This window comes from Ruegeria sp. O11 (assembly GCF_056535285.1).
The window spans coordinates 57672-115342 of the sequence record NZ_JBQERS010000014.1; the positions used below are offsets into that span (position 1 = coordinate 57672).

Annotated in this window: 56 protein-coding genes and 1 riboswitch (2 of these 57 cut by a window edge); of the genes, 42 read left to right on the forward strand and 14 right to left on the reverse strand. The window is 52.8% G+C overall.

Going from position 1 to position 57671, the window contains the following annotated elements:
• The 11 genes from ACRZ91_RS18845 to ACRZ91_RS18895 form a co-directional block, all read left to right on the forward strand.
• On the forward strand, positions 1 to 63 hold the final stretch of the coding sequence (locus ACRZ91_RS18845; RefSeq protein WP_480907760.1) for an N-formylglutamate amidohydrolase. The gene continues 699 nt to the left of window position 1, outside the view; only the last 63 of its 762 coding nucleotides appear in the window; the start codon falls outside the window, past its left edge; it ends in the stop codon at positions 61 to 63.
• Positions 48 to 1409: a glutamine synthetase family protein gene (locus ACRZ91_RS18850; RefSeq protein ID WP_170775547.1), complete on the forward strand. Its 1362-nt coding sequence runs from the start codon at positions 48 to 50 to the stop codon at positions 1407 to 1409. The genes ACRZ91_RS18845 and ACRZ91_RS18850 overlap by 16 nt, the downstream gene beginning before the upstream one ends.
• Positions 1410 to 1498: 89 nt before the next feature.
• Positions 1499 to 2881, forward strand: coding sequence for an aldehyde dehydrogenase family protein (locus ACRZ91_RS18855; RefSeq protein WP_480907762.1), 1383 nt, complete (start codon positions 1499 to 1501; stop codon positions 2879 to 2881).
• A 65-nt stretch (positions 2882 to 2946) separates the two neighbouring features.
• Positions 2947 to 4092, forward strand: a complete 1146-nt coding sequence (locus tag ACRZ91_RS18860; RefSeq protein WP_480907764.1) for an iron-containing alcohol dehydrogenase — start codon at positions 2947 to 2949, stop codon at positions 4090 to 4092.
• 10 nt (positions 4093 to 4102) lie between these two features.
• Positions 4103 to 4942: an EamA family transporter gene (locus ACRZ91_RS18865; RefSeq protein ID WP_170543787.1), complete on the forward strand. Its 840-nt coding sequence runs from the start codon at positions 4103 to 4105 to the stop codon at positions 4940 to 4942.
• A gap of 176 nt (positions 4943 to 5118) precedes the next feature.
• On the forward strand, positions 5119 to 5964 hold the full coding sequence (locus ACRZ91_RS18870) for a DeoR/GlpR family DNA-binding transcription regulator (protein ID WP_480907766.1): 846 nt from the start codon (positions 5119 to 5121) through the stop codon (positions 5962 to 5964).
• Positions 5965 to 5993: 29 nt separating this feature from the next.
• Positions 5994 to 8033, forward strand: coding sequence for an ABC transporter substrate-binding protein (locus tag ACRZ91_RS18875; protein ID WP_480457193.1), 2040 nt, complete (start codon positions 5994 to 5996; stop codon positions 8031 to 8033).
• 72 nt (positions 8034 to 8105) lie between these two features.
• The gene (locus ACRZ91_RS18880) at positions 8106 to 9110 is read left to right on the forward strand and encodes an ABC transporter permease (RefSeq protein WP_010443435.1); all 1005 of its coding nucleotides are present in this window, start codon (positions 8106 to 8108) and stop codon (positions 9108 to 9110) included.
• A gap of 5 nt (positions 9111 to 9115) precedes the next feature.
• Complete coding sequence (locus ACRZ91_RS18885) at positions 9116 to 10258, forward strand: ABC transporter permease (protein ID WP_260027172.1); 1143 nt, start codon at positions 9116 to 9118, stop codon at positions 10256 to 10258.
• Positions 10255 to 11241 (forward strand): ABC transporter ATP-binding protein, encoded by a 987-nt coding sequence (locus ACRZ91_RS18890; RefSeq protein ID WP_010443437.1) that lies wholly within the window; start codon positions 10255 to 10257, stop codon positions 11239 to 11241. The genes ACRZ91_RS18885 and ACRZ91_RS18890 overlap by 4 nt, the downstream gene beginning before the upstream one ends.
• 4 nt (positions 11242 to 11245) lie before the next feature.
• Positions 11246 to 12244, forward strand: coding sequence for an ABC transporter ATP-binding protein (locus ACRZ91_RS18895; protein WP_170781972.1), 999 nt, complete (start codon positions 11246 to 11248; stop codon positions 12242 to 12244).
• Between the two features lie 223 nt (positions 12245 to 12467).
• On the opposite strand, the gene ACRZ91_RS18900 is transcribed toward ACRZ91_RS18895, so the two are convergent.
• The gene (locus tag ACRZ91_RS18900) at positions 12468 to 13397 is read right to left on the reverse strand and encodes a permease (protein ID WP_480655479.1); all 930 of its coding nucleotides are present in this window, start codon (positions 13395 to 13397) and stop codon (positions 12468 to 12470) included.
• Positions 13398 to 13502: 105 nt separating this feature from the next.
• On the opposite strand from ACRZ91_RS18900, the gene ACRZ91_RS18905 reads away from it, so the two are divergent.
• A complete protein-coding gene (locus tag ACRZ91_RS18905; RefSeq protein WP_170543803.1) occupies positions 13503 to 13835 on the forward strand; it encodes a winged helix-turn-helix domain-containing protein in 333 nt (110 codons plus the stop codon).
• 96 nt (positions 13836 to 13931) lie between these two features.
• Here ACRZ91_RS18905 and ggt read toward each other — a convergent pair whose 3' ends face one another.
• The 5 genes from ggt to ACRZ91_RS18930 all read right to left on the reverse strand — a co-directional run bounded on the left by ggt (position 13932) and on the right by ACRZ91_RS18930 (position 21034).
• Positions 13932 to 15749, reverse strand: a complete 1818-nt coding sequence (gene ggt / locus ACRZ91_RS18910) for a gamma-glutamyltransferase (RefSeq protein ID WP_480907769.1) — start codon at positions 15747 to 15749, stop codon at positions 13932 to 13934.
• Positions 15750 to 16033: 284 nt separating this feature from the next.
• Positions 16034 to 17191, reverse strand: a complete 1158-nt coding sequence (locus ACRZ91_RS18915) for an aminotransferase (RefSeq protein ID WP_480907771.1) — start codon at positions 17189 to 17191, stop codon at positions 16034 to 16036.
• Positions 17192 to 17421: 230 nt separating this feature from the next.
• On the reverse strand, positions 17422 to 17760 hold the full coding sequence (locus ACRZ91_RS18920; RefSeq protein ID WP_480907830.1) for an aminotransferase class V-fold PLP-dependent enzyme: 339 nt from the start codon (positions 17758 to 17760) through the stop codon (positions 17422 to 17424).
• Positions 17738 to 20530, reverse strand: coding sequence for a bifunctional aconitate hydratase 2/2-methylisocitrate dehydratase (locus ACRZ91_RS18925; RefSeq protein WP_480907773.1), 2793 nt, complete (start codon positions 20528 to 20530; stop codon positions 17738 to 17740). Before ACRZ91_RS18925 ends, ACRZ91_RS18920 begins: the two co-directional genes overlap by 23 nt.
• Before the next feature lie 267 nt (positions 20531 to 20797).
• Positions 20798 to 21034, reverse strand: coding sequence for a hypothetical protein (locus ACRZ91_RS18930; RefSeq protein WP_480907775.1), 237 nt, complete (start codon positions 21032 to 21034; stop codon positions 20798 to 20800).
• A gap of 36 nt (positions 21035 to 21070) precedes the next feature.
• Between ACRZ91_RS18930 and ACRZ91_RS18935 the strand changes: the two genes are divergently transcribed.
• The gene (locus tag ACRZ91_RS18935; protein WP_170543810.1) at positions 21071 to 21742 is read left to right on the forward strand and encodes a DUF1045 domain-containing protein; all 672 of its coding nucleotides are present in this window, start codon (positions 21071 to 21073) and stop codon (positions 21740 to 21742) included.
• A 49-nt stretch (positions 21743 to 21791) separates the two neighbouring features.
• Here the strand turns inward: ACRZ91_RS18935 and ACRZ91_RS18940 are convergent, their stop codons facing one another.
• The gene (locus ACRZ91_RS18940) at positions 21792 to 22532 is read right to left on the reverse strand and encodes a phosphate/phosphite/phosphonate ABC transporter substrate-binding protein (RefSeq protein ID WP_480907777.1); all 741 of its coding nucleotides are present in this window, start codon (positions 22530 to 22532) and stop codon (positions 21792 to 21794) included.
• A gap of 121 nt (positions 22533 to 22653) precedes the next feature.
• On the opposite strand from ACRZ91_RS18940, the gene ACRZ91_RS18945 reads away from it, so the two are divergent.
• The 19 genes from ACRZ91_RS18945 to ACRZ91_RS19035 all read left to right on the forward strand — a co-directional run bounded on the left by ACRZ91_RS18945 (position 22654) and on the right by ACRZ91_RS19035 (position 39446).
• Complete coding sequence (locus ACRZ91_RS18945; protein WP_480907779.1) at positions 22654 to 23487, forward strand: arsenate reductase/protein-tyrosine-phosphatase family protein; 834 nt, start codon at positions 22654 to 22656, stop codon at positions 23485 to 23487.
• The gene (locus ACRZ91_RS18950; protein WP_480907781.1) at positions 23484 to 24482 is read left to right on the forward strand and encodes an ArsJ-associated glyceraldehyde-3-phosphate dehydrogenase; all 999 of its coding nucleotides are present in this window, start codon (positions 23484 to 23486) and stop codon (positions 24480 to 24482) included. The genes ACRZ91_RS18945 and ACRZ91_RS18950 overlap by 4 nt, the downstream gene beginning before the upstream one ends.
• Positions 24479 to 25744 carry an organoarsenical effux MFS transporter ArsJ gene (gene arsJ / locus ACRZ91_RS18955; protein WP_170471914.1) on the forward strand — a complete coding sequence of 422 codons (1266 nt, stop codon included), beginning with the start codon at positions 24479 to 24481 and terminating at the stop codon, positions 25742 to 25744. The genes ACRZ91_RS18950 and arsJ overlap by 4 nt, the downstream gene beginning before the upstream one ends.
• Complete coding sequence (gene arsB, locus ACRZ91_RS18960) at positions 25741 to 26757, forward strand: ACR3 family arsenite efflux transporter (protein ID WP_170471912.1); 1017 nt, start codon at positions 25741 to 25743, stop codon at positions 26755 to 26757. Before arsJ ends, arsB begins: the two co-directional genes overlap by 4 nt.
• 345 nt (positions 26758 to 27102) lie before the next feature.
• Positions 27103 to 27759 carry a DUF7056 domain-containing protein gene (locus ACRZ91_RS18965; protein WP_480907832.1) on the forward strand — a complete coding sequence of 219 codons (657 nt, stop codon included), beginning with the start codon at positions 27103 to 27105 and terminating at the stop codon, positions 27757 to 27759.
• A gap of 441 nt (positions 27760 to 28200) precedes the next feature.
• On the forward strand, positions 28201 to 29517 hold the full coding sequence (locus tag ACRZ91_RS18970) for a TolC family protein (protein WP_480907784.1): 1317 nt from the start codon (positions 28201 to 28203) through the stop codon (positions 29515 to 29517).
• 8 nt (positions 29518 to 29525) lie between these two features.
• Complete coding sequence (locus tag ACRZ91_RS18975) at positions 29526 to 29795, forward strand: hypothetical protein (protein ID WP_480907786.1); 270 nt, start codon at positions 29526 to 29528, stop codon at positions 29793 to 29795.
• A 188-nt stretch (positions 29796 to 29983) separates the two neighbouring features.
• On the forward strand, positions 29984 to 30160 hold the full coding sequence (locus tag ACRZ91_RS18980; protein WP_480907787.1) for a hypothetical protein: 177 nt from the start codon (positions 29984 to 29986) through the stop codon (positions 30158 to 30160).
• Positions 30161 to 30407: 247 nt separating this feature from the next.
• Complete coding sequence (locus ACRZ91_RS18985; RefSeq protein WP_480907789.1) at positions 30408 to 30632, forward strand: hypothetical protein; 225 nt, start codon at positions 30408 to 30410, stop codon at positions 30630 to 30632.
• Between the two features lie 50 nt (positions 30633 to 30682).
• Positions 30683 to 31015 (forward strand): hypothetical protein, encoded by a 333-nt coding sequence (locus tag ACRZ91_RS18990; protein ID WP_480907792.1) that lies wholly within the window; start codon positions 30683 to 30685, stop codon positions 31013 to 31015.
• A gap of 6 nt (positions 31016 to 31021) precedes the next feature.
• The gene (locus ACRZ91_RS18995) at positions 31022 to 31327 is read left to right on the forward strand and encodes an ATP-binding cassette domain-containing protein (RefSeq protein WP_480907834.1); all 306 of its coding nucleotides are present in this window, start codon (positions 31022 to 31024) and stop codon (positions 31325 to 31327) included.
• A 100-nt stretch (positions 31328 to 31427) separates the two neighbouring features.
• Complete coding sequence (locus ACRZ91_RS19000; protein WP_480907794.1) at positions 31428 to 31820, forward strand: beta-barrel domain-containing protein; 393 nt, start codon at positions 31428 to 31430, stop codon at positions 31818 to 31820.
• A gap of 714 nt (positions 31821 to 32534) precedes the next feature.
• Positions 32535 to 34208, forward strand: coding sequence for an acetolactate synthase large subunit (locus tag ACRZ91_RS19005; RefSeq protein ID WP_480907795.1), 1674 nt, complete (start codon positions 32535 to 32537; stop codon positions 34206 to 34208).
• Positions 34205 to 35590, forward strand: coding sequence for an aldehyde dehydrogenase family protein (locus ACRZ91_RS19010; RefSeq protein WP_480907797.1), 1386 nt, complete (start codon positions 34205 to 34207; stop codon positions 35588 to 35590). Before ACRZ91_RS19005 ends, ACRZ91_RS19010 begins: the two co-directional genes overlap by 4 nt.
• A 112-nt stretch (positions 35591 to 35702) precedes the next feature.
• Positions 35703 to 35905, forward strand: a riboswitch (cobalamin riboswitch).
• A 130-nt stretch (positions 35906 to 36035) separates the two neighbouring features.
• Positions 36036 to 36821 carry a DUF4198 domain-containing protein gene (locus ACRZ91_RS19015; protein WP_480907799.1) on the forward strand — a complete coding sequence of 262 codons (786 nt, stop codon included), beginning with the start codon at positions 36036 to 36038 and terminating at the stop codon, positions 36819 to 36821.
• Between the two features lie 6 nt (positions 36822 to 36827).
• Complete coding sequence (gene cbiM, locus ACRZ91_RS19020) at positions 36828 to 37439, forward strand: cobalt transporter CbiM (RefSeq protein ID WP_480907801.1); 612 nt, start codon at positions 36828 to 36830, stop codon at positions 37437 to 37439.
• Positions 37436 to 38017 carry a cobalt ABC transporter permease gene (locus ACRZ91_RS19025; RefSeq protein ID WP_480717498.1) on the forward strand — a complete coding sequence of 194 codons (582 nt, stop codon included), beginning with the start codon at positions 37436 to 37438 and terminating at the stop codon, positions 38015 to 38017. The genes cbiM and ACRZ91_RS19025 overlap by 4 nt, the downstream gene beginning before the upstream one ends.
• Positions 38017 to 38799 carry a cobalt ECF transporter T component CbiQ gene (gene cbiQ, locus ACRZ91_RS19030; RefSeq protein ID WP_480907803.1) on the forward strand — a complete coding sequence of 261 codons (783 nt, stop codon included), beginning with the start codon at positions 38017 to 38019 and terminating at the stop codon, positions 38797 to 38799. The genes ACRZ91_RS19025 and cbiQ overlap by 1 nt, the downstream gene beginning before the upstream one ends.
• Entirely contained in the window at positions 38796 to 39446 is a 651-nt protein-coding gene (locus tag ACRZ91_RS19035) for an energy-coupling factor ABC transporter ATP-binding protein (RefSeq protein ID WP_480907805.1), read from the forward strand. Before cbiQ ends, ACRZ91_RS19035 begins: the two co-directional genes overlap by 4 nt.
• Positions 39447 to 39523: 77 nt before the next feature.
• On the opposite strand, the gene ACRZ91_RS19040 is transcribed toward ACRZ91_RS19035, so the two are convergent.
• Entirely contained in the window at positions 39524 to 40771 is a 1248-nt protein-coding gene (locus tag ACRZ91_RS19040) for a glycosyltransferase family 2 protein (RefSeq protein ID WP_480907807.1), read from the reverse strand.
• Positions 40772 to 41009: 238 nt separating this feature from the next.
• Here ACRZ91_RS19040 and hpaR point away from each other — a divergent pair, with 238 nt between their 5' ends.
• Positions 41010 to 41450 (forward strand): homoprotocatechuate degradation operon regulator HpaR, encoded by a 441-nt coding sequence (hpaR, locus tag ACRZ91_RS19045; RefSeq protein WP_170543853.1) that lies wholly within the window; start codon positions 41010 to 41012, stop codon positions 41448 to 41450.
• A 35-nt stretch (positions 41451 to 41485) separates the two neighbouring features.
• Here the strand turns inward: hpaR and ACRZ91_RS19050 are convergent, their stop codons facing one another.
• Together ACRZ91_RS19050 and ACRZ91_RS19055 are read right to left on the reverse strand one after the other, a co-directional pair.
• Positions 41486 to 42838 (reverse strand): aminotransferase class III-fold pyridoxal phosphate-dependent enzyme, encoded by a 1353-nt coding sequence (locus ACRZ91_RS19050; protein ID WP_480907809.1) that lies wholly within the window; start codon positions 42836 to 42838, stop codon positions 41486 to 41488.
• Positions 42839 to 42863: 25 nt separating this feature from the next.
• Positions 42864 to 43649 (reverse strand): IclR family transcriptional regulator, encoded by a 786-nt coding sequence (locus ACRZ91_RS19055; RefSeq protein WP_480907811.1) that lies wholly within the window; start codon positions 43647 to 43649, stop codon positions 42864 to 42866.
• Between the two features lie 124 nt (positions 43650 to 43773).
• Here ACRZ91_RS19055 and ACRZ91_RS19060 point away from each other — a divergent pair, with 124 nt between their 5' ends.
• The 7 genes from ACRZ91_RS19060 to ACRZ91_RS19090 all read left to right on the forward strand — a co-directional run bounded on the left by ACRZ91_RS19060 (position 43774) and on the right by ACRZ91_RS19090 (position 51839).
• Positions 43774 to 44706: a tripartite tricarboxylate transporter substrate binding protein gene (locus ACRZ91_RS19060; protein ID WP_010443475.1), complete on the forward strand. Its 933-nt coding sequence runs from the start codon at positions 43774 to 43776 to the stop codon at positions 44704 to 44706.
• 62 nt (positions 44707 to 44768) lie between these two features.
• Positions 44769 to 45305: a tripartite tricarboxylate transporter TctB family protein gene (locus ACRZ91_RS19065; RefSeq protein WP_480717492.1), complete on the forward strand. Its 537-nt coding sequence runs from the start codon at positions 44769 to 44771 to the stop codon at positions 45303 to 45305.
• 8 nt (positions 45306 to 45313) lie between these two features.
• Positions 45314 to 46846, forward strand: coding sequence for a tripartite tricarboxylate transporter permease (locus tag ACRZ91_RS19070; RefSeq protein ID WP_480907814.1), 1533 nt, complete (start codon positions 45314 to 45316; stop codon positions 46844 to 46846).
• A gap of 7 nt (positions 46847 to 46853) precedes the next feature.
• On the forward strand, positions 46854 to 48338 hold the full coding sequence (locus ACRZ91_RS19075; RefSeq protein ID WP_170471872.1) for an aldehyde dehydrogenase: 1485 nt from the start codon (positions 46854 to 46856) through the stop codon (positions 48336 to 48338).
• A 26-nt stretch (positions 48339 to 48364) separates the two neighbouring features.
• Positions 48365 to 49600: a Tm-1-like ATP-binding domain-containing protein gene (locus ACRZ91_RS19080; RefSeq protein ID WP_480907816.1), complete on the forward strand. Its 1236-nt coding sequence runs from the start codon at positions 48365 to 48367 to the stop codon at positions 49598 to 49600.
• Between the two features lie 20 nt (positions 49601 to 49620).
• Positions 49621 to 50910, forward strand: coding sequence for an aspartate aminotransferase family protein (locus tag ACRZ91_RS19085; RefSeq protein ID WP_480907818.1), 1290 nt, complete (start codon positions 49621 to 49623; stop codon positions 50908 to 50910).
• A gap of 35 nt (positions 50911 to 50945) precedes the next feature.
• The gene (locus ACRZ91_RS19090; RefSeq protein WP_480907820.1) at positions 50946 to 51839 is read left to right on the forward strand and encodes a phosphotransferase enzyme family protein; all 894 of its coding nucleotides are present in this window, start codon (positions 50946 to 50948) and stop codon (positions 51837 to 51839) included.
• A 60-nt stretch (positions 51840 to 51899) separates the two neighbouring features.
• Here the strand turns inward: ACRZ91_RS19090 and ACRZ91_RS19095 are convergent, their stop codons facing one another.
• From ACRZ91_RS19095 to ugpB, 4 genes are read right to left on the reverse strand one after another with little or no spacing between them, the layout of a single operon-like run.
• Positions 51900 to 52955 carry a sn-glycerol-3-phosphate import ATP-binding protein UgpC gene (locus ACRZ91_RS19095; RefSeq protein ID WP_170543870.1) on the reverse strand — a complete coding sequence of 352 codons (1056 nt, stop codon included), beginning with the start codon at positions 52953 to 52955 and terminating at the stop codon, positions 51900 to 51902.
• A 3-nt stretch (positions 52956 to 52958) separates the two neighbouring features.
• Complete coding sequence (ugpE, locus tag ACRZ91_RS19100) at positions 52959 to 53795, reverse strand: sn-glycerol-3-phosphate ABC transporter permease UgpE (RefSeq protein ID WP_170543896.1); 837 nt, start codon at positions 53793 to 53795, stop codon at positions 52959 to 52961.
• A 20-nt stretch (positions 53796 to 53815) separates the two neighbouring features.
• Positions 53816 to 54697, reverse strand: coding sequence for a sn-glycerol-3-phosphate ABC transporter permease UgpA (ugpA, locus tag ACRZ91_RS19105; protein WP_010443484.1), 882 nt, complete (start codon positions 54695 to 54697; stop codon positions 53816 to 53818).
• A 57-nt stretch (positions 54698 to 54754) separates the two neighbouring features.
• Complete coding sequence (gene ugpB / locus ACRZ91_RS19110) at positions 54755 to 56065, reverse strand: sn-glycerol-3-phosphate ABC transporter substrate-binding protein UgpB (protein ID WP_010443485.1); 1311 nt, start codon at positions 56063 to 56065, stop codon at positions 54755 to 54757.
• Between the two features lie 181 nt (positions 56066 to 56246).
• Between ugpB and ACRZ91_RS19115 the strand changes: the two genes are divergently transcribed.
• Positions 56247 to 57161, forward strand: coding sequence for a LysR substrate-binding domain-containing protein (locus tag ACRZ91_RS19115; protein ID WP_480907823.1), 915 nt, complete (start codon positions 56247 to 56249; stop codon positions 57159 to 57161).
• Between the two features lie 260 nt (positions 57162 to 57421).
• A protein-coding gene (locus ACRZ91_RS19120) for a bifunctional 2',3'-cyclic-nucleotide 2'-phosphodiesterase/3'-nucleotidase (RefSeq protein ID WP_480907825.1) crosses the window boundary here: on the forward strand, positions 57422 to 57671 show its 5' portion. The gene runs 1727 nt beyond the window's last position; only the first 250 of its 1977 coding nucleotides appear in the window; it begins with the start codon at positions 57422 to 57424; its stop codon lies off the right edge, out of view.

Genomic DNA, 57671 nt, shown 5'->3' on the forward strand with positions numbered 1-57671 from the left:
CTTCTTCAACCTGCCATAAAGGAAATCGCTCATTTGGAGGAGTTGTCATGGGCGGAACGATGACTTTTGAGGACCTTCAAGCGAAGGTCCAAGACGGCGCAATCGATACTGTTTTGGTCTGTTTTGCAGATATGCAGGGACGTTTGATGGGGAAACGTTTTCACGCGGCGCATTTTGTTGCGGGCGCTTATGAGGAAACGCACTGTTGCAATTACCTGCTGGCAACTGATCTGGAGATGGGAACGCCGGATGGCTACGCTTCGACTTCCTGGGAGCGGGGCTATGGCGACTATGTTATGAAACCTGATCTGACCACGCTACGGCCGGTACCGTGGCTGGAAGGTACGGCACTCGTGCTGTGTGACATTCTTGATCACCACACCCATGAGGAGGTCCCTCATTCCCCGCGTGCGATGCTTAAATCACAGGTAAAACGCCTGAATGCGCTTGGATATGATGCGAAGATGGCGACCGAGCTCGAGTTTTTCCTCTTCGAAAAGAACTTTGATGAAATCCGCAAAAGCGGGTTTCGGGATCTGGCGCCGATATCGGGTTACAACGAAGATTATCACATATTCCAAACCACCAAAGAAGAACATGTGATGCGCCCGATCCGCAATCATCTGTGGAATGCTGGGATTCCGGTGGAAAATTCGAAAGGTGAAGCAGAGACTGGTCAGGAAGAGCTGAATATCAAGTATGCCTCAGCATTGGACACGGCGGCTTATCACACAATCGCAAAACACGCCGTCAAAGAAATCGCGTGGCAGCAAGGCCATGCAGCGACATTTCTGCCAAAATGGCACCATGACAAGGTAGGCAGTTCGTCTCACGTTCATCAATCGCTTTGGAAAGAAGGTTCAAATGCATTCTATGATCCAAGCGACAGCTTAGGCATGTCTGAGGTAATGAAGGCCTATACCGCCGGTTTATTGAAGTATGCACCCGATTACACCTACTTCATGGCGCCCTATATCAATAGCTACAAACGGTTCATGAAGGGTACTTTTGCACCGACCCGCATCATTTGGTCGGTGGATAATCGTACTGCCGGATACCGACTTTGTGGCGATGGTACAAAAGCTATTCGTATTGAGTGCCGGATCCCCGGCTCTGATATGAACCCCTATCTTGCCATGGCAGGCATGCTTGCCGCAGGTATTGCAGGTATTGAACAGGGCCTAGAGCTTCAAGCTCCAACCAAAGGTGACGTATATCAGGGAGAATCCGGGATGATTCCGGGTAATCTTCGCGAAGCGCGTGACGCGTTACACGCATCTACGATGCTTCGCGCGGCTTTGGGCGACGAAGCCATCGACCACTATGTGCGCGCTGCTGAGGTGGAGATCGAAGAATTTGAACGTGTTGTGACTGACTACGAGATCGCGCGCGGATTTGAGCGGGCATAGCTCCGTATTGCCCTCGGAACATCGCTCGTTGGGTTTATGGGACTTTCTTTGAATAGACGGGGTGGAATCCCTGTATCTGGAGAACTGGCATGGATCAGGTTTTGAAATGTATCTCACCGATTGACGGGTCGGTATATGCAGAACGTGTGGCTCTGTCACGGGATGAGGCCTTTGCTGCGGCAGAGCGAGCCCGAGGCGCACAGGCAGTTTGGGCTTCGCGCCCGCTACAAGAGCGGATCGATTTGGTTATGGCAGGGGTTGCCGCTGTCGGGGCAATGAATGATGAAATCGTTCCTGAAATCGCAAAAATGATGGGCCGCCCGGTGCGCTATGGTGGCGAGTTTGGTGGCTTCAATGAACGCGCCAGCCACATGGCATCTATTGCCCCGGAAAGCCTTGCTGATATCGAAGTGGGCGAGGATGCGACCTTCAAACGCTATATAAAGCGTGTTCCGCACGGTGTGGTTTTTGTTGTAGCTCCTTGGAATTATCCGTTCATGACCGCGATCAACACGGTGGCTCCGGCACTGATTGCGGGCAATGCGGTTTTGCTGAAACACGCAACTCAGACACTGATTGTCGGGGAACGTATGGCGCAGGCATTTCATTCTGCAGGCGTACCGGACGACGTATTCCAGAATGTTTTCCTGACCCATGATGTGACCAATGATCTGATCGCAGGCAATGCGTTTGATTTTGTAAACTTCACAGGTTCTGTCGGTGGTGGTATCGCCATGGAGAGAGCTGCCGCAGGAACCTTTACTGGGGTCGGGACCGAGCTTGGAGGAAAAGATCCGGGCTATGTGATGGAGGATGCCGATCTGGACGCTGCGGTTGATACCCTGATCGATGGCGCGATGTTCAACTCGGGCCAATGCTGTTGCGGCATCGAACGTATCTATGTGCATGAAAGTCTCTATGATCAATTTGTTGAGAAGGCCGTCGAGATTGTAAAGGGATACAAGCTTGGAAATCCCTTAGATGCTGAGACGACGATCGGGCCAATGGCTAATTTGCGGTTTGCTGCAGAAGTCCGGGCGCAGATATCAGAGGCTCTGGCAGATGGAGCTGTCGCGCATATCGATCTGTTTGCCGAAGATGATGGTGGCGCGTATCTGACGCCGCAGATTTTGACAAACGTCAATCATGATATGCGCGTCATGCGTGACGAGAGTTTTGGCCCAGTTGTTGGCATCATGAAAGTGTCTTCAGACGATGAAGCCGTTGCTTTGATGAATGACAGCGAATTTGGGCTGACAGCAAGTCTTTGGACGCAGGACGTCGACCGGGCTGCCCATATAGGTGATCGGATCGAGACAGGCACGGTATTCTTGAACCGGGCAGATTATCTTGATCCCGGGCTTTGCTGGACGGGTTGTAAAAACACCGGACGTGGCGGCGGATTGTCGGTCATTGGTTATCACAACTTAACCCGACCAAAGAGCTATCACCTGAAAAAGGTGACCAAATAATCTCTGTGGCAACGCAGACATCACATGTTGGGTGCATGCACCCTTTGACTTGAATAGGTGAGAGAATGAGCATCACGGGAAACTGGTCTTACCCGACCGCGATCAAATTTGGCGTTGGGCGCATTTCTGAGTTGGCGGGTGCCTGCAAGGATCTCGGAATAAAACGCCCGTTATTGGTGACGGATAAAGGTCTGGCCAATCTGCCGATCACGGAACGCACGCTCGATATCCTGGAAGCGGAAGGTCTTGGTCGCGGTTTATTTTCTGATGTGGATCCGAACCCATCAGAGTTGAATCTGGCGGCGGGTGTGGACGCCTACAAAGAGGGTGGCCATGATGGGGTCATTGCATTTGGCGGCGGGTCCGGTCTCGATCTCGGTAAGATGGTGGCATTCCACGCCAATCAAACGCGTCCGATCTGGGATTTTGAAGATGTGGGCGATTGGTGGACACGTGCGGATGCCGATGTAATTGCGCCCATCATTGCGGTACCAACCACTGCGGGTACGGGTTCTGAAGTTGGCCGTGCGAGCATCATCACGAATTCACAAACCCACGTCAAAAAAATCATCTTCCACCCGAAAGTCTTGCCCTCGGTTGTGATTTGTGATCCGGAATTGACCGTTGGCATGCCCAAGTTCATTACGGCTGGCACCGGTCTTGACGCCTTTGCTCATTGTGTTGAAGCGTACTCCTCACCACATTACCATCCGATGAGTCAGGGTATTGCACTGGAAGGCATGCGCCTTGTCATCAACAATTTGCCGCGTGCCTATGCAGACGGTACGGACCTTGAGGCACGGGCCCATATGATGAGTGCTGCAGCCATGGGGGCCACGGCCTTTCAGAAGGGACTAGGTGCTATTCACGCCTTGAGTCACCCGATCGGCGCGATCTTTAACACTCACCACGGCACCACAAATGCTGTGTGCATGCCCGAGGTTCTCAAGTTCAATGCGGACGTCATTCGCGATCGCTTTAATCTGGCGGCCGGTTATCTGGGTATTGATGGGGGATTTGAGGGCTTTCAGAGCTTTGTGCAGGACTTCAATGACGGTTTTGATATTCCGCGAAAGTTGTCCGAGATGGGCGTAACTGTAGACAAGATGGATGCGCTTGTGGAAGGGGCGATCTCTGACCCGTCTTGTGGTGGCAATCCAGTGGAACTGACACGCGAAAATTTGCGCCACCTGTTTAATGCGCTGATTTGATACACGTCATTTGAGTACGGGTATCATCATAATTATCCTTGCGGCGGCAGTTTTGCATGCCGCTTGGAATACGATCGTTAAGGCTGCCGGTGACCGAACAGTGACGTTGGGGCTGGTCGCGCTTGGGCATGTTTTCCCGGGCCTGATCTTGGTGACCTATCTGCCTTTTCCAGCCATTGAAAGCTGGCCGTATTTGTTGGGATCAACAGTGATCCACTTCGGGTATTTTTATATGCTCGGTCAGGCATATAAACATGGCGATCTCAGTGTGGTTTACCCGATTGCGCGCGGCATCGTGCCTGCATTGGTTTCGCTTTGGGCAATGATTTTTGTGGGTGAGGTGCTACCCGCACAAGCGTGGTTGGGCATAGCGCTGATCGCGGGGGCTATTCAGCTATCCAGTTGGGCGGCGTTACGACAGGGCGTTGGCCGAGCGGCATTGGGATTCGCCCTGGGAACCGGTGTGTGTATTTCAGCCTATTCGCTTGTCGATGGTGTCGGAGTCCGCCTGTCCGAAAATACGCTTGGGTACTGGGCTTGGCACTCTCTGTTGCATGTTTTCATAGCGGCTTTTGTTGGTATCAGGCGTGGCAGGGCGATGTTGAAGTTACCTGCTAAGACATGGGTTATTGGGCTCACGGGTGGATTCGTTTCGATGACAGCCTACGGTCTTGTCCTCTATGCAAAAAACTTCGCGCCTCTTGGTGCCGTTTCGGCTCTGCGGGAAACATCCGTGATATTTGCGGCTCTGATTGGGTATTTGCTGCTTGGTGAAGGTCACCCGGTCCGTCGAATCATGGCTGCAATCATTATGGCAGTCGGCGTGGCATTGATCGCTTTGGCGTCCTGAGCTGTCAGGAAGTAATACAACAATCATTTTGTGCCGTAATGCCTCGACTGTTGGGCAGTTGATGGCGTGACCGTTTATGTTTGAATTAGATATATATTTTTGTGAAAAACCAAAATTGTCACAAAACTATTACTTTTTTTGTGGATTTATAAATGGAATTATGGCGAAGTTAAAAAATGAACGATGATAGTGGAAACATACCACATCGAGGGCGGGAGCTTCTCGACGTATTGGCACGGTTGGGCGGCTCTGCACGCAACACCCAAATCGCCCAGGTCATGGATGTGTCCGAAGAAACCGTTCGCCGTCTTGTCAAAGCGCTCGCACGCGAAAACATGGTCGAACGTGTTCACGGAGGGACGTATCTGTCGCGAGCGCAGGACACGCCAATGTTCTCTGGGGCGCTCGAACATAATGCGAAAGAGAAGACCCTTATTGCAAATCGGGTCAGCCAGATCATCGAAGACGGAATGGTGATATTCGTTTCGGTAGGCTCGACCATGACGCATGTTGCAGAACAACTTCGCGATCATAAGGACCTTTTGGTAGTGAGCAATTCGCTGTCGGTTATCGCATCTTTGGCAGATCACAACGGTACGCGCGCCATTCTTGCCGGAGGCGAAGTCATCCGCTCAGAACGCGGAAGCTTTGGGCGTGCCGCCGAGCAACTGGCGTGTCAGTATAGCTATGACGCCATTATCTGTGGTGCCGATGCCTTGTCTCTGAAAGGCGGAGTGCTGACCTCGAATCTGCTGGAAGCCGAGCTGACACGCGCGCTTTTGGACAACACCGCCCGTACGATTGTCGCAACGGACAACACAAAATTTGGAGCGCGAGCGGCCAATATCGCTTGTCGGTTTGATCAAGTGACTGATCTGGTCACAGATATTGCCCCACCCGCCAACTTTGGTTCGGCTCTGCATGAGGCTGAGGTCAGGGTCCACGTCGCTTCTGAAAGGGGTGGAACCAGCAATGGCGCAAGTGCAGATGATGCTAATGCCGCCATAGATGAAGAAAACTAAGAAACAGAGCTATCTTTAGGGAGGTTATCATGAAGAAGCTTTTGATGTCCGGAGCAGCATTTGCGACTCTTGGAAGTGCTGCCTGGGCAAATTGTCCGACTGCGACGGTGGCAGATATGCAAGGCCTGACGGATGGGGCATATCCTCAGCAATTTGATCTGTCTGAATTCCAGTCCGCAGGAAATTGTACGCTTGGATTTTCGGAAAACCCATCTATCGCAGATCTTAACGGCATGATCCGAGGCAACGAAGCCCTACCAGCAGTTGCGGATCGTTTGCCAGCTGATCCACTGGTTATCGTACCCTACGACAGCATTGGCCAGTATGGCGGCCAGCTGGACGCGCTGTCCAACGCTACGGAAAGCGGTACATCCGACTTCTTGTCTGTGCGCCACGTCAATCTGTTTCGCTATTCCGACGACTTGCAAACCTTGGTGCCCAATGTTGCGAAGTCCTGGGAATGGAATGACGCATTCACCGAGCTGACGGTTCATCTGCGTTCAGGTCACAAATGGTCGGATGGCGCGCCATTTACATCTGCAGATGTTGTCTTTTGGTATGATAACCTGATGATGGACACCAACGTTATAGCCGAAGCGAAGGACTACGCGCTGGCAGGTGGTGAACCGATGAAGGTTGAGGCGCTGGACGATACTACCGTTCGTTTTACGCTGGCAGCGCCGAAGCCGGGTCTGACCGAGACGTTCTCTTTCACGTATGTTCAGCCCTTCCAGCCAAAGCATTTCTTTGAACAGTTCCATCCGGCTCTGGATGCAAATGCGGACGCCAATGCACAAGCACTTGGATATGAGAACGGTTATGAGCTGATTAAAGCTTATTACGGTAATTCCGACTGGATGGACACGCCATCTCCGATGCTGACTGCGGGAGATAAACTGGCAGGTCTGCCCAAGGATGCGATGCCAACATTGGAAAGCCACATTCTGGTCAAGGAAAGCACAGAGGGGCGCCACTACGTTGCGAACCCATATTTCTTCCAGGTAGATACGGCAGGAAACCAGCTGCCCTATATCTCTGAGATGGATGAGACCTATGTTCCAGATGAAGAGGTACGGAACCTTAAACTGTTGAACGGCGAGGTGGATTACAAGTCGCAGGGGGTAAACCTGACATCTGCTCCGGTTCTGTTGGAAGGTCAGGAAAGCGGGAACTACACTTTAGAAGTGAAACCGGCAATTGGCTACCCGGTGCTAACGTTCAACGTTACTGCTGAGGATGAAGCTAAAAGAGCGATCTTCAATGACATTCGTTTTAGAACAGCGATGTCGGTTGCGATGGATCGCAATCAGCTAAATGAGGTAACCGCATTCGGCCTTGGTGAGCCAACACAGTATATTGGTTTTTCTCCGCGTCCGGATTTCATCGACGAAAAGTGGTCGAACTACGAGATCAACTTTGATCAGGAACGAGCAAATGCTCTTCTGGATGAAGTTGGCCTTGTTGATCAGAACGGAGACGGTTTCCGCGATCTGCCAAACGGTGATCCGTTTGTGCTGGACTGGCAGTTCTCGACGCAATCCGCATCGGCTCAGTTGGTGGAACTGATCGCACAGAACTGGAAAGATGTGGGCGTAAACACGGCAATCAAAGAGGTTACCTCGGATGAATTCCGTGCCGCGCAATCGGCAAACACTCTGGACATGGGCATGTGGCTCAAAAGCCAGCCAGCCGGTTCGGTTCTTGGCGATGGTGAAATCTGGGTGCCGCCGTTTGACGGGTATTTCGACGTGCGTACCGGTATGCTGTGGGCGGAGTACATCAGTTCAAATGGGGAAAATGGTGTGGAACCACCAGCTTGGGTTGCTGATCTGAAAGCGGCATTGGACACCTACCAATCTAGTGCGCCCGGATCAGACGCCTCGGTCGCCGCTGCGCAGAAGATGGTCGAGATCATGACTGGGGAGATGCTGTTCATTGGTACAGTTAATGCTCCGGCCCCGATCTATCATTCGAACAACCTGCAGAACTTCACTGAATTCAAAACGCAGTCCTACGAGTTCTACAGAACCTATCCGTACCGCCCTGCCCAGTGGTGGCTGTCGGAGTGATAGGCGTTTCAATCTAAGACAACGGTTAGGGGCGTCAGCGCCCCTTTCCACATGCTAGCCAGGAACTAAGAAATGCTCCAATTCGCTCGCTTTGCCGCCACGCGCGCAGTGATGGCTGTGGTTACTCTCGTGTTGGTCTCGCTCATCGTTTTTACACTGATGGAGCTTGTGCCGGGTGATTGTGCTGAACGCTATCTCGCCTACAAAAACACGCAGGGCTCGGCCATTACGTTGGCTGATATCGAGGCTGAGAGGGTAAGGCTGGGGCTTGATCGTCCTTTTCTGGTACGTTGGGCTACTTGGTTAAGCGGCGCTTTCCGCGGTGATTTCGGGGATAGCTGCATTTTGCGCGTCAATATCGCGCAACTTCTAGGTGACAAGTTTTGGATCTCTTTGTGGATCTGCTTGGGCTCTTTGACACTGGCATATATGATCGCAATCCCGGTGGGCATTATCTCGGCGGCGTCAAGGAACGCTTTCCTCAACAATTCCCTGCGACTGGTCAGCTATTTGGGTCTGGCAATGCCGAACTTTCTGCTGGCGTTAATGGTGATGTTATTTTCCACCGTGTATTTCGGAGAGACACTGACCGGCCTGTTCAGCCCTGAATATCGTGAAGCGCCATGGTCATGGGCCAAGTTTGTGGATCTTTTGAAGCATGCCTGGCTGCCGATTTTCATTCTGGGATGGTCGGCAACCGCATTTGCTCTGCAAACCGTTCGTGCACTGATGTCGGACGAGATCGGCAAGCTTTACGTGACCGCCGCCGCCGCGCGCGGGATATATGGTCGCCGACTCTTATGGCGCTATCCCGCACGCCATGCGCTGGGGCCGATCGTCAACTCGCTTGGGTTCGACCTGAACCGTATCTTCAATGAACTGCCCATTGTGGCCCTGATCCTGACACTCACCGAAGCTGGATCTCTACTGCTTGAGGCGCTGGCACGGTCGAATGACCAGCAGCTGGCTGGTGCGATCATATTCCTGCTGACGGCTGCCATCGTCACGCTGAACTTCGCGACCGACATCCTGTTGGCTGTAATTGACCCGCGCGTACGCAAGAGCATTCTGAGGTAACGCCCATGTCTGCAAAAACGTCTACGAAAATTGACGATCAGAAGGCAAAAGAAGCTTACTTTACGGCTTCACAGCGCCAACTGATCTGGGCCAGATTCAAAAAACAACGTGCGGCCATGATTGCCGCTACAGTGCTGGTTGTATTGATCCTGTCAGGTCTATTTGCACCTTTCCTGTCACCCTATGATCCGACAGTCGCTGGTCGGGATAAGGATTACTTGAATGGGGCACCTCAGATCCCGAAATTCTGCGACAAGAATGGCTGTTCCATACGTCCGTTCCTGCACACTGTGACACGCGAACGATCATTGGCGACAAATTTTCGATGGGTTGAGAAGGTCAACGAGGATGAACGCCGCTATATGGAGTTCTTCGTAAAGGGCGATAGCTACAAGCTATTCGGATTTATCCCTGGCAACATCCATTTGTTCGGTATGGAGCAAGGATACGTTCACCTATTCGGAACTGATAGTGCGGGCAAAGACATCTTCTCGCGTACGCTTCATGCAGTCTGGACGTCGCTTCAAGTGGGAACTTTGGGAGTTGTGATATCATTCGTTCTTGCGCTGATGATTGGGGGGATTGCTGGCTACTACGGTGGCGCGATTGACAGCGTGATCCAGATGATTACCGACGCGGTCAGGACGGTGCCTTCGATCCCGCTCTTTATGGCTATTGCGGCCTTTATTCCGCCCGAGTGGTCGGCTGAGACCCGATTTTTCGTTATTACCCTGATATTGGGATTGGTCGGGTGGCCGACGCTGGCGCGAAGGGTGCGAACGCATCTGCTGACCGAGCGTAATCAGGAATATGTTTTGGCGGCTCAACTTTGCGGAGCATCTGCAGGGCACGTTATACGGCGACATCTCCTTCCCAGCTTTACCAGCTATATCATCGTCGATCTGGTGATCTCGTTTCCGTATGTTGTCCTGTCCGAGACGGCTCTCAGTTTTATTGGGTTAGGGCTTAAGGATCCGGTCAATTCATTGGGTGTAATGCTCCAGAACGTGACCAAGGCGGACGTTTTATTGAACTATCATTGGTATTTTATTCCGGTCTTTTTCTTCATCGCTCTGGTCATGGCTTTCGTCTTCGTTGGTGATGGATTGCGTGATGCCGCTGATCCATATTCGGAGTCCCGCAAATGAGCCTGATCGACGTCGAAAATCTTACGCTGCAATTTAAGACCGACGAAGGTTTGATCACTGCGGTAGATGATGTGTCTTTCTCACTGGCGCCCGGCGAAGTCATGGGCCTTGTAGGGGAAAGTGGTTCTGGAAAGTCCGTGACTGCGAAATCTCTGATGAAGCTTAATCCGGGAAATGCGGTCTATTCTCCGGAAAGTCGGATTACCTTGCATCTTGATAGCGGCCCAGTGGATGTTATGAGCCTGAAACGGCCCCGCGATATGGAAATTGTACGGGGTGGGTCGATCTCGATGATCTTTCAGGAACCCATGGCCAGTTTTGCGCCGGCGATGACAGTCGGTAGCCAGATGGTTGAGCAGTTGTTGATCCACACTGACTTGTCCAAGAAACAGGCTAAAGAGCTATCAATTGAGATGCTGGACCGGGTCGGTATCTCTGACGCATCCACTCGGTTTGGGCAATATGCGTTTGAGATGTCCGGCGGTATGCGGCAACGGGCGATGATAGCCATGGCCCTATCGACCAAACCCAAGCTGCTGATCGCGGATGAGCCCACGACGGCGTTGGATGTAACCATTCAGGCGCAAGTAATAGACCTGATGAAAGACCTCGTGGCTGAGTTCGGCATGGGGATTATCTTTATCACTCATGATCTTGGCGTCGTTGCACAAACCGCTGACAAAGTGGCGGTGATGTATCTGGGCAAGATGATTGAGCAGGGACCGGTGCGCGAAGTTATTCGGAACCCGTATCACCCCTACACCAAAGGTCTGATCGATGCCCTGCCGCAGTTGGATGACCTGGAGAAACCGCTCATGCCGATTCCAGGAGATATTCCGTCACCTCTGGAACGGCCTGCGGGATGTGTCTTTCACACCCGTTGCGGCAAGGTGATCGGCGACATTTGTCGCACTGTTGTGCCGCAATGGTCTGATACGGGCGAAAATCACCGCACCGCGTGTCACTTGTGCGCTGAAGGATAAGTGAATGAGTTCTGAATACCTAATCCAAACACGCGATCTTTCGGTTGGTTTCCCGGTGGGTGGTCAACTCTTCAATAGGCGGGTCCTGAAGGCGGTTAATCATGTTACTCTCGACATCCCAAAGGGGTCGTTCTTTGGGGTGGTCGGTGAAAGCGGGTCTGGAAAAACGACATTTGGTCGTGCCCTGTTGAACGCGGTACCGATCACAGGCGGTTCAGCGCATTATGATGATGGCGAAGTAAACTATGACCTTGGAGATCTGGCCGGAGCAGATCTTAAAGAATACCGGCGAAGGGCACAGTTGATTTTTCAGGATCCCTACGCAGCGTTGTCGCCACGCATGACGGTGCGCGACATTATCGCTGAACCTCTTGAAGTTATGGGGCTCTGCAAGTCGCGCGATGAGGTGGACGAGCGGGTTCGCGAAGTGGCCGCGATGTGTCGGCTCAATATCGAACACCTGCGCCGTTTCCCACATGCGTTTTCCGGCGGACAGCGTCAGCGTATTTCGATCGCACGTGCCCTAGTTTCCAGACCTCGGTTTGTTATTGCAGATGAAAGTGTTGCGGCTTTGGACGTGTCGATTCAGGCCGATATTTTGAATTTGCTTAAGTCGTTGCAAGATGAAATGGGCCTGACTTACCTGTTTATCAGCCACGACCTGTCCGTGGTCGCACATACCTGCGATCATGTGGCGGTAATGTATCTTGGTCAGATTATGGAAAGTGCCCCGACACGGCAGTTGTTTGAAGCACCTCGGCATCCTTATACGAAGGCGTTGTTTTCGGCGATCCCTTCTCTGGACCCCGATGATAAAGGAAAAGTGCAGCGGTTGGAGGGTGAGATCCCATCGCCGACAAACCGCCCAACAGGATGTCAGTTCCACACACGATGCCCCTTTGCGACAGACCTGTGTAGACAGAAAGAGCCTGAGATGGAGATATGCGAAGCCGGCCATTCCGTTTCCTGTCACCGCTGGCAGGAACTTCAGACCGCAGTCTAAGTTAAGTTGGATTGCGTCCCGTTAAGCTGTTGAAAAAGGATCCTTTTTCAATTGGTTCTGCCTTCGAATTAGGGCTTTGCGCCAAGATATTACGCTCTTGCCGTTAAGCTGAATCCCGTCATTGGGCTGATAGCTCAGAGGGTAAGATCATGCATTAGCGGCTTAATTGGGCCAGTCGGTAGGAGTTGCCTGTACTGCCTCGAATAGTCCACTTTTCGAAAGTCTAGCTGCCCAACGGTGTGAAAGCGTAGAAGAAACCTGCAATCATCGCCATGGACAGAATGACAAATAGAAAAGCCGCGATCATGGGCAGTTTGAAGATAGAACGTAGCAGGATGACTTCGGTTAGGCTTGCCCCAGCGCTACCGATGATCAGCGCCATTACAGCACCCAAAGACATGCCTTTGGCAGCAAGGGCGGCGCTCAGCGGGATGACCGCTTCTGCACGAATGTAAAGCGGGATGCCAATTACGGCGGATATCGGGATTGCTAGCAGATTATCGTTCCCGGCATACTTCGTGATCAGATCGGTGGGCAGGAAACCGTAAATCATGGATCCGATTAATATACCGACTAACAAATAGGGCAGCACGGTTTTAAAATCTTTCCAGGTGCTTTTCCATACCCGCCCCCATTGGCTGTTGGGTTTGATCTCGGCCGATCGGCTTGCCCCACATCCAGCGGATGGGGCTGGGGCCTCATATGCGGCGGGCTCTACAAAGCGTTCAAAGCCAAGTTTTTCGAGTGCGAAACCGGCGAATATCGAAACGCCGAGGGCGATTACAAAATAGACCAGGGTCACTTTGAGGCCGAACGTGACAGCGAACAAACCGATGATGATAGGGTTCAACAAAGGGCTGGAGAATAAAAAGACCATCATCGGCCCAAATCCGGCCCGTGCTCTGAGCAGTCCTTTCAGAAATGGGATGGTGGAGCATGAGCAGAATGGGGTTACTGCACCCAACATAGCTGAAATTACATAGCCACGACCATTGCGTGAACTGAGGATGGCTTGAATGCGCGCGGGCGAGACATAAGCCTGCAGCAGGCCGACGCCATAGCTGATGATCAGAAAAAGCAATGTCAGTTCAACCGCGAGGAAGGTGAACATACTGAGTGTTTCCTGCACAGCAGTCAGGGTTGATTGGGACATGATGTCATACTCTATTATATTACTAGAAATATCGAAATAATAGCAATTCAAACTTGTGTCAAGGTATTACGGGTAATATCGTAATATTGAGATTGTGAGGTGAGAATGCAGATAGATGATGCTGCCAAAGTGCTGAAAGAGCTTGGCCATAGCCACAGAATTAAGATATTCAAAAGGTTGGTGAAATCAGGATACGAAGGTCTACCGGTGGGGGTTCTCAGGGAAGATCTGGACATTCCGCATTCATCCATGACCCATCATATCGCAAGCTTAGTTAGCGCGGGTTTGATAACGCAAGAGCGTGAAGGGCGTATTCTCCGTTGTGTACCGCAATATAATCGCCTGTGGGAAGTGATCGAATTTCTTCAGGACGAATGTTGCGCTGATCAAGGGGGCGACCCAAACCGACCGGTTTTTAAGGCACCTCCTACCGATTGAGTGCCCCCGCAGCGATGTGTTTTTGACAGTCGATAGTCCGATTTAATAAGGCGGCTGTTGATCAGCCGCCTTTCCATCTTTGCATTATCGATGCGATTACTCGCCCAATGCGATGCCTTCGCGACGCGGATCTGCGCCGCCCTCCAATCCTGTCGGGCTAATTTTGATCATATGCAATCCACTGGTCAGTGCGCGGCTGTTGGTTTCAAATCCCATTTCTTCCAGCGCCGGAGCCAGGGCTTCGGCATCCGTCCCTTCTTCGAGATCATATGTGCCAAACCGATTGATCAGATGAGGAGCGGCTGCGGCGCTTTGGACATCCATGTCCCAGTCCAATACGGAAATAATAGCCTGTGCCACATAACCGATGATCCGTGACCCGCCCGGAGATCCAACCGCTAGAACCGGCTCTCCGTCCTGCATTACAATCGTCGGTGCCATCGATGATCTTGGTCGTTTTCCCGGCGCAACTGCATTTGCAATCGGGACACCATCACTATGTGTGGCAAACGAGAAATCGGTCAATTCGTTGTTCATCAGAAAGCCGCCCTTGGTCATCAAATGTGAACCAAAACCTGTTTCGATGGTCGTGGTCATCGACAACACATTTCCATAGCGATCTACGATTGAAATATGAGATGTGGAGGGCATCGACATATCGATATTGTCGGCCCAAAGCAGCGCGTGGTCGAACTCAGGTTGTCCAGGTGAGACGGTATCCAGCGCCGCTGGGCCTTCTAGTAAAGATGCACGGTCTTTCAGGTAGGTTTCGTCCAGCAGGCCACCAACCGGAACTGGAACAAAATCGCTGTCTGCGATATACCGCCCACGATCAGCAAAAGCGAGCCGCGAGGAATCCCCGATCAGACGCCATGCCTCTGGGCTTTCGGGGCCCATTGCGGCAATATCATAAGGTTGCAAATGGCCGAGGATTTGCCCGACACTTAGGCCCCCCGATGATGGCGGTCCCATACCACAGACCTCAAAGCTCCGATATGTCGCGCAGACCGCAGGTCTTTCCACCACACGGTAGTTTGCCATATCCAGCATGCTAAGAACCCCTGGGTTGCGTACGGCTCCACGCACTGTTGCCACAATATCCTCGGCAATTTCACCCGTATAAAATGCATCGGCCCCTTCGACCGCAAAACTACGTAGAGTTTGACCGTAGGCCTGGTTCTGCAGATGATCGCCAACCTGTAGTGCTGCGCCATCGGGCATGAAATATGCGGCTGTTGACGGCACTTGACTGAGTCGCTCAGCATCCCACTCGATCATACCTGCAAGGCGGGGCGTAACTGTGAACCCGTTTTCGGCCAAGTCTATTGCATCCTCAAACAATGAGGGCCAGTTTGCGCTGCCCCAGCGGCGATGTGCGTCTTCCATAAGGGCAGGGGTGCCTGGCACGCCGACCGAGATGCCACCGATGGCCGCGTCATAGAACCCCCGTTTTTCGCCTTCGGCATCCTGAAACAGGCGTGGGTTCACTTCAATTGGAGCGGTTTCGCGGCCATCCAATGTGGTCAGTTCACCAGTTTCGGCATCAAACCAGACAAGAAATGCACCACCTCCCAGCCCCGAAGACTGAGGTTCTACCAATCCAAGTACAGATTGTACGGCGACCATGGCGTCCGCTGCAGTTCCGCCTTCTGACAAAACACGAGCGCCAGCCTCTACAGCCAACGGGTTCGCTGCCGAGACCATCCAGTCTGAAGCGACAACGGGCTGCCCAGTATCGCGCTTAACCAAGGCGGCTTCAGCACGCTCTGACAGTTTATCCAGTGCACCGGCGGTGGCTGCTTCGGGTGCGACCGCATCTGTGGTCTGTTGGGCGAAGGCAGTACTGTTCAACAGCGCACTCAGAACTACAGCAGAGGCTGTTAGACCGCGCTTTTGTTTCGGTTTGGTGTTCATTGTTGGGTTCCTCCAAGAACGCATCAAAGCAAACAGTTGGGCAAAAAGGTGCGAACCAAGTAAGAAATACGATCACCGTAATGATACTGATCCAAAAGACAACGCAACAAATTCAATGCGGCGACTACATACGGGCCCGGGGCAATTCGAAAAACGTACGGGGCTTTGAACGAGGCCTTCTGCACGGTTCTTTAGAGAACCGTCAATTTAACTTAAAAAAAATGCAGACAGAAAACGTGGGTGGATCTGCATTGCATTCCAGAGTTTTTCTTGGATTGGCCATTTCAATTGATGGTTTCTGTGGCGAAGGGAACGCCTCTCTCTTCGAGCCGCTTCAGATAACCGCTGACCTTTTCAAGGCCGGTCTTGAGAATTTCAAGGTTGTTGGCGTAACCGATACGTAACCAACCCTCCATATGCAGAACTGAGCCAGGTGTTAACATCACCCCAGTTTCTTCCAGCAATGAGACACAGAATTCGCGAGACGACATATCGAAATCGTATTTAAGCAACGCGGTGGTGCCCGCCTGTGGCTTGACATAAGAAATCCTGGGTTCATTCGATACCCAATCATCAAGGATTTGTAGGTTTCCGCGGGTAATGCGGTGGCTGCGCTCCAGAATGCGGGATTTGTTTTCCAGCGCGAGGGCGGCGAAATAATCGTCAAGCATTCCAACGCTGATCGTGTTGTAATCGCGATGGATGGAGACCGCCTTCAGCACCTCCGTTGCCGCTGCGATCCAACCCAGTCTCAATCCTGCCAGCGAAAAGGTCTTGGACATACCAGCCACGCTGATACCTCCTTCATAGAGGTCCGCTATCGCGGGGCAGAATCCGTCACCGGTTTGGCTGGTGCCACGATACACCTCGTCACACAGCACATAGGCCTGACTGCGCCGGGCAATCTCAATGAATTGCTCCAGGTAGCCGGCATCCATCAAAGCGCCGGTCGGATTGTTGGGGTTGTTGATTGCGATCAACTTTGTGTCTGGTCGGATTAATGCGGCGAACTCATCGAGATCGGGCAAAAAGCCGTTTTCCGGCCTCAGCTGAAGGATATCAACGGTGGCGCCATAACTCTCGGGGATTGAATAATGCTGCTGATAGGTCGGTCGGACCGAGATCACATGGTCGCCCGGTTCAACCAGCGTTTCATGGACCAGTGCATTGGCCCCAATCGCCCCGTGTGTGACGACAATATTTCGGCGCTCTTGCCGCTCGTAAAGCGTCGCAATCGCATCACGCAATCGGTCAGACCCTTCGATCGCGCCATAGGTCAGCTTCATTGGTCTGAGGTCATCTAGAACGTCGGAGTTCTTGCCAGACAATTCCAAAAGCTGCTCGATTGTCAGAGATGCAACACAGGTTTCGGCCAGATTGAACTCGCAATGGTTTTCGAATTCATTCATCCAGATCTCAACGCCAAAAGGCTTGATTTTCATCTCATCTCTCCCTGTTGCTCAGTCCTTGCGCCTGAGGAAGTTTCCAGATGCCACAAACCATGGCGAAGCCCTCAAGGTCCAAGTCGACTGAACGGAAATATGCTGACCTGGTGTAGTCAGGTAACCGAGCCTTGTCGCAGGGCAGTGAACCCAGATCGCCACTGTTCTGATCCGACGACCAACCATGGTCAACCCCTGCGATCCATATCTCCGCCGCTGCCTCCAGTGGCTCAACCGATTTCCTCAAAATAGCGTACAGTCGCCGACAGGCCCACCAGCATGTCGTATTGAGGGGTGCCCATCGCATATCGGTTCGGGTTTGCATCCGACACGCACCGCCCCTTGTAGGGGAAAAGCGAAGTCAACAACGCCAGACGTCCCCAGACAATACCCAAATGCGGTCTGAAAAACTTGTACGAGGAGAAGGCCAGAAAATCATAGCCCAGTTCTTTAACGTCGACCAAGTGATGCGGCGCAAATTGCACCGCATCTACAAAGACCAACACCCCTGCATCTTCCACCGTCTTCCCGATGTTGATCGCCGATCTAGAAATGTACGGACAGACCAGCCAAGGGCTTCTGGATTGGAGGTGCGAACTTGGTCAGATCGATGCCTTCAACTGCTGTTTTGTATTCATCCAGCGTTGGTGTACGTCCCAGAATTGCCGATAGGACAACAACAGGAGTTGAGCCCAACAAGGATTCACCCTTTTTGGTTTCGGAATCCGCAACTACCCGGCCTTGGAACAGGCGTGTCGATGTGGCTAGAACCGTATCCCCTTTGGCCGCTTTTTCCTGGTTGCCCATGCAAAGGTTGCAGCCCGGACGTTCAAGATAAAGGATGTTTTCGTATTCGGTACGGGCCTGGACCTTAGGTGCAGCATCGTCGAACTCGAATCCGCAATACTTCTGCAGAATTTCCCAGTCGCCCTCTTCCTTCAATTCATCAACAATATTGTAAGTCGGAGCGGCCACGACGAGCGGAGCCTTAAATGTGACATCGCCCTGATCAGCCTCGAGATTGCGCAGCATCTGAGCGACGATCTTGATATCACCCTTGTGCACCATGCATGACCCTACAAACCCAAGGTCCACTTTCTTTTCAGCGCGATAGAATGAAATCGGGCGGATGGTGTCGTGGGTATAACGCTTTGAGACATCCGCATTGTTGACGTCTGGGTCCGCGATCATTGGTTCAACGATTTCATCCAGATCGACAATGACCTCGGCAGCGTATTTGGCATTTTCATCGGGTGTCAACGCGGGTTTCCCACCCGACCTGATCTGCTCGATGCGCTTGTCCGCGATCTCGATCAAGCTGTTGAGCATCCGGGCATCGTTCTCCATGCCCTTTTCGATCATGATCTTGATGCGCGATTTGGCAATCTCCAGTGACTCAATCAGGGTCTCGTCGTTGGATATGCAGATTGAAGCTTTGGCTTTCATTTCCGCAGTCCAGTCGGTGAAGGTAAAGGCCTGGTCCGCCAACAGCGTTCCAATATGCACTTCGATAATCCGACCCTGGAACACATTGTCACCGTGCTGTGCCAGCATCTGCGCCTGTGTTGCATGAACCACGTCGCGAAAGTCCATGTGATCAGCCATCTTGCCCTTAAAGGTCACTTTTACTGATTCAGGGATTGGCATGGTTGCTTCACCTGTCGCCAGAGCTAGTGCCACGGTGCCAGAGTCCGCGCCAAACGCGACACCTTTGGACATCCGGGTATGACTGTCACCACCAATGATGATTGCCCAATCGTCAACAGTAATGTCGTTGAGGACCTTGTGGATGACATCCGTCATCGCATGATAGACGCCCTTCGGATCACGACCGGTAATCAAGCCAAATTTGTGCATGAAGGCCATCAATTTGGGCGTATTGGCCTGCGCTTTGGCATCCCAGACCGATGCAGTGTGGCAGCCCGACTGATAGGCCCCGTCGACCGACGGGGATAGGACCGTGGCGGCCATGGCCTCAAGTTCTTGTGCCGTCATTGGTCCGGTTGTGTCCTGACTGCCAACGATGTTGACGCGCACCCGCACGTCAGAGCCTGCGTGCAGCACCTTGTCGGACGCTACACCCAGTGCGTTTGCGTTAAAGATTTTTTCGACCGCGGTCAGACCTTGATCCTCGACGCTGATTTCCTTCGAAGGCGCAAAGACACGCGGTGCTTCGATCCCCAGAGTTTCAGCGGCGAAAGTCTGCAGTTTTTTGCCGAACACGATGGCATAAGACCCACCAGCCTTCATGAACTCCATCTTTTGCGGTGTGAATGATCCGGCCATATCGACCAGTTCATCGCTGCCATCTTCGCTAAATAGTTTCTTTTGCTTTGTGTTGATTGTCAGAACGGTTCCGGTCGCAACCGAGTATTTCTGTTCCAGCACCGGGTTGCCGTCATTGTTCAGGATCGTCTTGCCGTCTTCGTCCGTCTTTCTGACCCAGTTCTTAAGGTCCACACCGATCCCACCGGTCACGCCTACCGTGGTCAGGAAAATGGGAGAGATGCCATTCGTTCCCGCCACGACGGGTGCGACGTTGACAAACGGAACATACGGGCTTGCCTGCTTGCCGGTCCAAAGGGCGACGTTGTTAACCCCAGACATGCGCGATGATCCGACGCCCATCGTGCCTTTTTCAGCGACTAGCATGACACGTGCATCTGGATGCTTAAGTTTCAGTGCCTCAATTTCTTTTTGAGCGTCTTCCGAAATCAGACATTTGCCGTGCAGCTCGCGATCAGCGCGGGAATGTGCCTGATTGCCTGGGCTTAGAAGGTCGGTTGAGATATCGCCTTCGGCCGCCACATAGGTGACAACTTTGATTTCTTCGTCGACCTCAGGAAGCTTGGTAAAGAACTCTGCCTTGGCGTAGCTGTCCAGAAGGTCTGAAGCTATGGCATTGCCTGCCTCATAGGCCGACTTGATGCGATCTGTATCGGCCTCGTAAAGAAAGACCTGAGTCTTGAGCACCTCAGCCGCATCGCGCGCTGTCGCTTCGTCGGTGCCCAGTGCAAGGTCAAGCAACACTTCGACCGACGGGCCGCCTTTCATGTGGCTCAATAGCTCATAGGCGAAAGCTGCGTTGATTTCTTCAACCTCGACAGTGCCCAGAATGATCTCTTTCAAAAAGCGCGCTTTTTCACCCGCGGCGCTCGTGGTGCCGGGCAGGGTGTTATAGATAAAGTGGTGCAGGCAATCATCGCGGTGCGCACTGCCGGTGTCTCTGATATGGTCGATAACTTCGCGGGTCATTGCACCGTCATCGATGGGCTTGGGGCTGAGACCCTGTTGCTTGCGGTCTTCGATCTCGGTCAAGTAGTCGTTGTAGAGGCTCATGTTATTTTTCCGCATCTCTGGCATGCTATGGGGCGATATTCGCGGCGGCATAATTGTCGCTGGATCAGTATAGTATACTTTCGTATACATTAGATTGACGGAGTTCAAGCGCCGGATTGCCGCATATTACATGAAAATCCTTTAGGCCATCTCGAATCCCGGTGCATTCCCTCTAAGTTTCAAAATTGCAGGGAATGGGAAATGAGAAGGTGGGCGAAATTCTTAAAGCCCTAGAGACAACCCTTTTCTACCTGCGATTAGTCAAAGTTACCTGCCGTTAAACAGCGCTTTTGCGATCGCTCCAGGTGCCGAGCAAAGGGGGGTGAGGGCGCGGTGCACAGACCCAATGTGCAGTGCATAGAATACAGTGTAGAGGTCAGCGCGAAGGTGGTGCTCCCATTCTTGAGTATCTGCAACCACGCCCTGTTCGGTGGTCACAGCCCCGGTTAAAACCTGATCAGGCAAAGCCAATCGCACCTTGGCAAGCCACGGAATGCCTGACACATCGCTATCACAGAGGATGCAGGATAAGAGGAGTTCATGTCGTATACTCGTTTTGCGATCTACTATGTTCCCCCCCACGGCCCGTTGGCCCGTTTCGGGGCATCCTGGCTGGGTTGGGACATTATCAGCGCGTGTGAAGCGCCTTTGTTCGATTTTCCCGGTTTGGATGGAATCACGATGACGCCGCGCAAATACGGCTTTCACGGAACGTTGAAACCGCCATTTCGGTTGGCCGGTGACAGCACAGCCGAGGAATTGCACATGCGCGTGGCTGAGTTGGCGTTGGGACTTGCTCCAGCGATATGCGATGGTTTGGAACTAACCAGACTTGGCCGCTTTTTGGCGCTGATACCACGCAGTGAATCTAAGGCGTTGCAACAGGTCGCTGCGGCCTGCGTCCAAGACTTGGATGAATTCCGAGCGCCTTTGTCTGTGGCAGAACTTGAACGGCGGCGGCGACCGGGGATGAGCGCCCGTCAGAATGCCTTACTGACCAAATGGGGTTACCCGTATGTGATGGACGATTTCCGATTCCACATGACCCTTACCGCACGGTTGCCCAAGCTAGATATTCCGGTCTGGACAGAAACGATATTGAGGTCTCTGCCTGAACTGCCGGTTCCGTTTGTTGTTGATCAGATCGCGTTGTGTGGTGAACGCAAAGATGGGCGGTTTGAGTTGATTCATCGCTACAAGCTCGCGGGTTGAATCAGATTGCCTTCCAATCCTTGATCCGAAGCTTCGATAAACGCTCAAATCAAGGTGGGTTGGGTATCTCGGCGTATTTGTCTTTTGGAATTCGGACGATACCACGCAATCCTAGAAGGCCCCGATCGAGCGGATCAAGGAGTTCGATCGCAGATTTCACTGCACTAAATATGGAGTCTGCGTCATTTCCATTCGCGGTAATAAGCGGCAATCCAGGTGTCGGCGCGGTCCAATCCAGAACCCGCAATTCCTGCGCGAACGCATCATGCTTCTCCATCAGTTTCCAGGACATAGCGTCTAGCGATGCGATGTCCGCACGTCCTGAGGCGACCGCTTGAGCTGATTTCACATGCTGTTCCGTATGTAGACGATTTTGAAACCAAAAACCGTGCTTGCGTAGATGCCAGTACGGAGCAGCGTAACCTGACTGCGAGAATGTCTGATTAAACGCAAAGATTGACTCGCTGAATTCTACGATGTCCTGTCGGGCATCATCGGAACGCACGACAAGTGCACTACGATAATATCCTGGGGGGCAGCCATCAAGCCCGTAGTCCGGTGTGCCGACCAACTCGACCAAGTCATGCAGCCAGATGCGATACGGCATGCCGCAAGTCTGGCTTAATACCAAATTCGGGTTTTTCCAGACAAAAAACTCTTCTGCGTTCTGAGAGAGATGTTCGGGGCCATCTATACCTAATTCATTTAGGTTCCGAAGTATCAGCTGCCAATAACGATCATGGGCCGCTGCCAGCTGCGGGCGCTGATACATCATTAGATTTGCAATCATTCTGTTCAGAGCCTTGGTTGGTGCACACTGTTCCTTTGGTTAGCATGTCTGTCTTGCATTGGAAGTCCTGACTCATAGAAAGTATTTGCACTCTAGATATAATTTCATTATTTCCCGAAATATGGAATCAATCATCTCAAACCAACTTAACACATTAGGCCATCCACATCGGCTAGCGGTGTTTCGGATGCTTATGCGGCGATATCCTGATCGGGTACCGGCTGGAGAGCTGGGTTCGGCGCTCGATATCAAGCCCAGCACCATGTCGAGCTATCTTAGTGCACTGCAGAACGCTCAGATCATAAATCAGCAGAGGGTTGGAACCTCTTTGCTTTATTCAATTGATATGCATTCTGTGCGGGAAATGCTCGACTACTTGTTCTTGGATTGCTGCCTCGGACGACCTGATTTGTGCATGCCCTTCGATTTGGGAAAATACGTCGAGGATGATCGGAAATTCAACGTACTGTTCCTCTGCGTAGGAAATTCAGCCCGCTCTATCTTTGCGGAATCTCTGCTTCGTGAAATTGCAGGGGATCGGTTCAATGTATTCTCGGCAGGGATCAAGCCTTCCTCTGAATTGAACCCGTTTGCCATTCAGGTGCTGAAAGACAAAGGCCACGATATCTCGGCTTTGCGTTCAAAGAACATAGCTGAATTCTCGGGGTCGAATGCACCAGACCTCGATTTCGTTTTTACGGTTTGCAATCAGGCGGCAAACGAGGAATGCCCTGCTTGGGATGGCCAACCGATTAGCGGTCATTGGGGCATGGTGGATCCGGTCAAGGCCGAGGGTACCCATGCAGAGAAGAGCCTCGCGTTTCAAAACACCTATGGTGCACTTAAACGTCGGATTGAGGCCTTTTCTGCGTTGCCGGTCGAAAGCCTTGATCGCCTCGCTTTGCAATCCGCCATCGATGAAATCGGCAAATCTGCCGCTGAGAGTACAACATGACAATTTATGCAGTGAATGGTCTGGGCCGGATGGGAAAGCTTGCCCTGAAGCCGCTTTTGGAACGAGGGGCACGTGTCGCATGGATCAACGACGCGGTAGGTAACGCCGCAATGCACGCGCACTTGTTAGAGTTTGATTCTGTGCACGGCCGTTGGGCTGGGTCTTTCGATCATGATGACGAAAGCATTACCATCAATGGAACGCACATACCGTTCGTCGGAACAAACGACCTGACAAAACTCCCACTGGATGGCATCGACGTGGTGATCGATTGCACGGGTGCCTTCAAGACCGAGGTCAAGTTGGCCCCGTATTTTAAAGCCGGTGTTAAGAAGGTGGTTGTCTCTGCACCGGTCAAGGACGGTCCGACCTCTAACATTGTATATGGTGTCAACGAAGATACATATGACCCCAAAATGCATCACATTGTGACTGCAGCATCCTGCACGACCAATTGTCTCGCTCCGGTCGTAAAAGTCATTCATGAAAACCTTGGAATCCGGCACGGGTCGATGACCACGATTCATGACGTGACCAACACGCAGACAATGGTAGATCGTCCAGCCAAGGACCTGCGTCGTGCCCGCTCGGCATTGAATTCGTTGATCCCAACCACAACTGGATCAGCAACGGCCATTACGCTGATCTATCCGGAACTAAAGGGTCGATTGAATGGCCATGCCGTGCGTGTTCCATTGCTGAATGCGTCGCTGACAGATTGTGTTTTCGAAGTTGAACGAGAAACAACCATTGAGGAGGTCAATGGCTTGTTCAAGGCTGCCGCTGAAGGGCAACTCAGCGGTATTCTAGGTTATGAAACGCGACCCTTGGTGTCGGCAGATTATACAAACGACCAACGCTCTTCGATCGTTGATGCGCCTTCAACCATGGTGGTGAATGGCACTCAGGTGAAAATCTATGCGTGGTATGACAATGAATTCGGATATGCGCACCGCCTGGTCGATGTTGCCTTGATGGTCGGGGCATCATTGTGACGCAAAGACCCGATGGGCTGCCGGCCTACATCGCCGTAACGGCCGCCTATTGGGCGTTTATGCTGACCGATGGCGCGCTCAGGATGCTGGTGTTGTTGCACTTTCATACTCTGGGCTTCTCACCGGTGCAGTTGGCTTACCTGTTTGTTTTGTACGAGATCGCTGGAATGGTGACCAACCTCGCTGCGGGTTGGATTGCAGCCCGGTTTGGGCTCGCGGCAACTCTCTATGCAGGTCTGGCGCTGCAGATCGTGGCATTGCTTGCGCTGACGCAGCTTGACCCGCAATGGGCCATGAGTGTCTCGGTGGCATTTGTGATGATTGTTCAGGGGGCAAGTGGGATCGCCAAGGACTTGGCAAAGATGTCGTCAAAATCGGCAGTCAAACTGCTTGCCCCAACCGAAGGTGGCGGTCTATTCCGATGGGTTGCTATCCTGACAGGATCAAAGAATGCCGTGAAAGGTATTGGATTCTTGTTTGGGGCGGCGCTGTTGGCGACTTTGGGTTTCAATTGGGCCGTTTTACTTATGGCGATCATACTGGCTGTGGTTTTGGGTGCTATTCTTGCCTTCATGCCAGTCGGTCTTCCCAATGGGCGAAAGGGCGCCAAGTTCTCTGAGGTCTTTTCGAATTCGGCCAATGTAAACTGGCTTTCGGCGGCACGGGTCTTTTTGTTCGGCGCGCGGGACGTTTGGTTTGTCGTCGGCATTCCAATCTATTTTTATGCCGTGCTTTCCGATGGCACTGAGGAAGCGAACCGCGCGGCGTTCTTTATGATCGGCACGTTTATGGCCATCTGGGTGATATTATACGGTGCGGTTCAGGCCAGTGCGCCAAAAATCCTGCGCGCGTCCGAGCGCTCTGAACGAGATTTGATACGCGCCGCACGTGACTGGGCTGCTGCTTTATTCTGCATCCCAGCAATTCTGACTGTCGCAGCCCTGCTGTCTACAGGGGCGCCGGTATGGCTGACTGTCACTTTGGTAATTGGCTTGCTGTTCTTCGGGGCGATATTCGCGATCAACTCTTCGCTTCATTCCTATCTGATCCTGGCATTCACCAAATCTGAAAGGGTCACGATGGATATAGGCTTTTACTATATGGCCAATGCCGCGGGCCGATTGATCGGTACCGTTCTGTCGGGCGTCACCTATCAATTGGGCGGGCTTCCATTTGTGCTGGGCACCGCAGCAATCATGATCGGCCTTTCTGCACTCATATCCTGTAAACTTACAGCACCGACCAATGAGGCAATCTTATGAGTATCTTTGAACGCTACCTGAGCGTCTGGATCGCGCTTGCCATGATCGGGGGTGTATTAATTGGCCAGACAGTGCCCGGGCTGGTCGAGGTTATCGCATCGGCAGAGGTGGCGAGCGTTAATCTGGTTGTGGCGTTGTTGATCTGGGCAATGGTCTATCCAATGATGGTTGGCGTTGACTTTAGTGCTGTCGCGGGCGTTGCGCGTCAGCCTCAGGGCCTGATCATCACCCTTGTCGTGAATTGGCTGGTAAAGCCTTTCACCATGGCGATCCTCGCTGTTTTGTTCTTTGAGTTCGTCTTCGCCCCATGGATACAACCTGAAGACGCGGCTCAATACACTGCGGGCCTGATCCTGCTTGGGGCTGCTCCGTGCACTGCAATGGTTTTCGTCTGGTCGCAACTTACAAAAGGGGACGCAACGTACACTTTGGTGCAGGTCTCGGTGAATGATCTGATCATGGTTGTCGCGTTCGCGCCAATAGTAGCATTTTTATTGGGCGTCACAGAGATTTCGGTTCCGTGGCAAACACTTGTGCTGGCAACGGTACTCTATGTAGTTCTGCCCTTGATAGCCGGGTTGATCACGCGCAGGTGGCTTGGGTCGCAAGATGCAATCGATACATTTTCGGCAGGTATAAAGCCCTGGTCGGTTGTGGGTTTGATCACCACTGTCGTCATTTTGTTTGGCCTGCAGGGGCAAACGATTTTGGCCCGGCCATTTGTAATTGTGCTGATCGCAGTGCCCATATTGGTACAGAGTTACGGCATATTTTTCTTGGCTTATGGTACGGCCTATGCGTTGAAAGTTCCGCATCGAATTGCTGCTCCTTGCGCCATGATCGGAACTTCGAATTTCTTTGAACTTGCGGTTGCGGTTGCCATCAGCTTGTTTGGATTGAATTCGGGTGCGGCGCTGGCAACCGTCGTTGGGGTGCTTGTCGAGGTCCCGGTGATGTTGTCATTGGTGGCATTCGCAAATCGCACTCGTAGTCGGTTTGCAGTGCCGGAATAATCGCCAAAAACTTCTTACGAACTGTCATGCGCTGATTGAATTTTGTTTCCAATCAGGGGTTCAGCGGAGCATTCCAAATCGCGCGTGTGGGGCTTTTATGCAACGTGCGTGTATTATCGCTTTCGGTCGTTTTGCGCGGTGAAGCGTGGGGTAATGCTATTACTGGGGCGGGCAGCCGCAATAGCAGTTTACGGAGTCCTGTTAGGGGGCGCCGCGATGCCACAGGTTCTTGCCGTGCTTTTCTTTGGGCCAGCGGAACTCGCGTTCAACGGGGGCAGTTATTACGAAGGACTTGATGCGTTCGTCTGGCAAACGCTATAGCGAAATTCTCTGCAATATGGTTTGGTGATATTTGGGCTCTTTGTTGCGGCCTCTCGATTTGCCAAATGCGATAGTGCTGCACGGGTATATTATACCTTTACGTTAGTGCTTTCTGCATTGGTCTTTTTTCATAATCAAACATGGCCGTACGTTTTCGTCATGGTGCTGCCGTTTCTGGCTTTCTATTGTGCCGACGCTGTCGCCCGTTTGATGCGGCGGTCAGAAACGTGGTATTCGCGTGTCATTGGTATTCTGGTAATTGTTGCTGTGCTGAGCACACTGCGAAATGTTCAATATTTGGCCCACGATAACCGTGACCAACTTGCGCTGGTTCAGCAAGCAGAAGAACTACTTGAGCAAGAGGACACCTATTTTGACGGCATTGGCATGATTCCCAGTCGTCGCATGGAGCCGCGCCTCTGGCTTGATGCACAAGCTGTCAACAACACGAAATCTGCAGGCGAAGAATCTGCCCTGTATCAGGCGTTGTTCCGCGCCGAGCCAAAACTTGTGATATTATCTTATCGTACAAACAATCTGGGATCGGAATTTGGCGCCGTGCTTGAGGCGAATTATGAGTTGCGAGCTCCGAACATTATGATGCCCCGTGCAACAAACAATTCAGTTTTGACCGATCCAGGCGATCGTATTTTGCTTTTTGAAGGCGTCTACAGTTACTAAGGTTAGCCTGCGATTTTTTGGGATCAGTATCGACTTAGAAAAGAGCCAAAGGTTCATACTGGGCTCGAGCACCGATTTTCTGGATGCGGGTGGCGGTTTCGACAGGTCGATTGTGGCGCAGGTAGATGACGTCAACCGTGATTTGAAGCTTGAATTGATGATATCTGGCTGGACATTGCGATCACGGATGAGGAACTGGTCGATGCAGTCGACAATGCACTGCAGGTCGAAGGAAGCGGTCTTTGGCTGCGTGCAGATGGTACATTAGGGGCGGCACGTGCGCAGTTGTTGTCACGCTTTAATCTAAATATGCGTGCAAAGCATAAGATTGTTTCTCCGTCTAAGTACCCTTTTAACGAGAACTTTGAATAGCACTTTGTTAAGGATATTGACCGATGATTTGTTGTCTGGCGCAGAATTAATACCAGGAGCATTGGCACCATGAAGGCTTGGTTGTCGGTTTTGATAACCACGATAGTTTTGGCAGGTTGCACTGAAGATATTCAGGGGAATCAGTCCTTTGATCCGACTGCAAAACCGGTGGAAGCACCCGCATCAGGTAGGAACAATCTGAAGGGAAGCGTTGCACGTACTGATTTTGCCGAGCTGGTACGAACTTCGGTCGCGACCTCACCCACGACAGCCGCAGGCACCGCGAACCTTCTGGCATCGAAGTCTCGAATCGACGCAGAGCAGGGGGCATTTCTGCCGCAGATAGAAGCCGAGACGTCTTTGACGTCTGGCGGTGATCCGGTTCCAATCCTGCGGTTGAGCCAGATCATTTATGATGGGGGCAAAGTCAACAGTCGCGTAGGATTGCGCCAGATCGAAGCCCGGCAGACATGGTTAAGTGAGTTGTCAGAGCTGAACGCATTAAGTTTCGAGGCCATCGAAACCATAGTCAATCTGGACCGCAATCGTCGCCTCGAACAGCAGGCTCGGCAGAATCTGGACCGCACGGATGTATTGGTTGACGACCTCCAGTCACGCTTTGATGCGGGGGCTGGATCTGTTGCAGATCTGCTGGCCGGGCAAGGGCGCAGGTCAAATGCCGAGACAGAACTGGCACAAGCGCAGACAGAAGTGGAACTGGCAACCGCAAACTGGGTAGAAGTTTTTAGGACCCGTCCCGGTGTTATTCCGACGATCCCACCGGCCCCGGCTTTGGCTGGGTCTTCGGCGGAGGAGATGGTTGAGCGCAGCCCACGTTTACGGACTCAGGTTGCCGTTAGCCAGGTGCGCCAGCAAGAAGTTATCGTCGCGGAACGGGCGACTCGGCCGACCCTGTCCGCGATCCTTGAGACAGATTTCGATCAGGGGTTCATTGACGATGGGGCGCAGGCTCGATTGGGCGTGACAGTTCCGATTTACCAAGGTGGTTCCGCACGGGCCAACGTGAAAACGGCGCGCGCGAATCTTCAACAAAGCCAAGCCGATGAAGAGGAGTTGCGCCGCGAGTTGCAGCGTAATCTGTCTCGGGCGCTGGAAGAGACCAATTCAATCCAACGGCGGCTAGCGACAGCCCGACGCGCGGTCGAGATCAATGAGCAGGCGCTGGATGCTGCACGGGATCAGTTTAATATTGGGCGCAGCACATTGGTTCAGATATTGGATGCATTGCGCGAACTGAACCTTGCACAGGTGCGGGTAATTCAACTTGAAGCTCAGGCGCGTCGCGCCGAATATGCTGTGCTGGCGGTCACCGGTGACATCTTGGACGCTTTGGGTGTCGCTCAGCCTACCGATCCGACCTTGTGACAGTCCCGATGAATTCTGCCACATCCGACCCGCTGATCAATCATCTCCGGCTATTAACGGAACATCTAGGCCATGGTCTGCCCGAGGCAGATCTATTTCGGGTTTTTAAGGGCAAGCCTGATGCTTATACCGTCGAAGACGCTGTAAGTGCGTTGGAGGTGGCGGGTTACAGGGCGGATTTCGGCAAGGCGCGGTTGTTGAAGCTTGATCCGATCCTCTTTCCGGTTCTGGGCCTTTGCCGAGGGCTCCCCTTTTGTAGTGCTGAATCGAAAGGATAGGGATCGATTTCCAGTGATTGATGTCTGTACTGGATCATCCGAGCTGCAGATTTTGCGGCGACAGGATCCACGCCCGAGGAAAGCGCGCGGGGTTCTGCGCGCCACGCGATCGCGCCGCTCGGAGGAGGACCGTTCAGCGCCACAGGGGCATTGGTTCTGGGCTGCGTTCAGCGATCTGAGTGGGGTTTATGGCCGCCGTGGTAACCAGCGTACTTGGACTGGCGACCTCTCCGTTCACGATGGTTTTCTATGATCGCATCCTGCCGAATGAAGCGGTCGACAGTCTAATGGCCTTGGTTGCTGGTGTGGGCTTTGTGTTGCTGTTTTGGCTTTCTTATCCAAAATCTACAGTCGCGTTTCATTGACACAGCAGGGAAACGGGCGGATAGGAAGATCGCAGAACGGCTGTTCAATCAGTTGATGGCGCTCAAGATTAAGTCACGTGGGGGTCAGAATGGGCGAATGGCCTCTATCCTGCGGGACTTTAAGGTGGTACGTAACTTTTCCACCTCAGCCTCTCTGGTTGCTTTGGTCGATTTGCCCTTCCTATTTGTATTTATCGGTGTGATCTGAGCCATCGGCAGTCCTCTCGCGCTGGTTCCGGCAATTGCTGTGCAGATTACGTTGCTTTCGGGGCATTTGGCGCAGCCATTCCTCAGCCAATATGCGCGTGAATCTAGTGTTGATGGTCAGATCAAACAATCAGTTCTGATGGAAACTCAGACGGGGCTGGAAACGCTCAAGACGACCGGTGCCGAACCGGTCATGCGCGCCCGCTGGGAGGAGACGGTAGGCGCGCAGGCAGATAGTTCCGGCAGGACGCGTTTGCTGTCATAGGGAACGGTGAACTTACCTTTCTGGTTCAACAGATCACGCAGGTCGCGATTGTGTTTTTCGTTGTGTTCCTGATCCGGGACGCGGTGATCTCCATGGGAGCACTGATCGCTTGCGTGATCTTGACGGGCAAAACCCTGTTGCCTCTGTCCCAGTTGGCGCAGGTACTGACACGTCCGAGCAAAGCGCGCGTGGCTTATCACCAGATCGATGCGATGATGGTGCAAGAGGTCGAGCGTCAGCCTGGTCGGCGCTATTTGTCTCGGCGCAGGATCGAAGGTCAGATTGACTTCAAAGGTGTCAGTTTTGCTTACGATGGCGCGTTGGGTTCGATTCTTAAGGATATCGATTTAGCGATCAAACCGGGCGGAAAAGTAGCGATATAGGGCCCGATTGGGTCTGGGAAAAGCAATCTGGCGCGCTTGATCTTGGGTTTGTATGAACCTGATACCGGGGCGGTGATGCAGGATGGTCTGGATGCGCGTGCCGTGGATCCGGCGGATAAGACCCGCAATATTGGCGCTGTGTTGCAGGATTACTGGCTGTTCTTAGTGATTCTGAAGGAGAACATCATTTCTGGCCGGTTTAGACAATCTCTTCTGGCTTCGGTCGCTTGTTTGCTATTCTTGGTACTCCGTTTCTTAAACATAGCGGTGGACCATTTCAGATGGAGAGGCTTACAAACTGGCTCCGCTTGAAACCCGTATTCCAGCTTTTCAGACCCGCCTCGCACGTGCCGAAATTCGCGCACCGACACGCGGCATTGTCAATCAGGTTTTGATTTCGACTTTGGGCGGAGTGGACCAGCAGGGTCAGACCGTAGTTGAAATCGTATCGATTGGTGAAACCGTCACAGTCGAGGCCTTTGTCGCGCCGGATGACATTGCCTTTATTCGACCTGATCTGGAGATAAAGGTACGTATTACGGCATATGACGCTTCACGCTATGGTGCACTGGACGGGCGGGTAACGCGCATCGGTGCGGGTACGGTACTTGCCCCGGATGAAGAAACGTCGGTCTATGTCGTGGAGATATGGCTGGTTGGAGCGTTGACGGATGCGGATGGGCAGAACCTGGGCGTGATACCGGGTATGGTTGCTCAAGTTGATATGCTGTCCGAACCAAAAACAATGCTGGAGTATCTGACGAAGCCAGTCATACGCGTAAAGGACAGGGTGTTTCGAGAGTGACGGATTACGCTGTTCTGTCTCCGCGCTCATTTTGTTACCGCGTAGATATCACTTCACCAATACGTGATGAGCTCTGTGCTGGATTATGGACGTTCCAGTTCCAATCTAGTTTGAATATTCAGCCATCGACTTGATTGCAGCGCACCTAGGCTGGGCCTAAGTCGAACCAAGAACGAGCCAAAGAACATGTTGCAGCTATCCAGTTCTCTCGTTGGCCTTGCAGTTCTTTGGCTCATTGTAATTCACGTCTGGGTAATCACCCAATTCGACAGGGCCATGTGGCGTAATTTTCCCGTGGTCGCCCGGTGTTGTCTCGTTTTTGAGCGTTTGTGCGGGTTATTTTGGCAATATATCTTTGTTCAGGATCGTGCGGAAACGCCCCTCAATCAGTCAGAGCATTCAGGGATTGGGTGCGCCGACAAAAATGTTTCTTCAACTGTTCCGCTCGGGTCGACGCGTGATCTGCACTCCATTGGAGTGGTTCATTTTGCGTATTGCCAATTGCAGACAGTGGAGCAGGGAGCGAAGGACCACTCAGTTGTGATTGTTAGTCGATAAGCGCGGAACCCAATTCTGAGGATAAGCTGTTTCCCAAGCGATAGCGATTGCAAGCCGGTGGTTAATCGATGGACCTTAACCTCATTCAAAATGGTGGTACATTTAGTTTTGTGGCCACCCCAAGCTCACCGATCTGTCGTGAAATCAGGAGATTACATGTCTACCAATGACCAAATCGTATCGCCAATTAACAAAGCTTCTGATCTGCTGGTCGCAGCGCTTGAGGCGGAGGGTGTTGAGTACATCTTTGCTGTTCCGGGAGAAGAGAACCTGGATGTTCTGGAATCTCTGAGAACCTCAAAAATAGAGTTGGTTCTCACGCGTCACGAACAAGGAGCGGCTTTCATGGCTGCGACCTATGGACGTCTGACGGGTAAGGCTGGAGTCTGCATGGCGACGCTGGGGCCGGGGGCTACGAACTTTGCTACGCCAGCGGCCTATGCTCATCTGGGTGGTATGCCACTGATCATGATCACGGGGCAGAAACCCATCAAGAAGTCGAAACAGGGCCAGTTTCAGATTGTCGATATTGTTGGGCTGTTCGATCCGATCTGTAAAATGTCCAAACAGATTGTACACGGCAACACTATCCCCTCATTGATCCGTGAAGCCTTTCGTGTCGCGCAAGAGGAACGCCCCGGCGCGGTTTTGTTGGAACTTCCGGAAGACATTGCAGCCGAAGAGACTTCTGAGCATGTTCTTGAACCGCATCGGCGTCACTATGCCGTGGCCGGTGATGCAGTTCTGACCGAAGCGGCTGAGATGATCCGCGCTGCCAGGATGCCGCTTTTGCTTTTGGGGGCCGGGGCTAACCGAAAACACGCCCGCAGCGCACTGAGCAAGTTCGTGAACGATACTCAGATTCCATTTTTCAATACTCAGATGGGTAAGGGTGTCGTGGATGAGCGGTCCGAACTGTTTTTGGGCACAGCCGCTCTGTCGGATGGTGATTATCTGCACTGCGCCATCGAACGCGCTGATCTGATCATCAATGTGGGCCACGATGTTGTGGAAAAACCGCCGTTCTTCATGGAAGAGGGCGGCACCAAAGTGATCCATGTTAACTACAAGGCCGCGCAGGTCGATCAGGTTTATTTCCCTCAAGTCGAAGTGGTTGGTGATCTGGCGCAATCCATCTCCAAATTGGGTGAGTTCCTGCAAGGACCTTTGGAATTTGACCGCAGTTACTTCCAGCGGGTCAAAAACGAGACCGATCTACACACATCAGAAGGCGCTGCTGATCCGCGCTTTCCGGTCATCCCCCAGCGGTTTGTAGCTGACACACGCAAAGTCATGGGGGATTGCGATATCATCGCTTTGGACAACGGTATCTACAAAATTTGGTACGCCAGAAATTATCAGGCCTATCAGCCCAATACGGTTTTGTTGGACAACGCGCTTGCCACCATGGGGGCAGGTTTACCTTCGGCCATGATGGCAGCAAAGCTATATCCCGAACGCAGGGTCATGGCCATTTGCGGTGACGGAGGGTTCATGATGAACAGCCAGGAGATTGAAACCGCCGTTCGTCTTGGCCTCAATCTGGTTGTTACTGTTCTGAATGACAGCTCGTACGGAATGATCCGTTGGAAGCAGTCGCATGCGGGGTTTGATGATTGGGGATTGGAATTCAAGAATCCTGATTTTGTGCAATACGCCAACAGCTATGGTGCTGCGGGTCATCGGGTTGAAAGGACAGAAGATCTGGTGCCTACATTTGAAAAAGCGTTTGAAGCAGGTGGTGTGCATCTGATCGACTTGCCGGTCGATTACAGTGAAAACCAACGTGTCCTCATTGATGAGCTTGCGGCGAAGGTCTGTCTGATATGAGTAATGTTGTTGAAGTTCTGAACCCGTTTGATCTTGACAAAATCGGTAGTGTCGAGGTTAAAAGCTGGAACGATATCAATGTGATGCTGAACGTGGCACACGGTCTGCACCGTGATCGGGGCACTTGGTTGCCTGCTTACAGGCGGATTGAGGTTCTGAAGAATGCAGCCCGGATCATGTCCGGCCGCGCGGAAGACCTTGCGATGCTGATCGCCAGCGAAGGTGGCAAACCCTTGATTGACGCGCGCATCGAAGTGGCACGTGCTATTGATGGTGTCGAACTGTGTATCCATGAAATCGGGCAGATGGCGGGCCGGGAAATACCGATGGATCTGACAGCAGCAGGATCGGGTCGGATTGCCTTTACACAGCGTGAACCCATCGGCGTTGTGGTTGCCGCAAGCGCGTTTAACCATCCGTTGAACTTGATCGTACATCAGGTGGCCCCGGCTGTGGCCACTGGATGCCCGGTCCTCGTCAAACCGGCGCTTGATACACCACTGTCATGCGAAGCATTTGTCGACATCCTGTATGAGGCTGGCCTGCCAAAGGAGTGGTGCCATCTGGCGATTTGCCAAAATGATGTAGCTGAACGGATGATCACGGACGCGCGCGTCGGAATCTTTTCTTTCATCGGATCGGCACGTGTCGGGTGGATGCTGCGCTCGAAGCTGGCGCCGGGGACGCGATGCGCGTTGGAGCACGGCGGAGCGGCGCCAGTTATCATCGATGAGACAGCCGACATTGATGCCATGATCCCCTTGTTGACCAAGGGTGGATTTTATCATTCCGGTCAAGTTTGTGTCTCGGTTCAGCGTGTTTTTGCTCCATCAGGGATGGCGGAAACGGTCGCTCGAAAGTTGGCAGAAGCCGCCTCAGCGTTGAAGGTGGGTGATGCCCGTGACGCCAGAGTGGAATGTGGGCCACTGATCCGTCCGGGTGAAGTTGATCGAGTAGAACAATGGGTAGACGAAGCGGTTGCGGGAGGTGCCCGCGTAATGACAGGGGGTAAACGGCTGGGCCGAACGACCTATGCACCGACTGTCCTTCTAAACCCACCCGCTGATGCGAGCGTGTCCATCTCCGAAATCTTCGGGCCGGTTGTCTGTGTTTATGAATATGATGATCTTAGTGCTGCATACGACGCTGCAAACGGCCTTCCTTTTGCATTTCAGGCGTCGGTCTTTACCAAATCCCTGGATACAGCAATGCAAGCTGTGCGGTATTTGGACGCCACGGCCGTAATGGTGAACGATCATACTGCTTTTCGGGTCGACTGGATGCCATTCGCGGGTCGCCGTCAATCAGGGTACAACACCGGCGGTATCGGCTACACCATGCATGACATGACGCAAGATAAGATGGCTGTAATACGGCTGTGATGAAGCTGTCAGGATCAATCCGATACTGATCGAGCGCATGTGTGTACTCAAATTTCGCAAATGGCCCGCTTAGTGACGGAAACGATTGTTGACCGCGCTTTGCATGTTCTGGCATGAACACGCCATGTTCGGTTCCGGGGGATTCCTCTGGGAGCAATAGGGAATGTAGTGCGGCGCTCTTCGCGCCAAATCTGCAACTGCCCCCGCAACTGTAAGCGGCGAGCGCGGCTGACAATGCCACTGGGATATCCCGGGAAGGCCAGCATAGCGCCCTGACCCGCAAGTCAGGAGACCTGCCGAACACGCGCCCTCGGAAAGGGTGCTCATTGTCGGCGACGGGGTGTGCGCTGTATCCGTTTGTCTCGGTCGACGAACGGACGCGGGCCCTCCCCAAGTCAAAACCAAATATGTGCCGGGGAAGGCGCGACCTGAGAAGGACTGAGTTTTGAAGAAGTTGTTTTTGGCAGCCGCAGCTGCTGCAGTGATGCCTACGTTTGCGAGCGCTCATTTCCTACTGGAATACACAGAAAACACGATTATCGAGCGACCCGGTGCTGTGCCGGTAAAGCTGATATTCTGGCACCCGTTTGAAGCCGGTCATGTGATGACGCTTGAAAAACCGGAAGAATTCTATGTGATCCACAACGGCAGTAAAACCGATCTGCTGGACACATTGGAAGAAACCACATTTGACGGCCCAGACAACAGCGCCAAGGCGTTCAAAGGCTCGGTCCCGGTGAAGCGTTCGGGCGACTATGTGGTGGTGACCGTTCCTGCGCCTTACTACGAAGAATCTGAGGACATTTATATCCAGCAGATCACCAAGGCCTATCTGAACCGAAATGAACTGCCCACCGACTGGGATCAGCCGCAAGGTCTGGCAACAGAAATCCTGCCGCTGAACAAGCCCTACAACATCATTGCGGGCTCTACTTTCACGGGTCGCGTGCTGAGCGAGGGCAAACCAGTTGCACGGGTCGAGATTGAGATCGAATACATCGCCGCCGCCCCTGACCTGAAAGGCACGGGCGCCGCTGCACCGACAGTGTCACCGCTGCCAGGTGGTGCGCTGGTAGCGATTTCGGACGAGAATGGCTATTTCAGTTTTGGTGTACCCAAGGCCGGTTACTGGGGTTTCGCTGCTCTGGGCTCTGGTCCGAAAACCGAGCATGAAGGTAAAGAGCTGAGCCAGGATGCCGTAATCTGGATCCGCGCCTGGGATCTGGAGTAAGCCCTTATGCACATTGTAGATGGTGCTCTTTCGAACCCTGTCGTAGTCGGCGGTGCGATCGCTGCTGCAGGCGGGATTGCAATGGGGCTGAAGTCGCTGGATCTGGATCGCATTCCCACAGCGGGTGTTCTGTCAGCCAGTTTCTTCGTTGCTTCGCTGATTCATGTGCCGATTGGCCCATCTTCTGTGCATCTGATCCTGAACGGCCTGGCCGGGCTTTTGCTCGGTTGGGCCGCCTTTCCAGCTTTGTTCGTAGGGCTGCTGTTACAGGCTGTATTCTTTGGATTTGGCGGATTGACTGTGCTTGGGATCAATACGCTGAATATTGCCCTTCCGGCGGTACTGACCTGGATGATCTTTGGCCGCCTCACCGCCCGAGGCTCACCCTTTCAGGGGGCGATTTGGGGCGGTATCGGGGGGGCGTTCTCAGTCGCAGCCACAACCGCGTTTGTTGCCGTTTCACTGGCGATGTCCGGTGAGGCGTTCCTGCCTGCGGCCAAGCTGGTGTTTTTCGCCCATATACCGGTTATGGGCATTGAAGCCATGCTTACGGGGTTTGCCGTGATGTTGGCGCGCAAGGTGAAACCGGAACTGTTCAAAAAGGCGGTTTTAACATGAAACAACTGGTTGTTATTGCCACGCTGATGCTCACACCGATTTCGGCCCTCGCACACAAGGTCATCGCGGGGGTTTTCCCCGCTGGCGAAGCGATCGAGGGTGAGCTGGGGTTTTCCAATGGCGATATGGCAAGCGACCAGGAAGTTTTCGTCTACGGCCCCGATGGTGCTGAACTAGGTCACACCGTTACCGATGGAGACGGGTTCTTTTTGTATATCCCCACAAAACCTGTTGCGCATACCTTCAAGGCCGATCTCGGCGCGGGCCATGTGGCTGAAGTGACCATGTCCGCAAACGAGGTGGCCGAAATCATGGGAGTTGCCGTTGAGGTTGCCGAGATCGGTGCTCAGCCGACGACTGTTGCAAGCGTTGGAACCGTGATGGTTGCGTCTCTGTCCGATCAAGAACGCGCCGCGATTGCTAAAGTGGTGCGCGACGAAACCCGCCCCTTGCGCCGAGAAATTGCCGCCTATCGCGAACATAACGATATGCAAAGTATTTTGGGGGGCATCGGGTATATCGTTGGTCTCTTTGGTGTCGGGTTCTATTTCGCCGCACGTCGCAAGTTGGCCGCCTGATGGCACATGCGCTGGAACCCCAGGCCAAAACTCTGGCCGAGGCAGGTGGGATTGAGCCCTACGGGGTGATCGCGGATTTGGATCCGCGGATGCGCATCGCGATAACATGTCTCTTTGCCGCCGTCACCGTTGCACTAAGTTCAATCCCCTCATTGTTGATCGCGCTTTCAGTTTCGATCGGGCTGTTGCTGATGTCACGGTTGCCCATTCGCCGAACTCTTAAACGTATGGCGATGATGGACAGCTTTATCATCTTCATGTTGGTGCTTTTGCCATTCTCCATGCCCGGAGACACCATGTTCACCCTCTTTGGATTTGCGGCAAGCTGGCAGGGGTTCTGGAAAGCCATTGAGATCGCGCTGACGGCAAACGCCGTGATATTGGCGCTGATGGTCCTGGTAGGGTCCATGGAGCCTGTCACATTAGGTCATGCATTGCACAAACTTCGCTGCCCGGAGGTGCTTGTGCATCTGTTAATGTTCACGATCCGCTATATCGAAGTGCTGCGCGAAGAGTACCTGCGTCTGCGCGGCGCGATGAAAGTCAGAGGTTTCCGACCGGGCACCAACTGGCACACCTATCGCAGCTTTGGTTATCTGGTTGGTATGATGCTGATCCGCGCCATTGAACGTTCCGAGCGCATTCTGGACGCGATGAAGTGCCGAGGGTTTTCGGGCCGGCTTCTGTTGTTGCAGGAATTTAACCTGACCCGACGGGATTATCGGTTTGCGACGATGATGAGTGCGATTTGTGTCAGCCTTCTTATTCTGGATTTTCAATGACGATCCTTAATCTCGAAGACATTTGCTTTTCTTACCCGGGTCAGGCCCCGGTTCTGGACGGGGTTGCGCTGCGGCTTGAGCCCGGTCAACGGTTGTCGATTGCAGGTCCAAATGGATCAGGAAAATCCACACTTTTTCGCATTGTCCTTGGCCTTCAAGCGCCCTCTTCTGGGCGCATGAACATCTTTGGTAAGGATAGGTGTGTCGAGGCTGACTTTCACGAGGTTCGCCGCCGTATTGGACTGGTGTTCCAGGACCCTGACGACCAGTTGTTTTGCCCGACCGTGGCGGAAGATATCGCTTTTGGCCCGCTCAATCTTGGGCGCAGCACGACCGAAGCGCTTGACATCGTTGACAAAGTGCTGAGCGATCTGGATCTGATGCATCTGCGTGACCGTATCACGCATAAATTATCAGGTGGTGAAAAACGGTTGGTGACGCTTGCCACCGTGCTCGCGATGGAGCCTGAAGCGTTACTATTGGACGAGCCGACCAACGCGCTTGATGCCAAGAATGAAGCACGGCTTCTGGAAATTTTGCAGGGATTACCTCAGGCGATTCTGTTGGTCAGTCATGCCCCTGCGTTCCGCCGCTCGTTGGCGCCCGAGACCCTCGAGCTCCGACGTGGGAAGCTTGTAACGGTGTAAGGCTGATACGCTGCGATCGGATGCCGCGCGTTGGCGGTAACCATCAGATCCAATGGAATAGGCAGATCAGCCGAAGATCATGTTGGTTGGTTCAACGCCATTAGATCGGGATTGGCAGAGACATTCCCTCGTTCGGGTAGAACCGCTGAATGACGCGAGCGATTGCCCGCAATCATAGACAGCAAGAACCCGGAAAAAAACGTTTGCACCCCAATAACAATCATCGTGAACGCAGCGATCAACGTGCGCATCTCGTTCAATGCCGCAAAGTCCGAGGCAATCCAGCTAGAGGTGATAGTGGCCGCCCATACCAAGCCGCCAAATGTCAGGACAAGCCCGGCCAGAATCCAATATTGCAAGCGCGAATATCCCAACAATACCCGAGCGCGTTCTGTTGGCAGTCGAAGCCCATCCCGATAGCTGCACATCAGTGCCGCCAGCCACAGCACCACCGTCTGAAAGGCCAGGACCATGGCTGCACTCGCTGCAACCGCCCAGTGATCGCCGATCCTGAAGCCACCGATCAGCGCCATTTCCTGATCTCCGCTAAGTTGCAGTAGAACGGTGATTGCAAATCCTGCGAGGAACAGGACCAGTGCAGGCACCAGAAACAGCCAGGTTGGGCTGAGCAAGAACATGTATATCAGGTGCCGAAGCCCATCTCTCCACGGATTTAAATGTGGTGCCCTGCCGCGTCCGTCAGGGGACAAGGTTACAGGAACCTCGGCTATATTCAGCTTCCGCAGCACAGATTTCAGCAGCATCTCGGAAGCAAACTCCATCCCGGTTGAAGATAGGTTGAGCCGCTCCAATGCCTCTCGCCGGATGGCGCGGATGCCACAATGGGCGTCACCGATACCAGTGCGAAACAAAATTCTAAGAATGCCCGACAAGGCCGGGTTGCCGATATAACGGTTCTTCCAGGGCATTGCGCCTGGCTTGATTTCGCCACGAAACCGGTTGCCCATGCATAATTCGGCACCATTCATCAACTTTTCGATCATCGGAACCGCTTCGACGAAATCATAGGAACAATCGCTGTCGCCCATCACCAGATAAGTGGCGTCGCTTGCGGCAAAACCACCAATAAGGGCAGCGCCATAACCGCGTTCTTGAATGTTTACGACCCGGGCACCGGCCTTTTCAGCTAGGGCTTGACTGCCGTCCGTGCTGCCATTGTCTGCAACGATTACTTCGCCTGATATCTGGTATCGCTCAGCGAGTATCTGCAAGGCTTTTTGCGCTCTGATTACACAGGAAGAAATCGTTGCCGCCTCGTTCAGGCAAGGCATAACGATAGCGACCGAGTTTTCGGCTGGCACCATGGTTCAGATAGCTCCCAATAGCGGATCGTAACATCAACAATAAAAGATAATAGCCATAATAGTGTCCAAATCGTGGCCTTAACTGGCCGCAGTTGGAACATTTCGCTTGAAAGGGCTTGCTGGAAATTCTCCGAAGCGGCGGGCGCTAGTTACAGATAAATCTACAATAACAGGCACGGTCGCAGGAACTTGCCTTGTTAAACTTTGCAAACCAAGAATTGGCGATTAAGAAGGTCATATGAATACTCAGTCTCATACCAAAAGTACCGCCCGATCTCTTCCAATTGCGCTTTTGCGCGCGCGTGAAACTGTTATGGCACCCATCCGGGATATGCTGCAGGGTATTCGCCTGACTGAACAGAAATGGCGAATTCTGCGCGTACTGGATGAGTTGGGAGAGGTGGAGCAAAGCACTATTGCACATGAGGCTTGCCTGCTTTTACCCAGTGTGACCCGAATTCTACGGACGATGGAGACAGACGGGCAGATTACGCGCCGTCAAGACAACGAGGACAAGCGCCGGACTATGGTGCAGATCACCGACGCGGGTCGAATGATATTAGAGAACAATCTCGCCACATCGCTTGCAATATCGAACAATATCGAAGCGCAACTGGGGCGTGAAAAGCTAGATCAACTTCTGGATCTTCTCGAGGAGCTGCAAGAGGTTAAAGTCTGACCCCGTCCTGGGAAAAAACGAGGTCAGTAGACAAGTCAGAGACTGGCCAGTCCGGTATCAAGCGCCGAGAGGATTTTGGCTACATCTTCCGAAGTGATCACCAGAGGTGGTGACAGGATGATGTTGTTGCCGGACACACGAACCATTACACCGTCTTCATAGGCTGTTTTTTGTACTTGTAGAGGCAAGTGTTTCGCGATTGGTGCTTTTGTTTTGCGATCTGAGACCAATTCTAGCGCACACATGAGGCCCTCACCCCCACGCACGTCACCGATGACGTCATATTTTTCGGTCAGCTTTTGCAATCCGGAAAAGAGTTCGTCTCCGCGTGCGGCGGCGTTTTCCCAGACCCGAAGGCGGTTAATTTCGGACAGTGCGGCAAGTGCTGCCGCCGCGCCGACTGGATGGCCCGAATATGTATACCCTTGATCAACCGACGCCAGACCAGTTGTATCGGTTTCAAACACCTCAGCCACTGCGCCAGAAATCAACGTTGCACCGAATGGAAAATAGCCATTTGTAATCGCCTTGGCCGTGGTCATTATGTCTGGTTTCACGCCCCAATGCCGCGCGCCGCTTTCGCTGCCTGTTCGGCCAAAGGCGGTGATGATTTCGTCCGAAATCAACAAAATACCGTGTTTTGAGCAAACCTCGCGCACCATGGGCATGAAGCTGTGATGTGGTGGGATCACTCCCCCTGCGCCGAGAACGGGTTCCATAATGAACGCCGCAACGGTGTTTGCACCCTGAAATGCGATTTCGGCTTCTAACGCTTTTACGCAAAGCTGCGCTAGCCGTTCTGGATCGGTCTCATCAAACGGGTTGCGATAGGTCCAAGGCGCGGGGACGTGAAAACATCCCGGCAACATGGGCTCGTAGGCTGCGCGAAATTTTTGATTTCCATTGACCGACGCAGCTGCAAAGTGGGTGCCGTGATAACCCTGCTTCAGACTGATGAACTTGGTGCGGCCGGCCTCACTGCGAATTTTGTGGTATTGGCGGGCCATTTTCAGGGCGATCTCTACCGAGTCCGAACCGCCCGACGTGAAAAACGCGCGTGTCAGGCCATCAGATTCAAAGAACTGCGCAAGCTCATAGGATAGTTCGATTGCCTTGTCGTTGCTGGTCCCACGAAACGTGGAATAGTAGGGTAGGGCGTTCAGCTGGTCCGCAATGGCCTGCTTTACTGGTTCGCAGGAATAGCCCAGATTCACGTTCCACAGACCACCGACTGCATCCAGTGCCCGGTGGCCATCAACATCCACGATGCTGACCCCTTCACCGCCACTTAGAATCGTGGGAGGGTTTTTTTGACTGTCCGCCGGATGGGCCATCGGATGCCAGAAATATCGCGCGTTGTTTTCTTTCAGGAAGTTTGAGTCTTTCATGGCTCTCTCTGTCGTCGTGTCGGTATCAACTGGTCTGCAACTGATTCAGGCGGTAGGTGGCAGGAAACTGTCCGCCATAGACTGATGTGATCTCCTTTGAGGCAATGCTCAGTGCGTCGAGCACGGCACTCCGCAAGTCCGATGTGACCCGAGGCTGCGGAATGACGCAGGCGATGGCTCCAATCGCGGTTTGTTCCTCGCCGAAGATTGGTGCGGCGAACCCGTGTACGCCTGTTTCATAGCCGCTCACACTTTCGCACCACCCTTTGTGCCGTGTTTCATCGACCAGATCCATCAGGCGATCGGGGTTTGTCAGGGTGTGTTCGGAATAGATTGGTAGCGACCCATCCAGTACGTGTTGCAATATATTTCTGGGGCCAAACGCCAGTGAAACGATGCCCGAGGCGGTCGCATGCAAAGGCAAAATTTCAGAGGCGCCGATACTTATGCGAACGGAATGAGCCTGTGTTTCTTCAACCAAAGTGGTTTGCAGTAGATCGGATTTCAAAAGTGACATGTGCATCGTTTCATGCACTTTAAGCACCTGCGCCTTCATAATTTTTCGGGCCGCTGTCAGCCGTGGTTTGGCGGCCTCTCGTAGATTGGCCAAACGAAGGGGGGCGGTACCGATCGAATACAGTTTGGATTGTGGGTCCTGTTCGACCATGCCGTAATCCGCCAGATTCGTCAGATACCGTAGTGCAGTCGCCTTGTTGATCTGATTCATCCGAGCAATCTGCGACAACCCAAGCTCAGGTTGTTGCAGAGAAAAGCTATCCAAAAGTTTCAGTACTTTCAGTGCAGTCCCCATGATCCAGTCCTTTGTTTCACAATTATCTTGACAGAAAGAGCTTAACACAGCAACAATAAAGCTTAACACAGCAATAAAAAAATTGATACTGTGTTTCAATATATGAACCGCTTGGGAGGACGTAATGAAAAAATTCATGGCTACTGCCGCAGCAATGGCCCTAAGTGCCAGCGCTGTTTTGGCTGAATATCCTGAAAAACCCGTTTCTTTTGTTGTGCCATGGCCACCGGGTGACCTTGAGGATGTGCTTACCCGCCTCATCGCCGACGAATTTCAGGCGATGTACGGTGTTCCCGCAGCAGTGGTTAACAAGCCCGGCGGTGGCGGAGGCCCGTTCCCCGGCGCGGTTGAAGTGGCTACAGCTCCGGCGGATGGATATACGGTGGGCTCTTTCGTCATAGGTGTACCGGTGATCGGCCCTGACATTGGTATTCCCGAGCTGAACCCCAATCCCTTTGACCCGATTGGCATTTTCCTGACCTACCCATTTGTGATCGCATCCAGCAAGGATGCGCCCTTTTCGACTTGGGCGGAATTGGTAGAGCACGGTAAGGAAAACGACGTTGCCTTGGGGCATTTCGGCTCTGTGCTGCCACCCACACAGGTAACATTTGCAGCTGCTGTCAGCAGCGGGTTTGATTTCGCGAGCGAAGCCGCTTTCGACGCACTGGACTGCAACACATTGGCTTCGGGCGATGTGGATGTGATCAACACCACGCTTCAACTCATACTTCCCTGCTTGGATCAGGTGAACGTCCTGGCCAGCATCGGAGGAGAGCGGATATCGCTGGTTCCTGACACGCCAACCATTGTTGAACTTAACCCTGATCTGCCTTTGGCACTTTGGAACGGTCTGTTCGTGCACAAAGACACTCCAGCCGATGCACGTGAAAAGATCACCGCAGCCGCGCAAAAGGCCCTGAGTTCCGATAAGGCCAAGCAGCTTGCCGAGGAAACGGGTGCGCTGATCTACTGGCAGGATCCAGATGCCTCCAACGCACAGATCGAACAAGACAAAGCCTCGTTCGCCAAAATCGAAGAGATTCTGGGCGAATAACATGAAACTGGCCCGGCAGCATCAAATCTGCCGGGCCTTTTTCAATCAGGGGAGAGGTTTAAATGATCGCGAAGACCTTACAGGACATGTTCAAACGGTATCGCCGACCTGGTGATGTTGTATTCGCAGTGCTCTTCCTTGGTTTTTCGGTTTTTCTTCTGACGCAATTGGGCGAGCAGACCAAAGCCGTAAAGCGGACCAAATGGTTTGCCCAACCCAACCTCTGGCCAATGATCTCGCTCTGGGCGATGGTCATCTTTGGGTTCCTTCACTGGCTGAGCTCAGCCATGTCCCCCCGTCTTCTTGGTCGCTGGACAGAAGTCGGGTTCTGGCTGCGATCGTTTGAATATGTCGCATATTTTTTGGTTTACGTGATGCTGGTTCCCATTTTGGGATACCTGCCGTCGACCGTTTTGTTTGCTGTTTTTCTGGCGTTACGAACTGGGTTTCGGGACGCGAGAACAATCTGCATCGCGGCTTTGTTCGGCGTTTTTGTCACTGTCGTTTTCCGAGCCTTCCTGCAGGTCAAAATCCCTGCTGGTGCTGTTTATGAATATCTGCCCGACAGCGTTCGCGCCTTTGCGCTGACATATCTCTGAGGTTCGAAATGGAAACTCTATTTTCTGGTCTTTCGATCCTGGCGCAATGGCAGGTAATTATTGCGCTGCTGATCGGGTCAATCGGCGGGGTCATAATAGGTGCTCTTCCCGGAGTTGGTGCGCCCGTTGCCATCGCAATTCTATTGCCAGCAACATTTGCTTTTGAGCCGATTGTCGGTCTGACATTGCTGCTCGGAATATACGGGTCGTCCATGTATGGCGGCGCAATCCCGGCGATTTTGATCAACACGCCAGGCACGGCCGTGAACGCGCTGACAACGTACGACGGTTACCCCATGACTAGACGCGGGCAGGGGCACCGGGCGCTCTCACTGGCATACTCGGCCTCGTTCTTTGGTGGGGTCTTCTCGATCATCTGTCTGATGATCCTGTCGCCGGTGCTGGCGTTGATCGCGCCGCATTTCGGTAGTCGCGAAATTTTTCTAGCCGCTTTGCTGGGTATTATATTGGTGGTGCTTGCTCACCGCGGACAGATATTTGCAGCGGGAATGCTGGCCGCCTTTGGTATTTTTCTGAACACTGTGGGTTTGGAACCGGTCAAGTACACGCGTCGGTTCACATTTGACCAAAGTTGGCTTGCTTCAGGTATCGACTTGATCGTTGTGGTTTTAGGCCTGTTTGCGATCAGTCAGGCGTTGCTGTTGCTTCTGGAAAAGAACCATGCACCCGGTAAAGCGCATGTCAGCGGCAGCATTTTTGCGGGCCTGAAAGAGCTTTTGGGCGTCAAGCGCGTCGCGACGGTGTCTTCAAGCATTGGTGTTCTCATGGGTATGGTGCCAGGCACTGGCGAATTCACCTCGCAGTTTTTGTCATACACCTATGCTCAGAAATCCTCGAAGGATCCCGATAAGTTTGGCGATGGATCACCCGAGGGACTGGTGGCATCCGAGGCGGCCAATAACGCAGTGCCGGGTGCTGCGATGATCCCGCTGCTTGCGTTGGGCATTCCGGGTGAAGCGCTGACGGCGATGATGCTGTCGGTGTTTTATGTCCACAACGTCATTCCTGGCCCTCAGCTGTTTGAATCTCAGATGGACTTTGTGATGGCCCTGTATATGGCGCTGATCTTGTTGAATGTTATCGTTCTGGTGTTCCTGCTGTTTTCGACAAACCTGCTTCTCAAGATTATCCAGATACCAACTCGCTTTCTGGGGATCATGATATTGGTGTTGTCTTTTGTTGGTGTTTATTCGCTGAGGAACTCGATAACAGATTGTGCGCTTGCGGCGGGTTTTGGTGTCTTTGGCCTTATTCTGAAACGGTTGGATTTGCCGATTGTGCCAATCATTCTTGGAATGGTTCTTGGTGGTATCATGGAGGTGAAACTTCGTAGCGCCATGGCGCGGGTGAAAACCCCACTCGACTTTGTCGACCGGCCAATCGCAGCGATCTTGTTTGGCCTGATACTGCTGATCCTGATCCTTCATTTCCGCACTCTGTATTTCGAGTTCAGAAACAAGTTGCGGCCCGAGCCTACGGCTGAGCCTGTTGATGCCGACCACCCAAACCAACAAGGGTAATCCTTTAATGATCCAGTCAGAAATCGACGCTCTTCGCGGCAAGGTGTTGACGCCCCGAAACCATTTTATCAATGGGAGTTCTGTCCCTTCGAATGAAGGCAGAACACGCGATGTTCTGTCGCCGATTGATGGTCAAGTTCTGACGCAGATTGCCGAGGGTACACCTTTTGATATGGATGCGGCCATCGCTTCCGCGCGGGCGGCTTTTGAAGATGGTCGTTGGGCACGGCGCGCACCATCTGAGCGTAAGAAAATCCTTCTGAAGCTTGCCGATCTGATCGAGAAACATGCGCTGGAGCTTGCGGTTCTGGGAGTGCGTGACAATGGCACCGAAATAACGATGGCCATGAAGGCCGAACCCATGTCTGCGGCTGGAACATTCCGCTACTACGCCGAGGCAATAGACAAGGTCTATGGCCAGATCGCGCCCACTGCCGAAAATGTCCTTGGGCTGATCCACCATGCGCCGGTCGGCGTCGTCGGGGCGATTGTGCCTTGGAATATGCCGATGATGATCGGAGCGTGGAAGCTGGCCCCGGCCCTGGCGGCGGGGAATTCGGTAGTTCTGAAGCCTGCGGAAAGCGCATCTTTGACGCTGTTGAAACTGGCTGAACTGGCGGTCGAGGCGGGTATTCCAGAGGGCGTATTAAATGTCGTCACAGGCTCGGGTCGGGTCGTGGGCGAGACCCTGGCGCTGTCGATGGATGTGGACATTCTTGTTTTTACGGGTTCGGGCGCAACGGGGCGTAAGCTGCTTGAGTATTCGGCGCGTTCAAACCTCAAACGTTGCTATCTTGAACTTGGTGGAAAATCCCCGAACATAGTATTCAATGATGCAACTGATCTTGCGCAGGCGGCGAAAGTGTCAGCCGCGGGGATATTCCGGAACTCAGGTCAGATTTGCGTTGCGGCGTCACGTTTGCTTGTTCAGGCAGATATTCATGACGATTTTGTCGCAGAGTTAGTCGAGAACGCCGAAGCGATGCAGGTCGGGGACCCTCTAGACCTGAACAACCACATTGGAGCGGTGCACTCCCTGTCCGAATTGGATGCGAACCTGGAATTTGTCAAAAAGGCGCAGGTGGAAGGTGCTGAACTACAACTTGGTGGTGACCAAATTCTAAAGGACACTGGTGGTTACTATATGGCCCCGACCGTTATGACGGGAGTCCGCTCGACTGACACTCTGTTTCGAAACGAGGTGTTCGGCCCAGTTCTGGCCGTGACCCCGTTTGAAACAGAGGAAGAGGCGATTCAACTGGCCAACAGTACAGAATATGGACTGTCCGCTGGTGTCTGGACATCTAACCTCAGCCGTGCGCACCGGATGGTGGCAGGCATCCGCTCGGGTGTGGTGCATGTCAACACATATGGCGGTTCGGATCTCACTGTTCCCTTGGGTGGGGTGAAGCAATCCGGCAATGGCCACGACAAATCCCTTCATGCGCTGGAGAAATACAGCGATTTGAAAACAGCGTGGATTCAACTCTGATCCCGGAACTTCAAAGGAGAGCCCCCATGGGTGACAAAACCATTTTGTTGATCGGGACCTACGACACCAAAGACCCAGAGATGCGGTATCTAGAGGAATGCATCGTAGCGCAGGGGGGAAATGTTCTGACGATGGACGTTTCCGTATTGGGCGACCCGTCCCAACCCACGGACATTTCCAAACATGATGTTGCTGCAGCATGCGATTTGACCATCGAAGACGTGATCGCGTTGGGCGATGAAAACAAGGCTTTTCGCGTTATGTCAGAAGGGGCCGCCAAAGTCGTTCGCGACGCCCTGTCCAAAGGGCGCTTTGATGCCATGTTGGCAACCGGTGGCACAATGGGAACCGATTTGGCGCTCGATTGTGCGCAAGCGATCCCCATGGGAGTGCCTAAATACATTGTGTCGACCGTCAGCTTTTCCCCATTGATCCCACCACATCGCTTAGCACCAGACATCCAGATGATCTTGTGGGCCGGAGGCCTGTACGGGATGAACGCGATCTGTCGTTCCTCTCTTTCGCAGGCTGCGGGGGCTGTACTTGGTGCGGCGCGTGCTGTTGAGCCACCAAAGGCCGAACGCCCGGTGGTGGGTATGACGTCACTGGGTTCAAGCTGTTTGCGCTACATGAAGATCCTGAAACCGGAGCTGGAAGCCCGCGGTTTTGATGTGGCCGTTTTCCATTCGACTGGGATGGGGGGTATGGCGTTCGAAAAGCTCGCGGGCGAAGGCGCCTTTGCGTGCGTGATGGATTTCTGCATGCAGGAATTTGCCAATATGTTGGCAGGCTCGCTGGTCTCATCTGGCGAAGATCGCCTGACCAATGCGGGCCGGGCCGGAATTCCGCAAATGGTTGCTCCGGGCGCGCTGGACTTGCTGGATTTTGCGGGTTGGCAAGACATCCCCCCGCAGTTTTCCGACCGCCCGTTCCACGAGCATAACCGCCTGATAAAGAGTGCCGTGTTCAACGCCGATGAGCGTCGCAACGGTATCCGGGAGATGGCAAAACGTCTAGAACAAGCCACTGGTCCGACCCATTTCTTCATACCGGTTGGTGGAGTTGAGGAATGGGATCGTGAGGGTCAGGAGGCGTACGATCCCGAGGGTCTTGCCGCCCTGATTGACGAGGCACGTAATGTGATGCCTGCGGTCGTAAATACAACCGAGATTGACGCGCACATCAATGATCAGGCCTTTGCGGATGCCGTTCTCGCTCAGTTTGACGAATGGGTCGCTGAGGGCGTTGTGCGCAAAGTGTAACCTCATCTGGAGGGTAAAAATTGACCAGATCGAACGCTGAGTTGATCGCAGATCGCGCCCGACTGCTGGGTCCGAATGTCTCCACATTTTATGACAACCCAGTTCACATCGTGAAGGGCGAGGGTGTTTGGCTGTGGGACGCCGACGGGCGCAAGTATCTGGATTGCTACAACAATGTGCCACATGTTGGGCATTGCAACCCGCGCGTGGTCGATGCGATTTGTCGTCAGGCCAGTACACTGAACACTCATACGCGTTATCTTCATGACGGCATTCTCGACTATGTCGAAAAGCTGACCAGCACCGTGGATGACCATCTGGATACCGCCATTCTGACCTGCACTGGTTCCGAGGCCAACGATATTGCCTTGCGAATGGCCGAAAGTATGACCGGCAAGCGTGGAATCATCGCAACAGATGCGACTTATCATGGCAATACCTCACTCGTCAGCCAGCTTAGCAAATCAAATGTTCCGACGGTTGGGTTTGGCCTTGGTCAATTTTTTCGTTTTGTCGGTGCGCCAGACAGCTATCGCAACCCTGATCCCGAGGGGATGAGATTTGCAGAATCTGTAGCTGAACAGATTGCCGAGCATGAAAAATCAGGTATCGGGTTTGCCGCATTGGTTGTCTGCCCGTATTTTCTGAACGAAGGTTTCCCGGATAATCCGGACGGTTGGCTGAAGCCTACTGCCGAGGTTGTGCGTAAGGCAGGTGGCCTGCTGATTTGCGACGAAGTTCAATCCGGGTTTGGTCGTACAGGCACGCATATGTGGGCGCATCAGAAGATGGGCGTGGTACCGGATGTCATGACATTGGGTAAACCGATGGGGAATGGCCATCCGATCGGAGGGGTTGTCACCAACTCGGAAATCCTGGGAACATTCAGAAAAGGTTATCGCTATTTCAATACGTTCGGGGGCAACCCGGTCTCTTGCGCTGCAGCCATGGCCGTATTGGAGGAAATCGAGGACAAGCACCTGCTTGAAAACGCCAGAAAAGTCGGCGCGCACGCTCGTATGAGGATGACTCGATTAGCGAAAAAGCATGAGTTCATTGGTGACGTACGCGGTTCAGGTCTGATTTTCGGCGCCGAGATGGTACTGGATCGGGAAACGAAGCAACCCGCCAGTGCATTCACAGATCGAGTAATCAATGGCATGCGGGAACGGGGCGTCATTCACTCAAAGCTGGGGCGGCATAAGAACACGCTGAAGATACGTCCACCGATGCCGTTCTCGATCGAGAGCGCAGATCTTTTGTTTGATACGCTGGACGAAGTTCTGGCCAAAACTCCGCTAGACGCATGAATTTGGCGGTTAATCGGGCGTTGGAGCTATGGGGGATGCAGGGTGCATCTTACCATTTGATCGCGGCCCGTGAAAATCAGGTTTTCCGCGTCGATATCAATGGTTCCTCTTATGCGCTGCGATTGCATCGAGCGGGGTATCGTACCAATGAGGAATTGCGATCGGAACTACAGTGGATGGATGCGGTTTCGCGCGGCGGATTACATGTGCCAGCACCGATTGCCTCGGCGTCAGGAGATTTTCTGCATATCGTTGATGGGGTCCAAATTGACGTTTTGTCCTGGCTGAACGGTGCGCCAATGGGCGCAACGGGTCAGCCGCTGGGGACGAAAGACCGAACCTCACTATTCCTAGGCATCGGGCGTGAAATGGCGCGGTTGCATGACGTTTCGGACAGGTGGGCGTTACCTGACGATTTTGACAGATGTTCCTGGGATCGGAATGGACTGCTGGGGGATAACCCGTTGTGGGGCAGATTCTGGGAAAACCCGACTTTGTCTGCCGAGGACCGCGAATTGTTTGAGGCTTTGCGCGGAAAGATGGCGACCGAATTGACCCAACTGGAAGATACGTTGGACTACGGTCTGATCCATGCGGATTTGGTGCGCGAAAACATTCTGGTTGATGGAGATCGTCTTCAACTCATTGATTTTGACGACAGTGGCTTTGGGTTTCGCCTGTTTGATCTGGCTACGACATTACTCAAGAATTTGCAGGAGCCAGACTATCCTGAATTAAAAGAGGCTTTGCTTGCGGGTTACCGGTCTGAACGACCCCTGGATGACAGCGCGCTTGATCTCTTTTTATTGCTGCGTGCGGCGACCTACATGGGTTGGGTAATCGACAAACTGTCGGAAGAAGGCTCTGAACTCCGAAATCAGAGATTCATTGATACAACACGCAAGCTTGCGCTTCGGTATCTGGGTTAGGGGTGCTTTGTGCACCGACATATTGAGTGACCAACGACCATAAAACCGCCCAGAGGGCCATCAAACCTCAAGTCGCTTACCGGTATCCGGATCAAACAGGTGCATCTGCTCGGGGGCGACCGAGAACCTTACCGCAGGATGCCGCCCTTCGATTGGGTGTACGCCGGGGAGGCTGGCCGTGATCACATCTTGGCTGCCTGTCAGGCGACCGTGTAGCAGCGTATTTGCGCCCAAAGGTTCAGCCATCTGAATTGCGGCTTCCAGCGGGCCATTTTCATCCATTGACAGGTGTTCTGGCCGGATTCCCAGTTTTACAGAGGTATCTGGGCCTTGAGATGGACCAATTTCCACGCCTTCAATTTTGATCACTCCACCTACACGCTGCGCGTCAAAGATATTCATCGCGGGACTGCCGATGAATTGAGCCGCAAACAGGGTTTTTGGGGATTCATAGACGTCCAGAGGTGTACCAATTTGCTCGGCGATCCCGCCGTTCATTACGATCATTCTGTCTGCCATCGTCATGGCTTCGACCTGATCATGTGTGACATACAGGGACGTAATCCCCAGCTTTTCCTGAAGCTCGCGGATCTCCAGGCGCATTTGAACGCGTAGTTTCGCATCAAGGTTTGAAAGCGGTTCATCAAAAAGGAACACGGCTGGTTCACGAACGATGGCGCGTCCCATTGCAACCCGCTGCCGCTGCCCGCCCGACAACTGTCTGGGCTTTCGGTCTAGCAAAGGTTCTAATTGCAACAGCTTTGCTGCTTCGGTCACCTTTTGATCGATCTCCGCCTTAGGTAACCCGGCAATTTTTAGTCCATATCCCATGTTCTGGCGTACAGACATATGCGGGTATAGCGCATAGTTTTGGAATACCATCGCGATATCCCGATCCATCGGTTCTTTGTCATTTGCCCGCTCGTCTCCGATGCGGATTTCACCCGAAGTCACGGTTTCAAGACCTGCCACCATGCGCAAAAGCGTGGATTTGCCACATCCTGAAGGCCCGACGATAACGATGAATTCGCCGTCTGCGATATCAATGTCGATACCATGAATGACGTCTGTGGTGCCAAAGCTCTTTTTGACGTTTTCTAGGGTTACAGTTGCCATTTCTTACTTCTCGCTATCGACAAGGCCGCGAACAAACAGTTTTTGCATCGACACCACCACAATGACCGGTGGGATCATGGCCAATATCGAGGTTGCCATGATGACGGGCCATTCGGCCACATCATCGCCGGATGGGAACATCTGTTTGATGCCCATCACAATGGTATTCATCTCGGGATCCGTGGTGATGAGCAACGGCCATAAGTATTGGTTCCAGCCATAAATGAAGAGAATGACGAACAAGGCCGCGATGTTGGTTCTGCTCATCGGCACTACAATGTCGACGAAAAACCGCATCGGCCGCGCACCGTCTACCCGCGCCGCTTCAGCAAGTTCATCCGGGATTGTCAGAAAGAATTGCCGGAACAGGAAAGTGGCAGTGGCTGAGGCGATCAATGGGAAAATCAGCCCGGAATAGCTGTTTAGCATGCCAAAACCCGCCACAACTTCGAATGTTGGAACAATCCGTACTTCGACAGGTAACATCAGTGTCAGAAAGATCAGCCAGAAGAAGGTCGTTCGCCCCGGGAAGCGGAAGTAGACGATTGCAAAGGCCGACAGAAGTGAGATCACAATCTTGCCAACGGCAATACCGATAGCCATCACCAGACTGTTGAACAGCATGGTAGCGACGGGCACGTTTACGCCGGCAAAAAGGGCTGCTCGGTAGTTCTCCCAAAATTGATCACCCGGCCAGATCGGCATAGGGGGCGAGACGATTTCAGGCTGGGATACTGTTGAGGCAACAAAAGCCAGCCAGATCGGAAAGAATATGATCAGGACGCCCAGGACCATAAAGGCGTGGGTTAGCCAGATACCCGCGCCTCGTTTCTCGACCATTCCGTGTTGCTGGGCCGCCATCAGTAATGCACCCTTTTTTCGACGTATTTGAACTGGATCACCGTTAGCAAACCAACCACGATCAACAGGATGACGGATTGAGCCGACGAAGACCCGAGATCTTGCCCGACGAACCCATCGGAAAACACCTTGTAGACCAGGATCGTTGTTGCTTGTTGCGGACCACCTCCGGTGATTGTGTGGATAACACCGAATGTCTCAAAAAACGCATAGACGACGTTGACCACCAGCAAAAAGAAGGCCGTTGGCGACAGCAGTGGCAAAACAATTGTGAAGAACCGGCGCCAGAAATGCGCCCCATCGATTGCGGCTGCCTCGATGACTGACTTTGGCACGGATTGCAGCGCCGCAAAGAAAAACAAAAAGTTATAACTGATACGCCCCCACGCGGATGCGACAACGACCAGCCCCATTGCTTCGGCGTCATTCAGAACGTGGTTCCAATCATAGCCGAGTTGGCCAAGATACCAGGAAACAACTCCGACGCGTGTGTTGAACATGAAAAGCCAAAGCACACCAGCAACAGCTGGTGCGACTGCGTAGGGCCAGATTAACAAGGTACGGTAAACACCTGAGCCTTTGATCAACCTGTCGGCAATGACTGCAAGAAAAAGTGCCGGAATCATCGAGCACAAGGTGACAAGCGTCGAAAAGATCGCGGTTGTTAAGAAGGATGCACGATAGAATTTGTCGCTGAGAAGGAATTCAAAGTTGCCGAGCCCGACGAATTGAGATGACAGCCCGAACGGGTCAGGAATAAACAGCGACTGCCAGATTGCCTGCGCCGCTGGATAGAAGAAAAATATGGCAGAGACGATCACCTGAGGTGCGATCAGAAGCAGGGGCAGCAACCAACCCCGAAAGGTGACGCGTTTTTCCAATTTAGTGTCCCACCAAAAAAGAAATGCGGGCCGTTAAAGGCCCGCATGATATCATTTTTATTGATTGGCTGATTCAAACCGGCGCAACAACGCGTCGCCACGTTCCTTAGCGCTGTCCATAGCTTCCTGAGCCGTCTTGTCACCAGACCAGATGGCCTCGAGCTCTTCGTCAATGATTCCGCGAATCTGGTCGAATGACCCCAAACGCAGACCTTTTGAGTTTGCGGTTGGTTCTTTCGCAGTCATCTGAATTACCGCGATATCTGTGCCGGGATTGTCTTCATAGAATCCTGCCGCGCGGGTTGCATCTCCCGCTTCTGCAGTAATCGGAAGATAGCCGGTATTCTGGTGCCAATTGGCCTGTACATCTGACGATGACAGGAAGCTCAGGAACTCTCCAACTCCTTTGTAGGCTTCGGGGTCGTGCCCTTCCATCACCCACAGGGAGGCACCACCGATAATGGTGTTCTGAGGTTCGGCTGTAACACCTTCCCAATAGGGCAGGGGCCGCACGTCAAAATCGAACTCAGCTTCCGAGCTGATGCCCGCGTAGCCCGCCGAGCTTTCTGTGAACAAGGCGCATTCTCCGGCGCGGAAGTTGGCTCCACCTTCGTTTCTGCGACCGGTGTAGATGAATTTACCGTCCTTGGCCCAATCACCCATTGCGCTTAGGTGGGCCACTTGCACCGGACCATTCAGCATCAATTCGGTGTCCAGACCGGCAAAACCATTATCTTTCGATGCAAATGGTACATCGTGATAGGCTGACATGTTTTCCAAGTGAACCCAGCTTTGCCAAGCAGTGACAAGCGGACATTCTTCACCTCCTGCCTTTAATTGATCAAGAACCTCGCCAACTTTTTCCCAAGTGGAAAGATCGGTATCAGGATCGACTCCTGCTGCCTCCATCGCATCGCGATTGACCCAAAGAACGGGTGTGGAAGAGTTGAAGGGCAATGACAACATGTCGCCATCGGTAGTGGTATAATACCCTTTTACAGCGCCGATATACGCGTCGGGATCAAATGACGCGCCACTTTCGGCCATCACTTCATAGACTGGTTTGATGGCGCCTTCAGCCGACATCATTGTTGCGGTGCCAACTTCGAATACCATCAGAATGTGGGGCTGTTCGCCAGCGCGGAACGCGGCGATACCTGCATTCAGCGTTTCCGAGTAATTACCTTTGTGGCTTTCAACCACGACAAACTCGTCCTGGCTGGCGTTGAATTCTTCAACCTGGGCTTTCACCAGATCACCAAGTCGGCCGGTAAAGGCGTGCCAGAACTGGACTTCGGTTTGAGCCATTGCCGCTACAGGGGACAAGGCAGTTGCTACGGCGAGAGCGCCGAAAAATCTCTTTTTCATGATTCCTCCCATGCATCAGGTTCGATGCTTCGTTGAATACCGACCGCTACGGGTAAACGGCACACATGACGATTTCACGACGTTAGCGTTACAGAAATATAATTCAAGACCTTAGTATTGATAAAAAAAATAACACGGCATTATATTCGTGAGCGAAAAACTGGGAAATACTGGTTCAAACATGCGACAAACCCTGAGAATCAGACAGCTTGAAGCCCTTATGGCAGTGACGACCAATGGATCGATCACTTCTGCAGCCACTGATCTTGGGGTCAGTCAGCCAGCTGTGAGCCGATTAATATCTGATCTGGAGAAGTCACTTGGGTTTCAGCTTTTTGATCGCCGCGAGGGGCGGTTAGTGCCGACGCAGGAAGTTCGGTATTTGCAGCCCAGCGTAGAGCGTGTTCTGGAACTGATGAAGCAGATCACCGACGTCAGTCAGGACATCACGCAACGAAAGGCGGGACATATTCGCGTCGCTTGCCTGCCCGGATTTGCAACCAGCCACCTGCCGCAAGTTGTCGCCGAATTTCTGAAAGACCGCCCCGGCGTCACCATGACAATCGAGCCGGATCGGCCCGAGCGCATTCTTGAATGGATGATCGGTGAGCAATATGATTTTGGGATCACCGACAGTTTTATCAGCCACCCTGCCGTGCAAAATACAGATGTGCAGTTACGCACGGTTTGTGTATTTCCGAGCGGTCACGAGCTGGAAAGCGTTTCGGAAGTTACACCCAAAGAGCTTGAGAACGAGAAAGTCATTCACACCCGCCGTGATAGCGACTTTTTTGCGCGCCTATCGAAAGCGTTCCAAAGCGCAAATATCTCATTGAACTCTCACGTCGAGGTCAGGCAATTTACAGCAGCTTGTGAACTCGCCTTAAGAGGCGTGGGAGTCTCAGTAGTGAGCGAACTGGATGCGGTTCAATATGCCCATCTTGGACTGTGCTACAGGCCATTCGTACCGGTGTTACCTCATACACTTTCCTTAGTGCGCCCTATATTGAAACAACCATCTTTGGTAACTTTGGAATTTATCGAACAGTTCAGCGAAAGCTTGAACCCGTTTCGCGTCAAATCGATTATGCGCTGATCGCTAAGGACTTGTAATTCGGGGGTGTTTGTCGATTTGCCATGTAACTGCCTGCGCTTCATCAGTTTTGGTCTGGCTAATGCCACAAAATAAATTCCAAATTGAGACCTTGATGAGCTTTACGCTCTTAGGGTTTGTCGGCACAGTATCGTCAATCTTAACCATAGTTCGATGCTTGATCGGCTTAGGTGATCTTTATTCATCTTTGTTACAATCGCCATCTACAAAGCGTTTCGAACATATTTCCAGAAAGGTGTGATATGCCCTTTTCCAGCAGTAAGCTCTCTCGCCGTAAGTTTCTTGCCACAACGACAGCCAGTGCAGCTGCGATTACTCTGCATCCGTTCTCTGCGTCTGCTGCCAACAATCAGGCTCATCTGAGGATCATGGAAACAACAGACATCCATGTGCATGTTTTCCCTTATGATTACTATGCAGATAAACCACGGGACACTGTGGGCCTGTCACGCACGGCATCTATTATCAACGACATCCGATCAGAGGCGACTA

Bases quoted from the DNA above. Each gene is read 5' to 3' on its own strand.
- ACRZ91_RS18880 (WP_010443435.1), top strand. From the start codon at position 8,106: ATGCTCCAATTCGCTCGCTTTGCCGCCACGCGCGCAGTGATGGCTGTG.
- ACRZ91_RS19035 (WP_480907805.1), top strand. From the start codon at position 38,796: ATGACGATCCTTAATCTCGAAGACATTTGCTTTTCTTACCCGGGTCAG.
- ACRZ91_RS18975 (WP_480907786.1), top strand. From the start codon at position 29,526: ATGAATTCTGCCACATCCGACCCGCTGATCAATCATCTCCGGCTATTA.
- ACRZ91_RS19115 (WP_480907823.1), top strand. From the start codon at position 56,247: ATGCGACAAACCCTGAGAATCAGACAGCTTGAAGCCCTTATGGCAGTG.
- ACRZ91_RS19070 (WP_480907814.1), top strand. From the start codon at position 45,314: ATGGAAACTCTATTTTCTGGTCTTTCGATCCTGGCGCAATGGCAGGTA.
- ACRZ91_RS19055 (WP_480907811.1), bottom strand. From the start codon at position 43,649: ATGGGGACTGCACTGAAAGTACTGAAACTTTTGGATAGCTTTTCTCTG.
- ACRZ91_RS18935 (WP_170543810.1), top strand. From the start codon at position 21,071: ATGTCGTATACTCGTTTTGCGATCTACTATGTTCCCCCCCACGGCCCG.
- ACRZ91_RS19010 (WP_480907797.1), top strand. From the start codon at position 34,205: ATGAGTAATGTTGTTGAAGTTCTGAACCCGTTTGATCTTGACAAAATC.
- ACRZ91_RS19065 (WP_480717492.1), top strand. From the start codon at position 44,769: ATGATCGCGAAGACCTTACAGGACATGTTCAAACGGTATCGCCGACCT.
- ACRZ91_RS18940 (WP_480907777.1), bottom strand. From the start codon at position 22,532: ATGATTGCAAATCTAATGATGTATCAGCGCCCGCAGCTGGCAGCGGCC.
- ACRZ91_RS18945 (WP_480907779.1), top strand. From the start codon at position 22,654: ATGGAATCAATCATCTCAAACCAACTTAACACATTAGGCCATCCACAT.
- ugpE (WP_170543896.1), bottom strand. From the start codon at position 53,795: ATGGTCGAGAAACGAGGCGCGGGTATCTGGCTAACCCACGCCTTTATG.
- ACRZ91_RS18870 (WP_480907766.1), top strand. From the start codon at position 5,119: ATGAACGATGATAGTGGAAACATACCACATCGAGGGCGGGAGCTTCTC.
- ACRZ91_RS19050 (WP_480907809.1), bottom strand. From the start codon at position 42,838: ATGAAAGACTCAAACTTCCTGAAAGAAAACAACGCGCGATATTTCTGG.
- ACRZ91_RS18915 (WP_480907771.1), bottom strand. From the start codon at position 17,191: ATGAAAATCAAGCCTTTTGGCGTTGAGATCTGGATGAATGAATTCGAA.
- ACRZ91_RS18925 (WP_480907773.1), bottom strand. From the start codon at position 20,530: ATGAGCCTCTACAACGACTACTTGACCGAGATCGAAGACCGCAAGCAA.
- ACRZ91_RS18885 (WP_260027172.1), top strand. From the start codon at position 9,116: ATGTCTGCAAAAACGTCTACGAAAATTGACGATCAGAAGGCAAAAGAA.
- ACRZ91_RS18980 (WP_480907787.1), top strand. From the start codon at position 29,984: ATGGCCGCCGTGGTAACCAGCGTACTTGGACTGGCGACCTCTCCGTTC.
- ugpB (WP_010443485.1), bottom strand. From the start codon at position 56,065: ATGAAAAAGAGATTTTTCGGCGCTCTCGCCGTAGCAACTGCCTTGTCC.
- cbiM (WP_480907801.1), top strand. From the start codon at position 36,828: ATGCACATTGTAGATGGTGCTCTTTCGAACCCTGTCGTAGTCGGCGGT.
- ACRZ91_RS19040 (WP_480907807.1), bottom strand. From the start codon at position 40,771: ATGGTGCCAGCCGAAAACTCGGTCGCTATCGTTATGCCTTGCCTGAAC.
- cbiQ (WP_480907803.1), top strand. From the start codon at position 38,017: ATGGCACATGCGCTGGAACCCCAGGCCAAAACTCTGGCCGAGGCAGGT.
- ACRZ91_RS19005 (WP_480907795.1), top strand. From the start codon at position 32,535: ATGTCTACCAATGACCAAATCGTATCGCCAATTAACAAAGCTTCTGAT.
- ACRZ91_RS19080 (WP_480907816.1), top strand. From the start codon at position 48,365: ATGGGTGACAAAACCATTTTGTTGATCGGGACCTACGACACCAAAGAC.
- ACRZ91_RS18905 (WP_170543803.1), top strand. From the start codon at position 13,503: ATGCAGATAGATGATGCTGCCAAAGTGCTGAAAGAGCTTGGCCATAGC.
- ACRZ91_RS18900 (WP_480655479.1), bottom strand. From the start codon at position 13,397: ATGTCCCAATCAACCCTGACTGCTGTGCAGGAAACACTCAGTATGTTC.
- ggt (WP_480907769.1), bottom strand. From the start codon at position 15,749: ATGAACACCAAACCGAAACAAAAGCGCGGTCTAACAGCCTCTGCTGTA.
- arsB (WP_170471912.1), top strand. From the start codon at position 25,741: ATGAGTATCTTTGAACGCTACCTGAGCGTCTGGATCGCGCTTGCCATG.
- ACRZ91_RS19075 (WP_170471872.1), top strand. From the start codon at position 46,854: ATGATCCAGTCAGAAATCGACGCTCTTCGCGGCAAGGTGTTGACGCCC.
- ACRZ91_RS18875 (WP_480457193.1), top strand. From the start codon at position 5,994: ATGAAGAAGCTTTTGATGTCCGGAGCAGCATTTGCGACTCTTGGAAGT.
- ACRZ91_RS19090 (WP_480907820.1), top strand. From the start codon at position 50,946: ATGCAGGGTGCATCTTACCATTTGATCGCGGCCCGTGAAAATCAGGTT.
- ACRZ91_RS18895 (WP_170781972.1), top strand. From the start codon at position 11,246: ATGAGTTCTGAATACCTAATCCAAACACGCGATCTTTCGGTTGGTTTC.
- ACRZ91_RS19025 (WP_480717498.1), top strand. From the start codon at position 37,436: ATGAAACAACTGGTTGTTATTGCCACGCTGATGCTCACACCGATTTCG.
- ACRZ91_RS18890 (WP_010443437.1), top strand. From the start codon at position 10,255: ATGAGCCTGATCGACGTCGAAAATCTTACGCTGCAATTTAAGACCGAC.
- ACRZ91_RS18855 (WP_480907762.1), top strand. From the start codon at position 1,499: ATGGATCAGGTTTTGAAATGTATCTCACCGATTGACGGGTCGGTATAT.
- ACRZ91_RS19095 (WP_170543870.1), bottom strand. From the start codon at position 52,955: ATGGCAACTGTAACCCTAGAAAACGTCAAAAAGAGCTTTGGCACCACA.
- ACRZ91_RS19060 (WP_010443475.1), top strand. From the start codon at position 43,774: ATGAAAAAATTCATGGCTACTGCCGCAGCAATGGCCCTAAGTGCCAGC.
- ACRZ91_RS18850 (WP_170775547.1), top strand. From the start codon at position 48: ATGGGCGGAACGATGACTTTTGAGGACCTTCAAGCGAAGGTCCAAGAC.
- ACRZ91_RS18950 (WP_480907781.1), top strand. From the start codon at position 23,484: ATGACAATTTATGCAGTGAATGGTCTGGGCCGGATGGGAAAGCTTGCC.
- ACRZ91_RS18860 (WP_480907764.1), top strand. From the start codon at position 2,947: ATGAGCATCACGGGAAACTGGTCTTACCCGACCGCGATCAAATTTGGC.
- ACRZ91_RS18970 (WP_480907784.1), top strand. From the start codon at position 28,201: ATGAAGGCTTGGTTGTCGGTTTTGATAACCACGATAGTTTTGGCAGGT.
- hpaR (WP_170543853.1), top strand. From the start codon at position 41,010: ATGAATACTCAGTCTCATACCAAAAGTACCGCCCGATCTCTTCCAATT.